This is a genomic window from Bradyrhizobium nanningense (genome assembly GCF_004114535.1).
In the GTDB taxonomy this organism is placed as follows: Bacteria; Pseudomonadota; Alphaproteobacteria; order Rhizobiales; family Xanthobacteraceae; genus Bradyrhizobium; species Bradyrhizobium nanningense.
Map to the genome: position 1 here is coordinate 1 of NZ_LBJC01000012.1, position 57,487 is coordinate 57,487.

At 62.9% G+C, this 57,487-nt stretch carries 52 protein-coding genes and 1 pseudogene; 29 read left to right on the forward strand and 24 right to left on the reverse strand.

What is annotated here, in order from left to right:
* Positions 1-309, reverse strand: a 309-nt coding sequence (locus tag XH84_RS07120) for a transposase (protein ID WP_208757051.1), incomplete at its 3' end; no start/stop codon positions are given.
* Between the two features lie 418 nt (positions 310-727).
* On the reverse strand, positions 728-1,519 hold the full coding sequence (locus XH84_RS07125) for a Crp/Fnr family transcriptional regulator (RefSeq protein WP_128916115.1): 792 nt from the start codon (positions 1,517-1,519) through the stop codon (positions 728-730).
* Positions 1,520-2,437: 918 nt separating this feature from the next.
* Here XH84_RS07125 and ftsH point away from each other — a divergent pair.
* Entirely contained in the window at positions 2,438-4,282 is a 1,845-nt protein-coding gene (ftsH, locus tag XH84_RS07130; RefSeq protein ID WP_128916116.1) for an ATP-dependent zinc metalloprotease FtsH, read from the forward strand.
* 349 nt (positions 4,283-4,631) lie between these two features.
* On the forward strand, positions 4,632-4,850 hold the full coding sequence (locus XH84_RS07135) for a DUF6894 family protein (protein ID WP_128916117.1): 219 nt from the start codon (positions 4,632-4,634) through the stop codon (positions 4,848-4,850).
* A gap of 42 nt (positions 4,851-4,892) precedes the next feature.
* Here XH84_RS07135 and mgtA read toward each other — a convergent pair whose 3' ends face one another.
* Both mgtA and XH84_RS07145 read right to left on the reverse strand, forming a co-directional pair.
* Positions 4,893-7,433 carry a magnesium-translocating P-type ATPase gene (gene mgtA, locus XH84_RS07140; RefSeq protein ID WP_128916118.1) on the reverse strand — a complete coding sequence of 847 codons (2,541 nt, stop codon included), beginning with the start codon at positions 7,431-7,433 and terminating at the stop codon, positions 4,893-4,895.
* 157 nt (positions 7,434-7,590) lie between these two features.
* Positions 7,591-8,145 carry a hypothetical protein gene (locus XH84_RS07145; protein ID WP_347338710.1) on the reverse strand — a complete coding sequence of 185 codons (555 nt, stop codon included), beginning with the start codon at positions 8,143-8,145 and terminating at the stop codon, positions 7,591-7,593.
* Positions 8,146-8,515: 370 nt separating this feature from the next.
* On the opposite strand from XH84_RS07145, the gene XH84_RS07150 reads away from it, so the two are divergent.
* The 3 genes from XH84_RS07150 to XH84_RS07160 are packed head-to-tail and all read left to right on the forward strand — an operon-like array spanning position 8,516 to position 10,704.
* Positions 8,516-9,862: a hypothetical protein gene (locus XH84_RS07150; protein WP_164935819.1), complete on the forward strand. Its 1,347-nt coding sequence runs from the start codon at positions 8,516-8,518 to the stop codon at positions 9,860-9,862.
* Between the two features lie 12 nt (positions 9,863-9,874).
* Positions 9,875-10,384, forward strand: a complete 510-nt coding sequence (locus XH84_RS07155; RefSeq protein WP_128916119.1) for a DUF2249 domain-containing protein — start codon at positions 9,875-9,877, stop codon at positions 10,382-10,384.
* Entirely contained in the window at positions 10,381-10,704 is a 324-nt protein-coding gene (locus XH84_RS07160) for a metal-sulfur cluster assembly factor (RefSeq protein ID WP_128916120.1), read from the forward strand. The genes XH84_RS07155 and XH84_RS07160 overlap by 4 nt, the downstream gene beginning before the upstream one ends.
* A gap of 268 nt (positions 10,705-10,972) precedes the next feature.
* On the opposite strand, the gene XH84_RS07165 is transcribed toward XH84_RS07160, so the two are convergent.
* Together XH84_RS07165 and XH84_RS07170 are read right to left on the reverse strand one after the other, a co-directional pair.
* Positions 10,973-11,569 (reverse strand): UbiX family flavin prenyltransferase, encoded by a 597-nt coding sequence (locus XH84_RS07165; RefSeq protein WP_128916121.1) that lies wholly within the window; start codon positions 11,567-11,569, stop codon positions 10,973-10,975.
* A complete protein-coding gene (locus XH84_RS07170) occupies positions 11,566-13,095 on the reverse strand; it encodes a UbiD family decarboxylase (protein WP_128916122.1) in 1,530 nt (509 codons plus the stop codon). Before XH84_RS07170 ends, XH84_RS07165 begins: the two co-directional genes overlap by 4 nt.
* A gap of 100 nt (positions 13,096-13,195) precedes the next feature.
* Here XH84_RS07170 and ubiT point away from each other — a divergent pair, with 100 nt between their 5' ends.
* The 4 genes from ubiT (at position 13,196) to XH84_RS07190 (ending at position 16,628) form a co-directional block, all read left to right on the forward strand.
* Positions 13,196-13,741: a ubiquinone anaerobic biosynthesis accessory factor UbiT gene (gene ubiT, locus XH84_RS07175; RefSeq protein ID WP_128916123.1), complete on the forward strand. Its 546-nt coding sequence runs from the start codon at positions 13,196-13,198 to the stop codon at positions 13,739-13,741.
* A complete protein-coding gene (ubiU, locus tag XH84_RS07180) occupies positions 13,741-14,718 on the forward strand; it encodes a ubiquinone anaerobic biosynthesis protein UbiU (protein WP_164935836.1) in 978 nt (325 codons plus the stop codon). Before ubiT ends, ubiU begins: the two co-directional genes overlap by 1 nt.
* 27 nt (positions 14,719-14,745) lie before the next feature.
* Positions 14,746-15,681 carry a ubiquinone anaerobic biosynthesis protein UbiV gene (gene ubiV / locus XH84_RS07185; protein ID WP_128916125.1) on the forward strand — a complete coding sequence of 312 codons (936 nt, stop codon included), beginning with the start codon at positions 14,746-14,748 and terminating at the stop codon, positions 15,679-15,681.
* 89 nt (positions 15,682-15,770) lie between these two features.
* The gene (locus XH84_RS07190) at positions 15,771-16,628 is read left to right on the forward strand and encodes an SDR family oxidoreductase (RefSeq protein ID WP_128916126.1); all 858 of its coding nucleotides are present in this window, start codon (positions 15,771-15,773) and stop codon (positions 16,626-16,628) included.
* A gap of 301 nt (positions 16,629-16,929) precedes the next feature.
* Here the strand turns inward: XH84_RS07190 and XH84_RS07195 are convergent, their stop codons facing one another.
* Positions 16,930-17,445, reverse strand: coding sequence for a YciE/YciF ferroxidase family protein (locus XH84_RS07195; RefSeq protein ID WP_128916127.1), 516 nt, complete (start codon positions 17,443-17,445; stop codon positions 16,930-16,932).
* 87 nt (positions 17,446-17,532) lie between these two features.
* Here XH84_RS07195 and XH84_RS07200 point away from each other — a divergent pair, with 87 nt between their 5' ends.
* The gene (locus XH84_RS07200) at positions 17,533-17,727 is read left to right on the forward strand and encodes a hypothetical protein (protein ID WP_128916128.1); all 195 of its coding nucleotides are present in this window, start codon (positions 17,533-17,535) and stop codon (positions 17,725-17,727) included.
* Positions 17,728-17,849: 122 nt separating this feature from the next.
* On the forward strand, positions 17,850-18,032 hold the full coding sequence (locus XH84_RS07205; protein WP_128916129.1) for a hypothetical protein: 183 nt from the start codon (positions 17,850-17,852) through the stop codon (positions 18,030-18,032).
* A 139-nt stretch (positions 18,033-18,171) separates the two neighbouring features.
* Here the strand turns inward: XH84_RS07205 and XH84_RS07210 are convergent, their stop codons facing one another.
* The gene (locus XH84_RS07210; RefSeq protein WP_164935820.1) at positions 18,172-18,564 is read right to left on the reverse strand and encodes a RidA family protein; all 393 of its coding nucleotides are present in this window, start codon (positions 18,562-18,564) and stop codon (positions 18,172-18,174) included.
* Positions 18,565-18,720: 156 nt separating this feature from the next.
* On the opposite strand from XH84_RS07210, the gene XH84_RS07215 reads away from it, so the two are divergent.
* Entirely contained in the window at positions 18,721-21,042 is a 2,322-nt protein-coding gene (locus tag XH84_RS07215) for a molybdopterin guanine dinucleotide-containing S/N-oxide reductase (RefSeq protein WP_128916130.1), read from the forward strand.
* A 274-nt stretch (positions 21,043-21,316) separates the two neighbouring features.
* Here XH84_RS07215 and XH84_RS07225 read toward each other — a convergent pair.
* Positions 21,317-21,742 (reverse strand): annotated as a pseudogene (locus XH84_RS07225) (helix-turn-helix domain-containing protein); the annotation flags it as partial.
* Positions 21,743-22,073: 331 nt separating this feature from the next.
* The gene (locus tag XH84_RS07230) at positions 22,074-22,781 is read right to left on the reverse strand and encodes a hypothetical protein (protein WP_128916131.1); all 708 of its coding nucleotides are present in this window, start codon (positions 22,779-22,781) and stop codon (positions 22,074-22,076) included.
* A gap of 340 nt (positions 22,782-23,121) precedes the next feature.
* Here XH84_RS07230 and msrA point away from each other — a divergent pair, with 340 nt between their 5' ends.
* The gene (gene msrA / locus XH84_RS07235; RefSeq protein ID WP_128916132.1) at positions 23,122-23,637 is read left to right on the forward strand and encodes a peptide-methionine (S)-S-oxide reductase MsrA; all 516 of its coding nucleotides are present in this window, start codon (positions 23,122-23,124) and stop codon (positions 23,635-23,637) included.
* A 16-nt stretch (positions 23,638-23,653) separates the two neighbouring features.
* Here msrA and XH84_RS07240 read toward each other — a convergent pair whose 3' ends face one another.
* The 7 genes from XH84_RS07240 to XH84_RS07270 all read right to left on the reverse strand — a co-directional run bounded on the left by XH84_RS07240 (position 23,654) and on the right by XH84_RS07270 (position 34,661).
* A complete protein-coding gene (locus XH84_RS07240; RefSeq protein ID WP_128916133.1) occupies positions 23,654-26,497 on the reverse strand; it encodes an ATP-binding protein in 2,844 nt (947 codons plus the stop codon).
* A 157-nt stretch (positions 26,498-26,654) separates the two neighbouring features.
* Positions 26,655-27,809 carry an MFS transporter gene (locus XH84_RS07245; RefSeq protein ID WP_128916134.1) on the reverse strand — a complete coding sequence of 385 codons (1,155 nt, stop codon included), beginning with the start codon at positions 27,807-27,809 and terminating at the stop codon, positions 26,655-26,657.
* 57 nt (positions 27,810-27,866) lie between these two features.
* The gene (locus XH84_RS07250; protein WP_128916135.1) at positions 27,867-29,198 is read right to left on the reverse strand and encodes an ATP-binding protein; all 1,332 of its coding nucleotides are present in this window, start codon (positions 29,196-29,198) and stop codon (positions 27,867-27,869) included.
* Positions 29,195-29,908 (reverse strand): response regulator, encoded by a 714-nt coding sequence (locus XH84_RS07255; protein WP_164935821.1) that lies wholly within the window; start codon positions 29,906-29,908, stop codon positions 29,195-29,197. Before XH84_RS07255 ends, XH84_RS07250 begins: the two co-directional genes overlap by 4 nt.
* Positions 29,909-29,996: 88 nt before the next feature.
* On the reverse strand, positions 29,997-31,958 hold the full coding sequence (locus XH84_RS07260) for a MacB family efflux pump subunit (protein ID WP_128916137.1): 1,962 nt from the start codon (positions 31,956-31,958) through the stop codon (positions 29,997-29,999).
* Between the two features lies 1 nt (position 31,959).
* Positions 31,960-33,189, reverse strand: coding sequence for an efflux RND transporter periplasmic adaptor subunit (locus XH84_RS07265; protein ID WP_128916138.1), 1,230 nt, complete (start codon positions 33,187-33,189; stop codon positions 31,960-31,962).
* Positions 33,186-34,661 carry an efflux transporter outer membrane subunit gene (locus XH84_RS07270; protein WP_245471644.1) on the reverse strand — a complete coding sequence of 492 codons (1,476 nt, stop codon included), beginning with the start codon at positions 34,659-34,661 and terminating at the stop codon, positions 33,186-33,188. Before XH84_RS07270 ends, XH84_RS07265 begins: the two co-directional genes overlap by 4 nt.
* A gap of 645 nt (positions 34,662-35,306) precedes the next feature.
* On the opposite strand from XH84_RS07270, the gene XH84_RS07275 reads away from it, so the two are divergent.
* The 13 genes from XH84_RS07275 to XH84_RS07335 all read left to right on the forward strand — a co-directional run bounded on the left by XH84_RS07275 (position 35,307) and on the right by XH84_RS07335 (position 45,503).
* Positions 35,307-36,932, forward strand: coding sequence for a tyrosine-type recombinase/integrase (locus XH84_RS07275; RefSeq protein ID WP_245471645.1), 1,626 nt, complete (start codon positions 35,307-35,309; stop codon positions 36,930-36,932).
* 106 nt (positions 36,933-37,038) lie between these two features.
* Positions 37,039-37,629 carry a hypothetical protein gene (locus tag XH84_RS07280; protein ID WP_128916139.1) on the forward strand — a complete coding sequence of 197 codons (591 nt, stop codon included), beginning with the start codon at positions 37,039-37,041 and terminating at the stop codon, positions 37,627-37,629.
* A gap of 312 nt (positions 37,630-37,941) precedes the next feature.
* Entirely contained in the window at positions 37,942-38,274 is a 333-nt protein-coding gene (locus XH84_RS07285) for a helix-turn-helix transcriptional regulator (protein WP_208757052.1), read from the forward strand.
* 42 nt (positions 38,275-38,316) lie between these two features.
* Positions 38,317-39,117 carry a hypothetical protein gene (locus XH84_RS07290; RefSeq protein ID WP_128916141.1) on the forward strand — a complete coding sequence of 267 codons (801 nt, stop codon included), beginning with the start codon at positions 38,317-38,319 and terminating at the stop codon, positions 39,115-39,117.
* 161 nt (positions 39,118-39,278) lie between these two features.
* Positions 39,279-39,947: a vWA domain-containing protein gene (locus XH84_RS07295; protein ID WP_128916142.1), complete on the forward strand. Its 669-nt coding sequence runs from the start codon at positions 39,279-39,281 to the stop codon at positions 39,945-39,947.
* Positions 39,948-39,958: 11 nt separating this feature from the next.
* Positions 39,959-40,153, forward strand: a complete 195-nt coding sequence (locus tag XH84_RS07300) for a hypothetical protein (RefSeq protein WP_128916143.1) — start codon at positions 39,959-39,961, stop codon at positions 40,151-40,153.
* A 3-nt stretch (positions 40,154-40,156) separates the two neighbouring features.
* A complete protein-coding gene (locus tag XH84_RS07305; RefSeq protein ID WP_128916144.1) occupies positions 40,157-40,765 on the forward strand; it encodes a hypothetical protein in 609 nt (202 codons plus the stop codon).
* 2 nt (positions 40,766-40,767) lie between these two features.
* Positions 40,768-41,238, forward strand: a complete 471-nt coding sequence (locus XH84_RS07310; protein ID WP_128916145.1) for a hypothetical protein — start codon at positions 40,768-40,770, stop codon at positions 41,236-41,238.
* Positions 41,239-41,368: 130 nt separating this feature from the next.
* On the forward strand, positions 41,369-41,596 hold the full coding sequence (locus XH84_RS07315; protein ID WP_128916146.1) for a hypothetical protein: 228 nt from the start codon (positions 41,369-41,371) through the stop codon (positions 41,594-41,596).
* Positions 41,593-42,243 (forward strand): DNA methyltransferase, encoded by a 651-nt coding sequence (locus XH84_RS07320; protein ID WP_164935824.1) that lies wholly within the window; start codon positions 41,593-41,595, stop codon positions 42,241-42,243. Before XH84_RS07315 ends, XH84_RS07320 begins: the two co-directional genes overlap by 4 nt.
* A 2-nt stretch (positions 42,244-42,245) precedes the next feature.
* Entirely contained in the window at positions 42,246-42,806 is a 561-nt protein-coding gene (locus XH84_RS07325; protein WP_128916148.1) for a hypothetical protein, read from the forward strand.
* 8 nt (positions 42,807-42,814) lie between these two features.
* Positions 42,815-45,091 (forward strand): VapE domain-containing protein, encoded by a 2,277-nt coding sequence (locus XH84_RS40610; protein WP_245471646.1) that lies wholly within the window; start codon positions 42,815-42,817, stop codon positions 45,089-45,091.
* A gap of 148 nt (positions 45,092-45,239) precedes the next feature.
* Entirely contained in the window at positions 45,240-45,503 is a 264-nt protein-coding gene (locus XH84_RS07335) for a hypothetical protein (protein ID WP_128916149.1), read from the forward strand.
* 195 nt (positions 45,504-45,698) lie between these two features.
* Here the strand turns inward: XH84_RS07335 and XH84_RS07340 are convergent, their stop codons facing one another.
* From XH84_RS07340 to XH84_RS07360, 4 genes are all read right to left on the reverse strand, one after another.
* Positions 45,699-45,899 (reverse strand): hypothetical protein, encoded by a 201-nt coding sequence (locus tag XH84_RS07340; RefSeq protein ID WP_128916150.1) that lies wholly within the window; start codon positions 45,897-45,899, stop codon positions 45,699-45,701.
* 1,075 nt (positions 45,900-46,974) lie between these two features.
* Positions 46,975-47,694 carry a hypothetical protein gene (locus XH84_RS07350; RefSeq protein ID WP_128916151.1) on the reverse strand — a complete coding sequence of 240 codons (720 nt, stop codon included), beginning with the start codon at positions 47,692-47,694 and terminating at the stop codon, positions 46,975-46,977.
* On the reverse strand, positions 47,687-48,466 hold the full coding sequence (locus XH84_RS07355) for a hypothetical protein (RefSeq protein WP_128916152.1): 780 nt from the start codon (positions 48,464-48,466) through the stop codon (positions 47,687-47,689). Before XH84_RS07355 ends, XH84_RS07350 begins: the two co-directional genes overlap by 8 nt.
* A 2-nt stretch (positions 48,467-48,468) precedes the next feature.
* Positions 48,469-50,274 carry a hypothetical protein gene (locus XH84_RS07360; RefSeq protein WP_128916153.1) on the reverse strand — a complete coding sequence of 602 codons (1,806 nt, stop codon included), beginning with the start codon at positions 50,272-50,274 and terminating at the stop codon, positions 48,469-48,471.
* A gap of 114 nt (positions 50,275-50,388) precedes the next feature.
* On the opposite strand from XH84_RS07360, the gene XH84_RS07365 reads away from it, so the two are divergent.
* The 3 genes from XH84_RS07365 to XH84_RS40615 all read left to right on the forward strand — a co-directional run bounded on the left by XH84_RS07365 (position 50,389) and on the right by XH84_RS40615 (position 54,562).
* Positions 50,389-51,930 (forward strand): type I restriction-modification system subunit M, encoded by a 1,542-nt coding sequence (locus XH84_RS07365; RefSeq protein ID WP_128916154.1) that lies wholly within the window; start codon positions 50,389-50,391, stop codon positions 51,928-51,930.
* Complete coding sequence (locus tag XH84_RS07370) at positions 51,927-52,583, forward strand: restriction endonuclease subunit S (protein WP_128916155.1); 657 nt, start codon at positions 51,927-51,929, stop codon at positions 52,581-52,583. Before XH84_RS07365 ends, XH84_RS07370 begins: the two co-directional genes overlap by 4 nt.
* A gap of 1,778 nt (positions 52,584-54,361) precedes the next feature.
* Positions 54,362-54,562, forward strand: coding sequence for a hypothetical protein (locus XH84_RS40615; protein WP_128916156.1), 201 nt, complete (start codon positions 54,362-54,364; stop codon positions 54,560-54,562).
* Between the two features lie 640 nt (positions 54,563-55,202).
* On the opposite strand, the gene XH84_RS07380 is transcribed toward XH84_RS40615, so the two are convergent.
* The 3 genes from XH84_RS07380 to XH84_RS07390 form a co-directional block, all read right to left on the reverse strand.
* Positions 55,203-55,397, reverse strand: coding sequence for a hypothetical protein (locus XH84_RS07380; RefSeq protein WP_347338711.1), 195 nt, complete (start codon positions 55,395-55,397; stop codon positions 55,203-55,205).
* A gap of 169 nt (positions 55,398-55,566) precedes the next feature.
* Entirely contained in the window at positions 55,567-55,803 is a 237-nt protein-coding gene (locus XH84_RS07385; RefSeq protein WP_128916158.1) for a hypothetical protein, read from the reverse strand.
* A 53-nt stretch (positions 55,804-55,856) separates the two neighbouring features.
* Entirely contained in the window at positions 55,857-56,327 is a 471-nt protein-coding gene (locus XH84_RS07390; RefSeq protein ID WP_128916159.1) for a Cif family virulence factor, read from the reverse strand.
* Positions 56,328-57,487: the final 1,160 nt, after the last annotated feature.

Consider the following 57,487-nt stretch of genomic DNA (forward strand, 5'->3'; position numbering starts at 1 on the left):
CTGCACCACCGCGGTGAGCGCCTTCTCGGCCATCCGGCGCGGCTCCAGGAAGCCGGGAAAGTAGGAACCCTTGCGCAGCTTTGGAATGCGCAGCTCGACCGCACCGGCGCGGGTCTCCCAGATCCGGTCGCGGTAGCCGTTGCGCTGGGCCACACGCTCGGGGGTCTTCTCGCCGTAGGCCGCTCCGGTCTGGCCTTCGACCTCCAGCTCCATCAGACGCTGGGCGGCAAAGCCGATCATCTCGCGCAACAGATCGGCATCAGGGGTCTTCTCCACGAGCGTGCGCAGGTTCATCATGTCGTCGGTCATCGGTGGTTCCTCGGTTGCGTTGGCGTGTCGCAACCCGATCCTACCGGAGAACTGCCGGTGACCACCGCAAAGCCGCCCGCCCGCTACGGCGCTATGTGGGGCGCGCGTCCGGGCGGCTTTGCTCTACCGAGCTACACCACCACCGGGGACACGACCGTCGTTGTAGCTTAGCAGAGGCAAAGCTCGTGCCTGCGCTGCGTGGTCTCAATAGGTCCGGTTGTTGTAACGAGCGCCGCAAGGCGAATGGATGACGGGCTTGATGTCCATAGTTTGGCTTCGGCCCAGAGCCAGTCCAAAGCTTGCAAAGTTCTTGAGCTCGCTTCCGCGCAGGATTGGGCGATCGTAACGACGGTATCTTGCGCACCTGTTGCGGAATTGCAAAGGTACGCACGATTGGGTTCGCAAAAACAAACTGGCTCTATGAGCTGGTGCCGGCTCTTCGGCTGCTAGGCAAGGGGAAGGTGCCCCGCGCCGGCGCCCCATGAACTAGTCCGGTCGCGCCCCGTGAAACTATCCGATCAATTTCGCGCCTCATGACTTTGTAGCACTCGCATGCCAACGCTTCGAGCCGCGGCCGATCAATCTCGAGCTGACCGCGCCGATGGGATTTCAGCGCTCTTGATGCGCGCAGTGTGCTTACGACATGAGTGACTGTGGTGCGCCGGACGCCCAGTAATTCCGATAATGTTTCCTGGGTCAGCGGGAGCGCATCGCCGCCATTCGCTCGATCGTGAAGGTGAAGCAGCGTACGCGCTAGGCGGGCCTCGACAGAATGCAGTGCATTGCAAGCAGCCACCTGCTGGAGTTGGATCAACAACGACATCATGAAGACCTGCACCATGGATGCGATTGCAGGGCTGCGATGTTGCGCTGCCAGAAATTGCGCGCGAGAGATCTGCAGCGCGGTCCCTGATATGCGAACGACCGCCGTCGCGGGCGAGGCGGGTGCGCCTAACGATGACGTCAAGCCCACGGCCCCCTCGTGCCCGATTATCGCCGTGGCAACTGTCTGCCCGTTAGGCAGCTCCGTGATAGCGGCGATCGCGCCGCTGAGCGGGAAAAAGAGATGTTCGATCCGATCGCCCGCTCGGACGAGCACGGAATCGCGTTCGATCACAACTTTCCGCAGATGAGGCGCAAGCAAAGCAAGATCCGCTGGCGGCAACGCTGTTAGCAAGAGATTACCGACACTGGTTGCGTGGTCCATCATGGGATTTTCTCCCGACGGATACTCGGCACTAGAACTCAGGCCGGAGAGCGGACCTGCTCTGCAGAGGCCAGCCCAGCGGCAATCCAACCGACCACCACAGATATGGTTCCCGTAATCGATGGCGCGCATGCGTAGCCTGAGAATCATATGGCGCGGCGGAGATCCTGTGCCTATCGCGCGCCATTGAGCAGGGTACTGACAAGGACAAGCGCTCGCTGGAGTTGGCTCAGTCAGTCTGCGGCGATAGTTACTGAAACCATGGACGCTCCAAAGCGTCGAAATTTTCCTGCGGATTTAATAGCAAGGATTTTGACGGACCAGCTATCGGCATTTGAGCGTCGACGTCGCCGACTTGTCGTTGCCAATCAGCGTGTTCCGGTCGCTTGAACAATCGAGTGGGAGTGGGGTGATCAGGTGCTGTTGCGCGTTTTAGTGGAGTCTTTGGTGAGAAGTCTCATTTGCTCCCACATCCTGGGACCTGAGTTGTGGGGCGCGACTTAGCCTCGATGAACGTCGGCATTCCACTGCGGTTCGCTGACGGCGTACTGCGGCGAATTGCAGCATGCAAAATGGGGCCTGCTGGAAGCTCTTGCTTGGGAGGAACGGCGGCTGTCGGCGCAAACGGGCGTTCAGCTTCGGTGACAATGGCCCCAACCCGACGTTTCAACATGACCTTTCGCGCGAGAAGCCGGAATTGCGACCAGCATTGGCTGCCGAATAAAGGCTCTGTTGGCTCCAATGGATGAATCACGGCTGGAAACGCCAGCTCGACCCAGCGTGCGGGAAGCGAGCTTCTTCGAGCAGTTTCCGGCGCTTGGCACGCTGGCGAGGTGCTTGCGACATTGAGCTGAATCAAGCTGAGGCCGCCGGCTTCCCATTACCGTTCGCATTGCGCTCGACGGTGATGGGAGAAGCAGAGTGGAGTCCGATCAAGTTTCACGGAAGCACGGCATCGCAATGGCTGCCATCCTGGCCGGTGGCATGCTGCTGGCCATGCTGCAGTTCGGGCTCTCGACGTACAATTCAGTCGAAACCATTCCCTACAGCCAGTTCGAGCAGTTGCTCGCACAGGACAAGATTGCCGAGGTGTCCGTCGGCTCGGATACGATTCAAGGAAAATTGAAGGAGCCGCTTCCGAGCGGAAAGTCCGCGTTCGTGACCGCGCGGGTTGACATGGCTCTGGCTGAGAAGCTCGCGGCAAAGGGCGCGAGCGTGACCGGCGTCCCCGGCAATGGCGTGTTGCAGACCTTGCTGTCCTGGATCTTTCCGGTCATCGCCTTCTTCGTGATCTGGCTCTGGATCGGCCGCAGTATGGGAGGCGGCCAGGGCCTGGGCGGGCTGATGGCGATCGGCAAATCCCGCGCAAAAGTGTATGTCGAAAAGGACATCAAGGTCACCTTCGCCGATGTCGCGGGCGTGGACGAGGCGAAGTTCGAGCTCCAGGAAGTGGTGTCGTTCCTCAGGGATCCCAAGAGCTATGGTCGCTTGGGGGCGCACGTCCCTAAGGGTATCCTGCTCGTCGGACCGCCGGGAACGGGAAAGACCCTGCTGGCCCGCGCGGTGGCAGGAGAGGCCGGCGTTCCATTCTTCTCGATCTCCGGCTCGGAATTCGTGGAGATGTTCGTGGGTGTCGGCGCAGCGCGGGTTCGGGATCTGTTTGAGCAGGCCCGCAAGGCCGCACCCTGCATCATCTTTGTCGACGAGCTCGACGCGCTGGGACGCAGCCGCGGGCCGCTGTCATTCGGGGGCTACGACGAGAAGGAGCAGACCCTCAACCAGCTCCTGTCCGAGCTTGACGGCTTCGACCCGAGCGCCGGCGTCATTCTGCTGGCGGCCACCAACCGGCCGGAGATCCTGGATCCCGCACTGCTGCGCGCAGGCCGATTTGACCGGCAGGTCCTGGTTGACCGGCCCGACAAGAGGGGGCGCGTTGCGATTCTCAAGGTGCACGCCCCCAAGATTCGGGTGCGTAACGACGTCGATCTCGACAAGGTGGCGGGTCTCACGACCGGATTTACCGGGGCTGACCTTGCAAACCTCATCAACGAAGCGGCGATCGCGGCGACGAGACGGAGCGGAGACGAGGTCACCTTCGATGATTTCGTCACGGCGATCGAGCGGATCGTGGCCGGCATCGAGAAGAAGAGCAGGGTGCTGAGCAAGGACGAACGGCGCAGGGTTGCCTATCATGAGATGGGCCATGCCCTCGTCGCGGCCAGCCTGCCCGGCGTCGACCCCGTGCAGAAGGTCTCGATCATTCCGCGCGGGATCGGTGCGCTGGGGTATACCATCCAGCGACCGACCGAGGACAGGTTCCTGCTGACGGTCGAGGAGCTGAAGAACCGCATCGCGGTGCTGATGGGCGGACGGGCATCGGAGCGTCTGATCTTTGACGGGGCGATCTCGACGGGCGCCGCCGATGATCTTCAACGTGCGACCGAAGTCGCCATCGAAATGGTGACCAAGTACGGCATGGACGAGACGGTGGGGCAACGCACCTATGCACCTAAGCCGCAGGCGTTTCTCGGGGCGGCCCAGGACAAGATCGCCGGGGCTGCCGAGGCAACCGGCCGTGAGATCGATCTCGCCGTACGCAACCTGATCGAGGAGGGTGATCGCCGCGCCCGCGACATCCTGCGGCAAAGGCGAGCGGACCTCGATGCCGGAGTTGACCTGTTGATCGCAAATGAGACGGTCACGTCCGAGCAGTTTGCGCCATTGCTCGGCAAGCGCAGCGGAGAAGGCGAGCCGGTTGCCGCGTGACAGCGGTGGGTGCTGGTGGCGCTCAGTTTGCTCGATTACTTCAGCGATATACCGACCTGGCGGATTCCCAGGGCGTCGCCTGCGGAGACCTGTTGAATGTAACCGCCGCAGAGGTGGACGGGGAGAAGATCGCCGACATCGGATGGCGTAGTCGCTGTCATGATATCGCAAGGATGGGTTGAAGCCGGGCCCTTGAACCAAGTTCCTTCATTTGATCCGGCTCAAGATTTTGACCCGCCTGTTTATTAGAATGCAGCTCCCCAAGTGGTCGCGGTTCCTCCCGCGCCTTGGCAAGCCCCCTTGGGGATGGATGACGTCAAAGAGCCGCGTGGAACGCGGGAAAGAGTTCATGCCCACATACTATTTCGACATGAAGGACGGCGTACCCCTCCGGGACAGATCCGGACTGGAGCTTGTGAGCGATGGCGCCGCCATCGCGCACAGCAAGAATCTCGCCGAGCAGGCGCGTCGAGAGAAACCGAAAGGCCATCCCGACCTCCGGATCGTCGTCATCGACGAGAGCGGGCGTGAAGTCCACCGCGAGCAGATCTATCCAGACGCGACCTGACCATTGGCCAGCGCGCTCGGTGAACCTAGTCTTTGATAGACCTCACCGATCTGAAATCGCCAGCCGCTTCGCGATGGTCGCCGAGACCAGATAGGCCGCGGCGATGGCGACGATCATCGCAAGCAGTCCCGGAGACAACGCGGTAAAGCCGAACGCGGCTCTCCACGGGCCGAGCGCAAGCGCCACGCCGGCAAGCAGGGCGCCGAAGGACGTGGCGATCAAGATGTTGTGCGGGCGGTTCGCCCGCCATGGCCATTTGCGAGACCGGATCACGAAGATCACCAGAATCTGAGTCGCGATCGATTCCACGAACCAGCCGGTTTGAAAGAGTGCGGCATCCGCATCGAACAGCTTGAGGAGAACGGCGAAAGTAATTGCGTCGAACAGGGACGACACCATTCCCATGATGATGGTGAAGCGAAGGATGCTTGCCATGTCCCAGGATTCGGGCCGCGCAATGTCTTCGCGATCGACGTCATCGAAGGGGATACCGATTTCGGAGAGATCGTAGATCAGATTGTTCAGCAAGATCTGCAGTGGCAGCAGCGGCAGGAATGGAAGAACGACCGAGGCCAGGGCCATCGAAAGCATGTTGCCGAAATTCGAGCTTGTTCCCATTCGAACATATTTCAGGATGTTGGCAAACGTCCTGCGGCCTTCGCGCACGCCGGCCGCAAGCACGGAAAGGTCGGGCGCCAGCAAGATCATGTCGGCGGCCGCGCGGGCGACCTCGGTCGCGCCCGTGACGGATATGCCGACATGCGCGGCGTGGAGCGCCGGGGCGTCATTGACGCCGTCTCCCATGAAACCGACGACGTGATTGCGGTGTCGGAGCGCGGCAATGATCCGCCGCTTCTGATCTGGATCGATCCGGGCAAACAGATCGATGTCATCGACCCGGGCGATGAGCGCGGCATCGGTGAGTTCAGAGATCTGGGCGCCGGTCACGATCCGGTCCGACCTGAGACCGACAGATTGCGCAACGTGCGCGACCACGGCGCCATGATCACCCGAGAGAATCCTCATCGTCACTCCGAGCGAGCCGAGAGCCTCGATGGCCGAGGCGGCATCCTGCTTGGGCGGATCGGCGAAGACGCAAAAGCCGATCATGGTCAAATTGGTCTCGTCGCTGACGGAAATGGTCTGCTGCCCGGCCGGAATGGACCTGATGGCGACGGCAAGGAGCCGGAATCCGTCGCGGGCGTAGCGCGCCTGGATGTCGGCCATCTTCTGTTGCCAGGCGGAGTCGAGCGGATGAGCCAGACCATCGATCTCCACGGCCACACAGCGCGACAGGACGGATTCCGGGGCTCCTTTGGCGATGAGCGTGTGTTCGCCGTTGCGTTGGGCCAGGACGGACAAGCGCCGCCGCTCGAAGTCGAACGGGACTTCCGCCAGCCGAACCCAGCCGTCGAGGCCGTTATGGTTCGCCGACAGGATCGCGTCGTCGAGAGGGCTTCTGACGCCGGCCTGGAACGTGCTGTTCAGGCGCGCCAAGCTCAGGACGCGATCGCAGGTCCGATCCTGGGGATCGACATGCGCCTCCAGCGTGATCCTGGCCTCCGTAAGCGTGCCGGTCTTATCGACACAAAGCGTGTCCATCGCGCCCAGATCGTGAATCGCGGACAACCGCTTGACGATGACTTTTCGCTTCGCCATGCGCAGGGCGCCTCGGGCGAGGGTCACCGTCATCACCATCGGCAGCAGTTCCGGCGTCAAGCCGACAGCGAGCGCGACCGCGAAGAGGAAGGATTCCATTGCGTTATGTTGTGCGACGAGATGAGCCATCAGCACAAAGAGAGTGAGAAAAAGGGTCAGTCGAAGGATCAGAAATCCGAGCCTGCGGACGCCTTGTTCGAGAGCCGTTGGTGGCGCGTTGGCGGCCATTGCCGAGGCGATCGCGCCAAAGCGCGTCCGGCCCCCAGTCGTCACGACCAACATCCTGCCGCTTCCGCCGACGGTACTGGTTCCCGCGAACAGGGCGTTCGTGGCGTCCGCCGGCAATGAAGCGGAGCAGGGGCCGTCCGTCTTGAAGGCCGGAAACGGCTCGCCCGTCATCAGGGCTTCATTGACCTGCAGATCCTGTGCATCGAGGACGATGCCGTCGGCCGGTATCAAATCGCCGATACGGAGCTTCACGACGTCCCCCGGGACGAGAGCCGTCACCGAAATCGTCGCATCCTTGCCGTCCCTGACAACGTCAGCCTGGATGGCGACCGATTCCCGCAACGCTTCGGCGGTGAGCTCGGCGCGATGCTCCTGGACGATATCGAGCGTGATGGACAGGGACAGCACGGTTGCGATGATGGCAAAGCTGCCGATGTCGCCGCTCAACCCGGATACGAGCGCCGCCGCCAGCAGCATGGCAATCAGCGGATTCCAGAGACGTTGGCCGAGCTTGCGCAGGGCTGACCGGCCTTGGGAGGCGTCGACGCGGTTTGCGCCGACGATCGCCAGCCGTCGGTCGGCTTCGATGTGCGACAGGCCGTCCGGGCCGGAGTCGAGCGCGCGGTAGAGGTCGTCCTTTGGCATTTGCCAGAACGTCGCGGCCAAAGCCTTGGCTGGGCTCGATTGTTCGATCATGGATGGGCTCGGCGGTCGCTGACACTTGGGCGAGGCCAAGGTACGGGGCTGCTTGACTTCCGGATTGATGCAACGCAATCCAGTCCCCGGTTGTCATCATCACGCTGTCACGAGGCAGACACTGAAAGCAACGATCATCCCGAGCGGTCTGGCCGCATCAATGCTTCCGGCTGTTTCCCGGCGGCGAAAATATCTGATTGGCGGGGGGCTGCCCGCCGGTCGGAACGCCGATGGCAATGAAGCCGCGGCCCATCGAGCTGTGACAGGCGTTGCAGCCGTCGGTCAGGACGCGCATGGAAGCGGCGAACTTGCGATCGTCGCCCGCCGCGATCGCGTCGGCGATCGACAGCAGTGGCTCCTTCATCGTGGTCACGTTGCTGACGGGAACCGCCGGGTAGAAAATGGCTGCTTCGGCCAAGCTGTTGGTCAACTGCCGCAACTCGTAAGCGGCGAGGTCCCAGTTCTTCGCCTTGCCTGCATACCATAGCTTGAGATGCTCAAGCTGCGCCATGCCCATGACCTCGACGAGGCGAGGCGCCTCCTGTTTCGCGCTCGCGGACGGCGGAAAGTCGGACTGAGCAATCGCGGATGTGATCGCGCCCACCGAAATCGCGAGAACCACGCACCAATTCTTCAGCGTCATCCGACCATTCCCTGCTGATTGAACGCCTTGAATATCAGCGCCGCGGGCCGTGCTCTTGCGCTGAATCAATCCTCCCACGCTCCCCGAGGTGTTGCATATGGAGAGCGATTTTCCTTGCGGCCATCCTTCGAGACGCCCGCCGTTGGCGGGCCCTCAGGATGAGGACCGCGTGCGCTGCACTAGTTCTGGCGAGCACCGATGCCGCTTAGCCTCATCCTGAGGAGACCGCTGAAAGCGGTCGTCTCGAAGGACGAGGCGCGCGCTCAGCTCGCGCAAATGCCACATACGATAGCCCTTCCGCGCTCCCCGGCATCGTTCGATTCCCATTGTCGTGAATGGCGCCGGAGTTTGCGCCTCGACAAAGTGGCTGTGACTGCAGCCGCTTACCGTTCTCGAGTGCAGACATGGGATGTCGTGCGCAGGCGATGGGAAGCAGGCCGTGATCGGAACCAGCCTCTGTAGATGGGCCATCAGTTACTTCGCGGTCGCAATCGCGTGGCTGCTGCTCGCGGAAGTGCTGATCGTCGCAGGATTCGGTTTTCCGAATCACGACATCGGCGGCCCGGACACGCTCGTCATCGTTCACTTGATTAGCATCGGCTGGTTGAGCACGGTGCTGTGCGGCGCGCTGTTCCAGTTCGTGCCGGTGCTGGCCGCAAGGTCGCTCTATGCGGAGCGCTGGACGCTGCCGGCTCTTGCGCTGCTGACGCTGGGGCTGACTGTCCTGCTCGCAGGCTTTTTGGGTTTGGGCGGGCACATCAGCGGGCCGCCCTGGCTGCTTCCCGTCGGAGCTGGCCTGCTGATTGCCGGTTTCACCCTGGTCGTTGCCAATCTCGGCATGACGCTCTGGTCGGCCCGCCCACTGCCGGGGCCTGCTCGGTTCGTCGCGGGCGGGCTTGCCTGCATCTGTGTCACGGCGGCATTCGGCGGCATGTTCTCGCTGGTGCTGTCCGGAACCGGTGTCGGTGCGCAATGGCCGGACCTGCTGGTCTCGGGCGTTCCGATCCACGCGATTGCGGGCCTTGGCGGCTGGCTGACATTCACGGCCATGGGCGTCAGCTATCGCCTGCTCGCCATGTTCATGCTCGCGCCCGACGGCGATGTGCGGCTCGGCCGGCTCGCCTGGCTTGCCGGCATCATCGCGCTGGCGATCGGACTTGTTGGTGGCGTGCTCGCACTCTGGCGCATGACGGGGCTCAATCTCGCGCTTCTGCTCGCAGCCGCCGCGGCGCTGCTGTCGCTGGCTGCCTACGGCCGTGACGTGCTCGGCTTGTACAGAACCCGCAAACGTCGCGCGCTCGAGCTGAACACGCGCATGAGCTTCGTTGCGCTGGCGAGCCTCGTCGCCGCCGCAATCCTTGGTGCCGCGTTTGTCGCGACCGGCTCGTTCCCGTCCCATGTCGGGGCGCTGGTCTTTCTCGTCGCGTTCGGTTGGCTCACTGGCCTCGTGCTCGCCAATCTCTACAAGATCGTCCCGTTCCTGACCTGGCTCGAGACTTACGGTCCGGTGATGGGCAGAGTGCCGACGCCCCGCGTACAGGATCTCGTTGCCGAGCGCCGCGCGTTGAAGTGGTTCGTGCTGTTCTTTGCCGGAAGCTGGGCGGCAACGTTGATGCTCCTGATCGAGGCGCCCCTCGGCTTCCGCGTCGCTGTCGCGGTCGTGATGGTTGCGACGCTCGGTCTGAGCGAGGAGTTCATCAGGGCCCGGCGGCTTGCGGATGTGGCGGAGCCGCTACGCCTGCCTACGGGAGCAGCTGCGCCCCATCTCCTGATCTCGCGGAACTGAAAGGAGACTGCAATGACCGAATTCATCGACGTCGACGTCCGGCCGATCCTGCGTGCAGGCGGCGAGCCGTTCTCGATCATCATGGCCGCGCTCGAGCGGCTCGTGCCCGGGGAGGGGCTGCGGCTGTACGCCCCCTTCAAGCCGGTCCCTCTGTTCGACGTCATGGCGCGCAGGGGCTTTGCCCATCGGGAAGCCGAGCTCGAAGGCGGCGAATGGGAAATCCGCTTCATGCCGAACGATGGTTCGGTCGAAGCCGCTGAGCCGACCTCCGCTGCCTTGAGCGACGGCGATTGGCCGGAGCCGGTGCTGCATCTGGACAACCGCGACCTCGATCCGCCCGAGCCGATGGTTCGCATTCTGGCTGCCTTGGAGCGGCTCGCGCCTGGGCAGACACTCTGCGCCTTACTCAGTCGTGAGCCGGTCTTCCTTTTTCGGGAGTTGACCAAACGCGGCCATCACTGGCGTGGCGGCTTCACGTCGCAGAAGGATGCCTATCAACTGACGGTGAGGGTGCGCGAATGACGATCGACGATGATGATCTCGTGGACCAGATAAGGCAGGCGCTGAAGGTCGTGATCGACCCGGAACTCGGGCACAACATCGTCGACCTCGGCTTCATCTATGATGTGTCGGTCGACGACGGCGCCGCGCACATCACCATGACGGCGACGACACGCGGTTGCCCCGCCGCGTCCTTTCTGAAGGAGGGGGTCGCCAACAGCGCGTGCCTCGTTCCAGGCGTGGAATCGGTCGACGTCACCATGACGTTCGAGCCGCCCTGGCAGCCCTCGATGATCTCGCCGGGCGTCAGGTCGTCGCTCGGCTTTGCCGAGGTGAATTGATCCGGGCGAGCGCGGTGACCGACGCCTCGGCGGCTAAAGCAGCATGGCTTCAGGTTGAATCGATGCCGCGGGGTGTTCACCTCTCCCGCTTGCGGGAGAGGTCGGCGCGCTCCGGGCGATGCGAAGCATCGTCCCGCGCGCCGGGAGAGGGCTTTCTCCTCTTGGGGATTGTCCCACTGAGGATACACCCTCTCCTAGCCCTCTCCCGCAAGCGGGAGAGGGAGCGCACCTCCGTCGTTGCGGCGATCAAGTCTCATCCATCATTGCTTTAACCGCCCTCAGAGCCCTGGCCGGACCAGACCTTTGCGGGTGCGCGAAGCTTCGTCAGGTCGAGCAGGTTGATCGCCCGGGCGGCGATCTGGTCGATCACCTCATCCAGCGACTGTGGCCTCAGATAGAAGGCCGGCATCGGCGGGGCAATGATGGCGCCGATCTCGGTCGCCTGCAGCATGCTGCGCAAATGGCCGAGATGCAGCGGGCTCTCGCGGACCAGCAACACCAGCCGGCGTCGCTCCTTGAGCTGTACGTCGGCCGCGCGCGTCAGGAGGTTGTCGAGCTGCCCCCAGGCGATGGCCGAGAGCGTACGGATCGAGCACGGCGCCACGATCATGCCCGCGACCGGATACGAGCCGCTGGCGATCGCGGCGCCGATGTCCGAATGAAGATGGTGGCGGAAGGCGAGCGCGCGCAGCCGCGCGAGCGCGTCGCTCCCCACTTCTTCGCTCAGTGTACGCTCAGCCGCAGGCGAGACCACGAGGTGCACCGCGTAGTGCGGATTGTCGGCCAGCACTTCGACGATGCGCATGCCGATCGCGGCGCCCGAGGCGCCGCTGATGCCGACGATGATGCCTTGCCGCCCGCTCATGTGAGGACCGGTGCGCGTGCGAGCATGCCGGAAAGGCCGAGGCTTGACCACATCGCATCGACACGTGCGACCACGGCGGGATCCATCGTCAGCGGAACGCCCCATTCGCGATCCGTCTCCGGCGGAATCTTTGTGGTGGCGTCGATGCCGAGCTTGCCGCCGAGTCCCGATTTCGGCGAGGCGAAGTCGAGATAGTCGATCGGCGTGTCGGTGAGGGTCACGAGGTCGCGCGAAGAGTCGCTGCGCGTCGAGACGGCCCACATCACGGCCTGCCAATCGCGGACGTCGATGTCGTCGTCGACCACGATCAGGAGTTTGGTGTAGCTGAACTGCGGCAGCATCGACCACAGGCCCAGCATCAGCCGCCGCGCCTGTCCGGGATAGCGCTTCTTGATCGCCGCGACCGCGATGCGGTAGGAGCAGGCCTCCGGCGGCAGCCAGCAGTCGGTCACCTCGGGGAATTGCTGTCGGATCAGCGGCACGAACAGACGGTTGAGCGCCTCGCCGATCCGCGACGGCTCGTCCGGCGGCCGGCCTGTGAAGGTCGAGAGGTAGACGGGCTGCCGCCTGTTGGTGATCGCCGTCACGCGCATCACGGGGAATTGCTCGACGGAATTATAGTACCCGGTGTGATCGCCATACGGACCCTCGGGCGCGGTTTCGGTCGCGGAGACGAAGCCCTCGATGACGATTTCGGCCTCAGCCGGGATCGCGAGCGGGACGGTGAGGCAGGGCGCGAGGTCGGGCCGTTCGCCGCGCAGAATTCCGGCGAAGCGCAGCTCCGACATTGTCTCGGGCAGCGGCAGCACCGCGGCCAGGGTGGTGGCTGGATCGGCTCCGATGACGATCGCGACCGGCATTTCGCGCCCGATCGCCTTCCATTGCTGATGATGCTTGGCGCCGCCACGATGCGCGAGCCAGCGGATGATGGCGCGGTCGCGACCGAGCACCTGCATGCGGTAGACGCCGACGTTTTCCTCCTGGTCGGCCGTCGCGGAGTCCGGCGGCACGGTGATCACGAGTGGCCAGGTGATCAGCGGCGCCGGTTCGCCGGGCCAGCAGATCTGGACCGGCAATCTCGCGAGATCGATGTCCGGCCCCATCGTGACGCAATCCTGCACCGGTGCCGCCGCGCGCGTGCGCGGGCGCGTCGCCAGCGCGGCGCGGGCGAGCGGGAGCTTGTCGAAGGCGTCCCTGATGCTGTTCGGCGGTCGCGGCGCGCGGAGCTCGGCCATGAGCTCGCCAAGCTCTCCGAGGCGATCGGGTGCGATCCCCATTCCCCATGCGATCCGCTCGACCGTTCCGAACAGATTGGTGAGGAGCGGCATCTCCGAGGGACGGCCATCGGCTCTGACGGGCTGCTCGAACAATAATGCCGGTCCGTGTGCCTCAAGCACACGCCGATGGATTTCCGTGATCTCGTGGACGACGGAGACCTTCTCGCGAATGCGTCGCAACTGCCCCCGGCTTTCGATGAAGCGCAGAAAGTCGGTCAAGTCGCGAAAGCGCGGCACATCACGTTGCAACTGGATAGGCTCCCAAAAAATCACAGCTAGCCGGCCTGTTTTTGGTCTTCATTGTTCCGGCTCAAATACAGCGGTGTGCAATCCGTCCAGATGTGTCGCCATGAATGATCCGTCCGCCGTATCGCCCGGCCCGTTGCCGACGATTCCGCCGCTTGTCGCACTTGCCATGCGTCCTCTGCCTCTGCTGCCGTTGCAGCTCGTTCTCGGCGGTGTCCTGCAGCGGATCCACCGGCGCAACCCTGCCATATTCGACCGGCTGGGCGCGCACGCGCGCGCGCGGTTCGGTATCAAGCCGATTGATCTACCGTTTGCCTTCGTGGTCGAGGCGAAGCCGCCGCGCGTGTCCGTCGTGCGCGAGCTGACGCCAGGGCTGGACGCGCGGATCTCGGCCTCGCTCGCCAATCTCCTGGCTCTGCTCGAAGGCAGGGTCGATGGCGATGCCTTGATGTTCTCGCGCGAGCTCGTCATCGAGGGCGATGTCGAGGCGGTGCTGGCGCTGCGCAATACGATCGACGACGCCCAGCTCGATCTTGCCACTGAACTGTCCTCGCTGTTCGGCCCGCTGGGCGCGCCGGCGAGGCGCGCCTTCGAGGCCGCGCGTGGACACGTGATCGGCTCATCGGGGCAAGGCGAGCAATCGAGATGATGGAACTGATCTGTCCCGCCGGGACGCCGGCGGCGCTGAAGAGCGCCATTGATGCCGGCGCCGACGCGATCTATTGCGGCTTCAACGATGAGACCAACGCGCGCAACTTTCCCGGGCTGAATTTCAGCCGCGACGAACTGCGCAAGGGGATCGCGCTGGCGCATGACCGCGGCGCGAAGATCCTGGTGGCCATCAACACCTTTCCGCGCGCCTCCGCCGTCGACATCTGGCATCGTGCGGTGGACGATGCCGTGAATGCCGGAGCCGATGCGCTGATCCTTGCCGACATCGGATTGATGGATTACACGGCGCGGCGCCATCCGAGCCAGCGTTTGCACGTCTCGGTTCAGGCCGCGGCCGCGAATCCGGATGCCATCGCCTTCTATGCCGAAAATTTCGGGGCGCGGCGCGTCGTGCTGCCGCGCGTCCTCAGCGTGCCTGAAATCGCCGAGATCACCCGGGAGTCGGCCTGCGAGACCGAGGTCTTCGTGTTCGGCGGCCTCTGCGTGATGGCCGAGGGGCGCTGTTCGCTGTCGTCCTATGCGACCGGCAAATCGCCGAACATGCAAGGCGTCTGCTCCCCTCCGAGCCATGTGACCTACGAACAGACGGCGGAGGGGACGAAGTCCAGTCTGGGCGGCTTCACTATCAACCGGTTCGGGGTGAGCGAGCCCGCCGGCTATCCGACGCTGTGCAAGGGCCGCTTCTCGACCGCGCAGGGCGCCGGCTACATTTTCGAGGACCCCGTCAGCCTGGACGCCACGACGCTGCTTAGGGGGTTGCGCGATGCCGGGGTCACCGCGCTCAAGATCGAGGGCCGTCAGCGCGGCCGCGCCTATGTCGAAAGCGTGGTGCGCCATTTCCGTCATGCGCTCGCGGCGCTCGAGAGCGGGAGCGAGGCGGACATTGCGAGCCTGAAGCCGTTCACCGAAGGGCAGGCCTCCACGCTCGGCGCCTATCGCAAGACCTGGCGTTAATCGTTTCGAATGTGTGAGGTCCGGAAGATGCAACTCAGCCTCGGTCCAGTTCTGTACAATTGGGCGCCGGAACGCTGGCGCGACTTCTATTTCCGTATCGCCGACGAAGCGCCGGTCGACGTCGTATCCGTCGGCGAGATCGTCTGCTCGAAACGATCGCCGTTCTTCGCAGACCACATCCCGGGCGTCGTCGAACGACTGCAGAGGGCGGGCAAGCAGGTGCTGCTGGGCTCGCTGATCCTGGTCTCGCTGCGGCGCGAACGCCGCCAGACCGAAGAGCTCGCAGCAGCCGAAGGCGTGCTGGTCGAGGTGAATGATCTGACCTGTCTCAGGGCGCTCGCAGGCCGGCCGCACGCCATCGGGCCCTTCGTCAACATCTACAACGAGGCGAGCGCGGCCTTTCACGTCGCACAGGGGGCGCGGCGAATCTGTCTACCTCCGGAGCTGCCGCTGACCTCGGTGGCGGCGATCGCGAAGGCTGTTCCCATCGTCACGACCGAGGTGTTCGCGTTCGGCAGAGTGCCGCTCGCCATCTCGGCCCGTTGTTATCATGCGCGCCTTCACAAGCTGGCCAAAGACAATTGCCGCTTCGTCTGTGAGAAGGATCCGGATGGTCTGCTGCTGAACACGCTGGAGCAGCAGGATTTCCTCACCGTCAACGGCGTGCAGACCCTGTCTCACACCTGCGCCAATCTGCTGGGCGAGATCGGCCTATTGCGCGAGAGCAATGTCGGCTCGCTGCGCCTGTCGCCACAGGATTGCGACATGGTCGCCATCGTCAGGACCTTTCGCGACGTGCTCGACGGTCGTGACGATGTCGATAGCGGCAATCACCGACTTGCGGCGGCCTATCCTGGTGTGCCGTTCTCGAATGGGTTCCTGTGGGCCGAGCCAGGTCACCTCTATCGCCAGGCCCGATCAGGCGATGCGCAAGGCTCGGTGTCGCAGATCGGGGCCGTCTAACCCGGATAGAGTTACGGCAGTGTCCGGACAATCCCAGGAACAGTTTCGGCGGCGCTCCGTTAGCGCAGCGAGCTTCCCGGGAGTTGTCCATGACCGATTATCCAAAGCCTCCCTTTCCGCCGCAGCAGCAACCGATGCCCGGTTCGACGCGGGCGATGCAGCCTCGGCCGGATCACGGCGAGGAGAGTTACAAGGGCGCCGGGCGCCTGGCCGGAAAAAGGGCGCTGATCACCGGAGGCGACAGCGGCATCGGCCGTGCGGTCGCGATCGCCTATGCGCGTGAAGGTGCCGACATCGTCGTCTCTTATTTGAACGAGGACGAGGATGCAGCCGAGGTCAAGGCGCTGGTGGAGCGGGAGGGACGCAAGGTCGTCCTCATTCCCGGCGACATCAGTAATCCCGATCACTGCCGGTCCATCGTGCGTCGCACCGTCGAAGAGTTCGGCGGCATCGATATCCTCGTCAACAATGCGGCGCATCAGGCCACGTTCAAGGACATCGGGGACATCAGCGACGAGGAATGGCAGCGCACGTTCGAGACCAACATCCACGCCATGTTCTATCTGACCAAGGCCGCGGTCCCTCATATGCGGCCGGGCGCTGCGATCATCAACACGGCGTCGGTGAACTCGGACATGCCAAACCCGAGCCTGCTGGCTTACGCCACGACCAAAGGGGCCATCCAGAATTTTACCGGCGGGCTTGCGCAGATGCTGGCCGAGAAGGGCATTCGGGTCAACGCCGTTGCCCCCGGTCCGATCTGGACGCCGCTCATACCCTCGACCATGTCGGAGGAAAGGGTCAAGAACTTCGGCAAGCAGGTCCCGATGCAGCGCGCCGGCCAGCCGGCCGAACTTGCAACCGCCTATGTCATGCTGGCCGATCCGCGCTCGAGCTACACCTCGGGGGCTACGCTCGCCGTCACCGGCGGCAAGCCGTTCATCTGATCGAACGTGCCTAGAGCGTGGTGAGATCCGAGCGCGCGCCTCTCCTTCGAGACGACCGCTTCGCGGCCTCCTCAGGATGAGGCTAAGCAGCATTCGTGACTTGTCGAAACGAGCGCCACGCCACTCAGTCCTCATCCTGAGGGCCCGCCAACGGCGGGCGTCTCGAAGGATGGCCACAGGCGTGATCGCTCCATACGCGACAGCCCTGCGGCGCGCAGGGACGATGCTTCGCATTCTGCACTAGCACGAGGATCGTGGCAGCGCCGGAGGCCGGGCTGCCACGTCTTGGTCGGCAGATCGATCAGGCGGCGTTGGAGGCCTTGGCGTTGACGCCCTTGCGAAGCGCCACGGTGTTCAGCTTGGTGTTGGCGGCCTTCTCTTCGTTCAAATTGGTGGTGAGGAAGCGCACGATGTCGTCGTGGCCGAGCTCTTCGGCCCAGGCGATCAGCGTGCCGTAGCGGCACATTTCATAGTGCTCCACAGCCTGCGCGTTGGCCACGATCGCGGCATCGAGCACGGCCTTGTCCTCGATCTCGCCGGCGGTCGCGTCGGCTTCCTCGATGAGGCCGTCGATGGCAGGACATTGCGTGCCGCTGGGCTCCTTGCCGAGCTTGGCGAACACCTTGTTGAGCCGTTCGACCTGCTTATTGGTCTCGTCCAGATGCGCTTTCAGGCCGGCGGCGAGATCCCGGTTGGTCGCCTTGTCGATCATCTTGGGCAGCGCTTTCAGGATCTGCTGCTCCGCGTAATAGATGTCCTGCAGGCCGTGCAGCAGCAGGTCTTCCATCGATTTGATATCCTTGGTGAAGAATCCCATAAACGACGCCTCCTTTTCACAATGATGGCAGTGGAACGCTGCGCGGCCGCAGCTGTTCCATTCCCGTGTGCAGACCAGGAGAGCCGAATGAACGATGGAATCGATCATCTTGCGGGCCTGCTCGGACGGGCCGCGATGGACGTGTGGGGCGACATGCCTCGCGACATCCAGGAAGCGCTGTTCGAGACTGCCATGAAGGGACGCGAGACCGAGCGCGAGGAGCTCGCTCGGCTGCTGCACGAGCGGCATCCGCGCACGCTTCATCCGGCCCGACCGGGATGATGCAGGGAAGCGGAACGATCGCGCGAGCTCATGATTGGTAAACTGACTGGTGCGTCGCCGAATGGCTCGAATGAAGCCGCGGCAGGCGCATCGCCAACCGTTGTCGAATCTGTGAGTTGATCGTGACTGAGGTGAACATCGGAAAATGGTACGACCCGATCTCGGAACGATGGATCGTGCCGCGCCAAGCGCACACCATCGCCGGATATGGTCAGTCCGGCGGCGAGAAGGTGCCGGAGGGGCGCCAGAAGGGCGAGGTGCAGCGGATCTGGCAGCTGCTGGTCGATTGCTGCGCGCGTGGATGATGCCGTTCCAAAGTCGGGCGCGCGCCGTGACCATGCATTGTGTCATCGCGCGATGACTGACTGCGAAGGCAACGGCGATTGGAGATGATGAGACCCTCTCGCGTCGTCGACGCAGCAAGCAGCGAATCCTTTGGTCGCACTATTGCAGGGCAGCAATGGCGGTCATCTCGAGCTTGACGCCCGGACCGAGATCGGCCACGCCGATTGCGGCGCGAGCCGGCAGATCAACTTCTGCGAAGTGCGCTTTCCAGACCGCGTTGAACTCTGCCTTCTCCTTCAGATCTATCATGTAGATCGTCACCTGCAAGACGTTGGCTGGATCGGATCCGAGGGTCTTCAACAGCTGCGTCAATTGGGTGAGCACGTCCTTGGCCTGGCCCGACATATCGAGGCTGGTGTCCTCCGGGACGATGCCTCCGATGTAAAGCACGCCATTGTGCTCGACCACTTCGTGAAGCAGACCTTCGTACGGCAAATCGCGTTTGATCATGAGGGGTCCGTTGTCGCTATGAGAGAGCGGCATATCGCACATTTCTAGCGCTTTGTCTGCGAATCGCCGCCTGATCCGGCGATGGTTGCCATCCCTTGCGTGCGCACGACAGCCCGGCGTTTCTGTCGGCGCTGATCTCGGCGACATCCCGGCGCAGATCGGTATACTGCCGCCACGTGCCGGAACAAGGAACACACGATGGACGATACGATTGGCTTCCCGGACCCCGGTCTTGACCTGTCCGACGGCTTCAGGCCGCACACCTCGCATTGGGGCGTGTTTTCGGCGCGTCAGGGCGCGGCTGGCCTCGAGGTCAGGGCCTATGCGGGCGATCCCGATCCGAACGGCATCATCGACAATTTCCCCGGCGCGCTGCGCCACCAGGCCCGCATCGCTCAGCCGGCGATCCGCCGCGGCTGGCTCGAGCGCGGGCCGGGCCCCGACAATCGCCGCGGCCGCGACGAGTTCGTCCCGGTCAGCTGGGAGAAGGCGCTCGACTTGCTCGGCGACGAGCTCGGCCGCATCCGCGATACGCGCGGGCCGGGCGCCGTGTTCGGTGGGTCCTATGGCTGGTCGAGCGCGGGGCGTTTTCATCACGCCCAGAGCCAGGTGCATCGCTTCCTCAACATCGCGATGGGCGGCTACGTGCGCTCGGTGAATACCTACTCTTCGGGGGCGTCCTCGGTGCTGCTGCCGCAGATTCTGGCGGGCTACGAGGACATCACCAAGCGCAACGTCACCTGGGAGCAGATCGCGGCCGAGACCGAGATCGTGCTGGCCTTCGGCGGCATGGCGCTGAAGAACTCCATGGTGGCCGGCGGCTCGATCAGCAAGCACGTCGAGCGCTGCGCCATGGCGACGGCGCGCCGGCGAGGCTGCGAATTCGTCCTGGTCAGCCCGCTGCGTGACGACCTGCCGGTGGAAGCCGGCGCGGAATGGATGAGCTGCGTGCCCGGCACCGACACCGCGCTGATGCTCGGCATCGTCCACACGCTGGTCAGCGAAGGTCTGCACGACCAGGCCTTCCTCGATCGCTACACCGAGGGCTGGCCGGTCTTCCTGCGCTATCTCATGGGCGAAAGCGATGGCCAGCCCAAGCACGCCGACTGGGCCGCCGCGATCTCAGGCGTTGATGCCGGGACCATTCGAAAGCTGGCGCGACGGCTCGCCGGAAAGCGCGCGCTGATCACCGTCTCGCATTCGCTGCAGCGCGCCGAGCATGGCGAGCAACCGGTGTGGATGGGCATGGTGCTGGCGGCAGCCCTCGGCCAGATCGGCCTTCCCGGCGGCGGCTACGCCTATTCGTTAGGTGCGATCGGCTATTACGGCCGCCGCGTCAACGACGTGCCGGGGCCGACGCTCGGGCAGGGCCGCAACGGCGTCGCCGATTTCATTCCGGTGGCGCGCATCGCCGACATGCTGCTGGGTCCCGGCACGACCTATCGCTACAATGGCGAGACGCGCACCTATCCGGACATCCGCATGGTCTATTGGGCCGGCGGCAATCCCTTCCATCATCACCAGGACATCAACCGCCTGCGCAAGGCCTTTGCGCAACTCGACACGTTCGTCGTGCACGAGCTGGCCTGGACCGCCACGGCGCGGCATGCCGACATCGTACTGCCCGCGACAATGACGCTCGAGCGTGAGGACATCGGCTATTCCACCAACGATCCCCTCATGGTCGCCATGCACCAGATCGCCGAACCGTTCGGGCTTGCACGCGACGATTACGATATCTTCGCCGATCTCGCCGAGCGCTTAGGGGCTCGCGAGCCCTTCACCGAGGGACGCACGTCGCGGCAATGGCTGGAGCATCTCTACGAGCCGACCCGCGCCTCGCTCGCGAAGCGTGGTCTGGAGGCCCCGAGTTTCGACGAATTCTGGGCGCGCGGCAGCCTGGTTGTGCCGCAGCAGCCCGATGACGGCGGCCGGCTGCGTCGCTTCCGTGAGGATCCCGTCAACCACGCCCTGCCGACGCCGAGCGGGCGCATCGAGATTTTCTCGGCCAAGATCGCGGCCCATGGCGATGCGGATTGTCCGGGACATCCGGTCTGGCTGGAGAAGACCGACATGCCGAAGCCGGGCTCGCCCTGCTTCCTCGTCGCCAACCAGCCGGTGACGCGCCTGCACAGCCAGCTCGATTTCGGCGGCCATTCGCTTGCCGCCAAGCATCGCGGCCGCGAGGTCGCGCGAATGAACCCGGTTGATGCGGACGCGCGCGGCATCAGGGATGGCGACATCATCCGCCTGTTCAACGCGCGCGGCGCCTGCCTTGCCGCGGTCCACGTCACCGACGGCATCGCGCCTGGCGTCGTGCAGCTTCCGACCGGCGCCTGGTACGATCCGATGGATCCCGAAGACGAGGCGCCGCTCTGCGTTCACGGCAATCCCAACGTGCTCACCCGCGACGTCGGCACCTCGTCCCTGGCGCAGGGCTGCACCGGTCAGCTGACGACGATCGAGGTGGAGAAGTTCACCGGCAATCTGCCGCCGATCCGCGCGTTCGATCCGGCGTAGGGAGCGGCAGTATTGCGCCTTGCCCCGGACGCAGCGCAGCGCTGCGCTGCAGAGCCGGGGTCCATCTCTCCGCACTGGATGCAGTCGCCTTCTGGGTCCCGGCTCTGCGCCGCAACGCTCGCGCGCTGCGGCTTGACCGGGGACATGTAGGGCTGGATCTGACGCGACAACGCGCATCGCGCGCTAGGAAAAAGGGGCCGTCCTGTGTGGGCGCAGGACGGCCCCGAGAGGCTCGCAGGGCCGGGAGGAGGAGGGCGCGAGCCGGGCAGATCGATCATGCGGCAGCGCTGGCGATCCAGTTTCTCTCCGGAGAAGGACGGCGCGGTGGAGGCGCCCCGACCGCGCGCCGTTCGCCCTTGCTGGCGAGGCGCCAGCGCGCCGGGGACTCGCCGCTGATGCGCTTGAAGACGGTCGAAAAATGCGCCTGTGTGCTGAAGCCGACGGCCAGCGCGATCTCCGCCAATGGACGCTCTGTGGTCGCGAGCAGCGTCTTCGCATGCTCGGTCCGGCGACGGAGCAGATATTCGCGAGGACGGTAGCCGGTCGCGGCGCGGAACTGTGCCGCAAAATGCATCCTGGACAGGCCGGCGACATTGGCGAGCTCCGCCAGGCTGATGCAACGGCCGAAATGATCCGCGATATATTGCTCGACGCGCCGCAGCCGCCATTTCGGCAAGGCATTGACCCTGACGCGCGGCAACGCCATTCCCGCACGTTGGCTTTCACGGGCGATGACCGGTGTTGGGCGAAGCACCTCGTGATCCCGCGCGCCGGCCGGACCGTCGGCATGCGCCGTCTGCAAATTGTTCGACATCGCTCATCCTCTCCTGGCTTTGCCGCGGTTTGCGACGCCCGGCAAACGCGCAAACCAATGCTTTCCATGGTCGGACGATAGGCGTGAGCCGGCCAGGACGCCCGTTAGGGGTGATGAGGTTCTGTTAGATTTTGTGCGACTGCGTCGGATGCGGCAGCTCGCCGCAGCAGCGCGCGGTGGCTGCTCGCAACACCGATCTACCCTCGAAGTCATCGCGCTATTCGAAGACGGCATCGAAAATCTCGACATCCATGAGCACGGGTTTGGCGATCACGGTTCCATCTGGCCGCAAGGTCTGGATGCGTCGAAGCGTTGGCACGACGATGCCGCCAAAACTGTCATGGGCCCAGGAGGAGTGCGCGATCTTCATCCCGAACAACTCGTGATCCGTGCGCCGCTGCAGGGCGCTCTCGTCGAAATAGAAGATCTGTTCGGGCGCGAGCGTGACGATGTGCGAGGGGAATCGCGCCCGCAGGCGCCGCCACGTTTCGGTACCCTCTCGCCAAGGCGGCAGCTCTTCCACCATGACGTCCTGATGGGCGAGCAGGAACGGGTTTGTCAGGTAGTTCCAGATCGCCGCGCCGCAGAAGAAAACGAGCTGCAGTTCGTCCGCAAGGGCAGGCGAGCTGAGTTCGCGGAATGTGAGGCTCGGGCTCCGCCAGGTTCGCAGGACTTCACCATCGAGGCTCTCGATGGTGACCGCGTCCGGCTGAAAGGAGCCGGAGTACGCGCCGCCGGTAATGCCGGTGAAGCGGACCGACTGCGTCCGGATCGTGCCCTCCGCGGTCACGTCCTTGAACTCGCTGGCATGTCCGGCAGTGGATAACAGCGACCCGCCAACGGAAAGGTGAAGCGTGAACCGGTTCAAGCTATTCCAGCGGGCCATTCCGCCGCTGGCATCGATCACATCATCAAGAAGCGCCATGTCCCGCCATATCCACCGTCCAGTGCCTTCACCATGGCGGGGCGTACGGGGCTTGGCGTGTTAGAAGTTGTTAGGACTTGCGAGCGGGCCCGTGACGTTACCTCATTGAGGATGCTCTCAATTCCGGGCGAAGCCAGGACGATTTGCGAAACTGGCACAGCCGACGCAGAATTGATCCGGCTGCCGGCCTCGCGCGTTGCCGATCCGGTCGAGATCGGGAACACTGAGGCCGTCCGGGCTTTGGTAGCGAGCGGACATCAATGACAATACCGAGCTCCCGCCCTGTGATCGCGAGCGGCAGGTTGAGGGCGGGCCGCTTAATGAACTGGGAGCACATCAGATGACGACAGAGCGCGCAGTTTTGGCCGGGGGCTGCTTCTGGGGCATGCAGGATCTGATCCGCAAGCAGCCGGGCGTGATCTCCACCCGCGTCGGCTACACCGGAGGGCACGTCAAGAACGCGACCTATCGCAATCACGAAGGACACGCCGAGGCGATCGATATCATGCTCGATCCCGCAAGGACCAGCTTCCGGACCATGCTGGAGTTCTTCTTCCAGATCCACGATCCCACCACGCTCAATCGCCAGGGCAATGATCTCGGCACGAGCTATCGCTCCGCGATCTTCTATACCAGCGAAGAGCAGAAGCGGATTGCCGAAGACACCATCGCCGACGTCGAGGCGTCGGGCCTTTGGCCGGGCAAGGTGGTGACGGAGCTCGCCCCCGCTCGCGAATTCTGGGAGGCCGAGCCTGAGCATCAGGACTATCTCGAACGCTATCCGGACGGCTACACCTGCCACTTCATCCGGCCCGGCTGGAAGCTGCCGAGCCGCGCGGCCGCGGTGGGAGGGTAGATCGGGTCGCGGCCTGTCAGCCGCGCAATTGCGCTATCAGCTCGCGGGCCATGCGCATATCGGAGATATCGGATCCTTCGGCGAAGGATCCGGTGGCATCCTTCAGAACCGCCAGGGCGTCCGCGCGCTGGCCTGCGCCGATCAAGAGCCGCGCGAGACTAGTTGCACAGCGCAGCTGCCAGAAGCGGGCGCCCTGCCGGACGGCAATGTCGATCGCCTCGCGAAAGCGCGCCTCGGCGTCCCCCGAATGCAGCGCGCTTCTGAGCATCAATTCTCCCTTGATGCGGATCAGCTCCGGCAGATACCAGAGCTCCTGCCGGTCGTTGCAGCGGGCGAGGGCGTCCTCGATCACGTCGAGGCCACGGTCCACCTGGCCGGCCTCCAGGAAGCACGCGGCGAGCTCGCCGAGCAGCGGGAGAAAGCGCGGCAGGAAGCGCGCGTCGCCGGCGCGATTGAGCTCTTCGCGCAGCAACGGCAGGCCCGTCGCGACGTCGCCGCGCCTGGCCATGACTGCGGCGTTGAAGGCCCGTGCCCAGAGGCCCCACAGCCGGATCGCATGGCGTTCGGTGTGCTCGAGCAGCTCGGTGCCGTGGCGCTCGGCGGCATCGAAATCGCCGGACCAGAATGCGATCGGGCAGGCGGCCTGTCCCAGCACGCTGCAGAATGTCAGCGCATGGCCGTTGGCACGGCCTTCCTCGATGTTGTTGGCGGCGAGCGCCTGGGCCTGATCGGCGAAGCCCTGCAGCCACTGGATCCGGGCCCGGAAATATTGCGTCGATATCCTGAGATCGAGCGGGAAGATTTTGGGCTTCTCGACCAACACATGCAGCGAGGCGTTCACCCGGTCGATCCGCTGGCGCGCCTCGTTCTGGTCCCCCAGATAATGCAGCGCGACGGCCATCAACCGGTCGCCCAGCATGAGATCGGTCTGATCCGATGAATTCGCCGCGGCGTTGGCAAAACGGTCGGCGAGCGCGCGGGCCTTGCCGAATTGCCCGTTGTTGAACTGGTCGATGCACAAGCCCCAGAGCGCGCGCAGCCGGAAATCCTTGTCGTCGAGGCTCTCGGCGAGCTCGAGCGTCGTCTCGAGGATCGGGCGCGCCTCGCGCGCGCGGCCCTCGCCATACATCAGCGACCAGCCGAGTGCCGAGAGCAACTGCATGCGGATGCGGTCGTCGTCGCGGTCGTCTCCGAGTGCCGCCAGCGCCGCTTTACAGCGCTCGCGGCATTCGGCGAACAGCGAAAGACGCACCCACAGCGTCACCGCAGTCGCCGTCAGCGCGATGCCGAGCCTCGCATCGCCGTCGGGCGTGAAGGCCCAGTCCAGCGCTGCGCGCACATTGTCCAGCTCGCCACCATAGGTGCTCAGCCATTCGGGAAGCGGCGTCGAATTGTCGGCCCCCGCGCGCTCGAAGAAGTCGCGAAAATGCTCGGCATGGCGCCGCGCGAACTGCCCGACTTCACCGAGCTCACGCAGCTTGCCGAGTGCGTAGGTGCGCGTGGTGTCGAGCAGGCGATAGCGCAGCGTCCGCGAACCGGATGGCGAGATCAGCGATTTGGCGACCAGGCTGTCGATCGCCGCCAGCGTCTCCGAGGTGCCAAGACCGTCGCCGGACGCGACCGCGGCGGCGGCCTCGGGCGCGAACGGCCCGGCGAACACCGACAATCGTCGCAAGGTGGCGCTTTCCGCCGGAGGCAGCAGGTCGTAGCTCCAGTCGAGGGCGGCGGCGAGCGTCTGGTGCCGCGGAACGGCCGTGCGCCGCCCGCGCCATTGCAGCGAAAAGCGGCTGTCGAGCAGGGAGGCCGTGCCGGCGATGCCATAGGCATTGACACGGCCCGCCGCGAGCTCGATCGCCAGCGCAATGCCGTCGAGGCGCCGGCAGATGTTGGCGACGAGTGGTGCCTCTTCGGCGCTGAGCTGGAACGGTCCGGAGCTCTGCGCGATGCGCTCGACGAAGAGCTGGGCGGCGGGATAGGCGAGGACCTCGGCGACGTCGAGGTCCTCGCGCTCGGGCGGACAATCCAGCGGAAACAGCCGGAAAATCCGTTCGCCTTCGCTGCGGAACGACTCGCGGCTGGTTGCGAGAACACGAAGCTGCGGTGCCTCGCGAACGAGGCGCTCCACGATCGGAGCCAGCGTGTCCAGCACATGCTCGCAACTGTCGAAGATCAGCAGGGCCGGTCCGGTCTTCAGAAATGTCAGGAACGCCGGGGTCGGATCCTCCGAGCTGACGGTCAGTCCGAGGACGGAGGCGATGGTGGTCGTGACATGGCCGGCGTCGCGTAGCGGACCGAAATCGACGAAGAAGACGCGGCCGCCGAAATCCGCCGAGCGGCGATGCCCGACCGTGACGGCGACGGCGGTCTTGCCGATGCCGCCCGGGCCGACCACGGTCATGAAGCGATGGAGCGTCAGGCCGTGCGAGATCTTCTCGACGATCTCCTCGCGTCCGATCATCTTCGCGAGCAGAGCGGGCAAAGAGCGGGGAGGGGCGATTTCGACGGAGGCTGGCGCGACCTGCGGCGCCGCTTGAGCGAACGGGGCGACGAAGCAATAGCCACGGCCCGGCACGTTGAGGACATAGCGGGCCGACTTGCCGGTATCGCCGAGCACCTTGCGCAACGCTGCGACATGAAAGCGCAGGCTGCCCTCGTCGACATTCACGTCGGCCCAGATGCGCTTGACCAGCTCTCGCTTGTCGACGACTTCCCCGGCGCGCCCGGCAAGCAGGATGAGAATATCGAGCGCGCGGCCGCCGACATGAAGCGGCTCCCCCTCCTTCTCCAGGAGCCGGGACTTTGGAAACAGCCGAAATGGCCCGAATGAAATGACCGAGTCTTGAGTGTTGTGAGCTGGCACGTGCCATTGCCCCCGCGACGGGAGTCAAAAGGTATTTTATTCTGGTCTAGCAGAACGAGGCGTCCGGTAAACTGGCCGAAAGCCGCATGGCTGACAGACCTGCCTGGATGGCTTGGGCCGGCTGCGGCCAAAGAAATACCCCTTGAGACGGAAAGGGTTAGGTCGCCATGGTCTGAGGCGCCTTCCTTGTGACGATGCGCGCCGACAGCGTGACGAGGCCCATCAGCGCAGCGAGCAGCCAGAACGCCATCGGCAATCCGGCAAGACGTGCGACAAAGCCGACGCCGGCAGGGCCAATCAGGATTCCTGCATAGCCTGCGGTCGTGATCGCCGCGACCGCGAGGCCCGTCGGCATCATTGTTTGCCGGGCCGCCCGGCGGAAAAGCACCGGCACGAGGTTGGACGCGCCGAGCCCGATCAGCAGGAATCCGGCGATGGCGACTGCCGCAACCGGCGCCGTGAGCAGGACCGCAAAACCCGCGATCGCAATTAGGCTGCCCCACAGCAATGTCGCGCGGTCCCCGATGCGCGCAACGACGGCGTCGCCGCCGAGCCGGCCCGCGGTCATCGCGATCGAGAACACGATGTAGCCGGCTCCGCCCTGCGCCTCGGTGACGAGACCCGCGCCGATCACGAGCAGCGCGCCCCAATCGAGCATCGCGCCCTCGACCAGGAAGGTGATGGCGCCGAGCAGGGCGAGCAGCAGCACCGATCCGTGCGGCAGCACGAACAGCGGACCGTCCTGCGCCTGCACGTTGCGGAGCAGGCGCGGCCAGGTCACGAGCATCGCGATCAGCATCAGGGCAGAGCAGATCAGCGTGCAGGCGAGCGTGCCGAATTGCAGCGAGAGCAGCGCCGTCATCAGCGCGGATCCGGCAAAGCCCCCGATGCTGAACAGCGCGTGGAAGCCGGACATCAGCGGGCGTCTCGCGGCGCGCTCCACCTCCACGGCATGGATGTTCATGGCGACGTCGATCGAGCCAAGCGCCGCGCCGAATGCGAACAGCGCCAGCGCCAGCGTTGCGGGCGAGCTTGCGATCGCGAGCAGGGGCAGGACCAGCGCCAGACCGAACCCGCCCGCTAGGATGATCGGCCTGCTGCCGTAGCGCGCGCTCACGATTCCCGTCAGCAGCATCGCGACGACGGAGCCGATACCGAGGCTGAGCAGGAGCAGTCCGAGCACGCCGTCATCGACGCCGAGCCGCGCCTTCGCGAACGGCACCAGCGGCGCCCAGCACGCGATGCCGAAGCCCGCGACGAGGAAGGCAAGCCGGGTCGCAAGGCGGGTCGAGGGCCGGTCGGCAGAAGACATTGAATCTCCGGGGGAAGCAGGGCAGGACGGCCGACAAGCCCGACAAATGCCGCAGCTTTATGTCCGAGGCGATTCTGCATTGTCGCGGGCAGCCCGCGCAAGCCGCAAGCGGACGCGCAGGCCCTTTGGCGCATTGTCGAGCAGCTCGAGCGTTCCGTCATGCGCGATCACGATCGCCTGCGCGATCGAGAGGCCGAGACCAAATCCGGCCATCTCGTCCATGGTGCGGGCTTCCTCGCCACGCACAAAGGGCTCCAGCATCGCCGCCTTGCTTTCGTCGGGAATGCCGGGCCCGTCGTCGGAGACGTCGATGACGAGCCGGTCCTCGACCGTCAGCAGCGCGACGTCGATTTGGGTTCCGAAGCGCGTTGCGTTCTCGACGAGGTTGGTGACCGCGCGGGTGATTTCGTCGGGCCGCAGGATGAAGGCGGCCCTGTCGGGGCCGGAATAGGTCACGGCAAATCCTGAATCCGAAAACTGCTCGCAAACCATTTGCAGCAGCGCCGCGACGTCCACCAGCGTCGGCTTGACCGGGCTTTCGCTGCGCAGGAACGACAGCACCGATTCCAGCATCGACTGCATCTGGTCGAGGTCGCGCACGGTCTGCGTGCGTTGTGCCGGATCCTCGATATATTCCGAACGCAGCCGCAGACGCGTGATCGGCGTGCGCAGATCATGGCTGATGGCCGCCAGCATGCGGGTTCTGTCGTTCATCAGCGTGGTGATGCGATCGCGCATCCGGTTGAGCGCTCTCGCCGCGGACCTGATCTCCTCCGGTCCGTTCTCGGGCAGCGGCGCGGAGGACCGGCTCAGGCTGAAGTCCTCCGCCGCGCGCGCGAAGGCCGACAAGGGCGAGGAGAGCGCGCGGCCGGCCCAGACGCCGAGCAGCGTCAGGCTCGCCACGAGGAACAGCAGCGTCGAGGTCCAGAGGCCGCTGACGAAGGCCGGCATCTTGGGCGATCCGATCCTGGCTTCGAGCACCTCGTCGCCCGGAAGGTAGAACCAGACGCGCTCGTCGCCCGCGCCGCTGCCGCGAACGAGCTCGGCCCTGACCCCGAGCGCGGAAGGGATGGTCAGGGATGTTCGCATCGACTGCGGCGTGGGGGAGGCCGAGCCGCCTCCTCGCAATTGGAGCTTGAGCGCTGGAAAGGTTCGGCTGACGCTGTCGAGGACCAGCGCGCGCTCGGCTTTCGGCGTGTTGGCGACGATCCGCACGATCAGTTCGAGCTGCTCCAGCGGCGTGTCCGCCAGCAGCTTTGGGTGGTTGAGGAGAAAATACCCGGCAATCAGGACATGGATCAGGATCAGCGATCCCAGGATCAAGGCGGCGATCTGGCCGCTGATCCGCCTGAAGCTGAACAGCGCGACGATATCGGCGGCGCGGCTCATGCTTCCTCCACCACCGGCGTGAAGACGTAACCGCCGATGCGGACGGTCTTGATCACGGAAGTGCCTTCCGTCCGGTCGAGCTTGCGGCGCAGCCGGCTGACCAGCACGTCGATGCTGCGGCCAAAGCCTCCGCCGGGACGACCGCGCGTCATGCTCAGCAGGTTGTCGCGGGCGAGAACGCGTCCTGCCCGCTCGCAGAAGGCCTGCAGCAGATCGAACTCGGCACTGGTCAGCGGCACCTGCGCGCCCTGCGGGTCGCGCAACTCGCGCAAGCGGAGGTCGATGGTCCAGCCCTGGAATTTGAGACGCGCAGGGGCGGAGCCGGCGGCGAGGCCGCTCGATCGCCGGCGCAGCACCGCATTGATCCTGGCGAGAAGCTCGCGCGGGTTGAACGGCTTTGCCAGATAGTCGTCGGCGCCCATCTCGAGACCGAGGATCCGGTCGAGATCCTCGCCCTTCGCGGTGAGGATGATGACTGGTGTCGTGGCGTCCATCCGCAGGCGGCGGCAGAGGCTGAGGCCGTCCTCCCCCGGCAGCATCAGGTCGAGGACGATCAGGTCGACCCGTTCGCGGGAGAGATGGCGGTCCATCTCCTTGCCGTTCGCGACCGCGTCGACCGAGAAGTTGTGATCGTGCAGATAACGCGAGATGAGTTCGCGGGTCGGCTTGTCGTCCTCGACGATCAGGACATTCGGGCTGCCGTTGGTCATGATTGAAATCGCATCGGGGGCGCCGATCGTTGGTCGATTTGCGGACGAATTTCCCGTCCGAAGCACGATGGTCATGGCAATCCTAGGGTCAGTCGCGGCTCAGCGCCACCACGGGGTCGAGGAACGCGGCGCGGCGGGCGGGGAAGAAGCCGAAGGCGACCCCGATCCCGGTCGAGGTCACGAACGCAGCCCCGATCGAGAACGTCGAATAGCTGACCTCGAACCCCGGCACGGCCAGGTTGATGGCGAAGCCGAGCAGCACCGCGACAAGAATGCCGGCGATGCCGCCGATGGACGAAATCAGGGTCGCCTCCACCAGGAACTGCTGGAGGATGTCGCTGCGTCTGGCACCAACCGCCATGCGCACGCCGATCTCGCTGATCCGTTCCGACACGGAGACCAGCATGATGTTCATGACGCCAATACCGCCGACGACCAGCGAGATCACCGCGATCGCCGCCACCAGGAATGCCAGCGTCTGCGTCGTGCTGGTGATGGTGCGGCGGATGTCGTCGGTGTTGAGGATAACGAAATCCCTGGTGTTGTGCCGCTGCGTCAGCAACGTCGTCACCGCGTCCTGCGCCAGATTGGTCGAGACATCGTCGCTGATCCGCAGCAGGATACTGCGCAGCGAACGATCGCCCGTGAACTGGGCCTGCACGGTGGTGTAAGGCAGGTAGACCGACAGGTTCTGGTTCGAGCCGAAGCCGCCCTGCTGCTGGGCGATCACGCCGACGATGCGGCACGGCACCTTGCCGAGCCAGATCACGCGCCCGATCCCGGAGGTCTGGTCGTCGGCGAAGAACGTCTTGCGGGTATTGTCGTCGATGACGGCCTGCCGCTCGATGTTGCGGATCGTGTCGGTGTCGAACAGGCGGCCCTTCGCGAGCTTGGCACCCTTGACCTGGAAATAGCTCTGACCGACGCCGTTCACCAGCACGTTGGACTCGTTGCCGCGATATCGCACCGTCGTGCTGGTCGAAACCGTCGGGGTGACCCCTGCAATGAAGGCCTGCCGGTCGAGCGCGCGGGCGTCGTCCAGCACCAGCGTCTTGATCTTGCTCGCCCGCGCGTCGCCGAAATCCTTGCCTGGAAACACCTCGATCGTGTTGGTGCCGAGGCTCGAAATGTCGGACAGCACCTTGCGCTGGGACGCGTTGCCGAGCGCCACCACGGACGACACCGCAGCGATGCCGATGATGATGCCGAGCATGGTGAGGAAGGCGCGCAGCCGGTGCGCGGCCATCGCCACCAGCGCCATCCGCGAGGCCTCGCGCAGGTGCCGCAAGGCGCCGGACCAGCCGGGGACGTCGTCCCACGGCTTCCGGGATACGGCGACAGGCGGCTCCGGAGCGTCCGTCGTCCCGGTGCGGCGATCGGAGACGATGTTACCGTCCCGCAGCTCGATGATGCGCTCGGCCCGTGCGGCGACGTCGGCATCGTGGGTGACGATGATGATCGTCCGCCCCTCGCGGTGCAACTCCTTCAGGATCTTCAGGACCTCCTCGCCGCTGCGCCGGTCGAGCGCGCCGGTGGGCTCGTCCGCGAGGATGACCTCGGCGCCGTTGATCAGCGCACGTGCGATCGAGACACGTTGCTGCTGGCCGCCCGAAAGCTGGTTCGGGCGATGGCCGCGCCGCTCGTTGACGCCGAGTCTTGCGAGCAACTGCTCGGCGCGCGCGCGGCGATCGCGGGCCTTCATCCCGGCATAGATCGCGGGGATCTCGACATTCTCGCCGGCCGAGAGGTCGCCGAGCAGATGATAGCGCTGGAAGATGAAACCGAAATGCTCGCGGCGCAGCGCTGCCAGCGCATCAGCATCGAGCTCGGAGACGTTCTGGCTGGCGACGCGATAGGCGCCGGATGTCGGGCGGTCGAGACACCCGAGGACATTGAGCAGCGTCGATTTGCCCGATCCGGACGAGCCGATGATCGCCACCATCTCGCCGGGCTGGATGCTCAGCGAGACATCGTCGAGCGCGATCACGCTGACGTCGCCGGCCGCGAACTCCCGCCGAACGTTTTCGAGTGCGATGATCGGATCGACCATGTCAGGGACCTCCGGGCGGCCCACCTGGCATGCCGCGCGATGCGGTCTGCTCGTTGGCCTCTACAGTGACGACCCGCTCGCCCTCGTCAAGGCCGGACCTGATCTCGACTGTAGTGCGGTCATTGAGCCCGGTCTTGACCTCGCGCTCGCGCACGTCACCCGACGCGTCGAGGATGCGGACGGTGCTGCGGCCATCCGATTTGCGCAGGACGGCGAGGGCGGGAACCACCTTCACGCGTTTCGCTTCGCCAGTGACGATGTGAACCTCGGCGGTCATGTAGGTTCGTAGCGAAAGCTGCTTGTTCGGGACGTTGAAGACGCCGATGTAATAGATCGCCGTGCTGGTCGAGCTCGACGAACTCGTGCTCGACGTCGAGCTGGTGGTGGTCGAGGAGAAGCTGGCGTCGCTCTTGATCGACTCGGGTGCCGGCTCGATCTGTTCCAGCCGGGCTTCATAGCGATGGTCCTGGTCGCCGAGGATGGTGAAGTAGAGCGATTGCCCCGGCTTGACCTTGACGATGTCGGCCTCGGAGATCTCCGCCCGTACCGTCATGGTCTCGAGTTGGCCGAGCACGACGATGGTCGGCGCGGACTGGACCGCGTTGACCGTCTGCCCTTCCTGCACCACGGTGGCAAGCACCGTGCCGTCGATCGGCGCGGTAATGCGGGTATAATCGAGGTTCACGCGCGCGGTCTCGACGCTGGCTTCCGCCCCCGCGATCAAGGCTTCGAGGGCGGCGATCTGGGCGCGGGTCTGCCGCACGGTCGCATCCGCGCTGTCGAAATCGCTGCGCGAGGTGGCGCGTTGCGCCAATGTCGCCTGCTGGCGCGCGAGGTTCGCCTCGGCCAGAACCAGGGTGGCCTCCTTCTCGACTTTCTGCGCACGGTAGTTCTTCAGCGACGCCTCGGAGTTGCGCAGATCGTTCTGCTTGGTGACGGGGTCGATCTGGGCGATGACGTCGCCGGCCTTGACCGCATCGCCGACGCGGACGTTGAGGGCGGTGATCCGGCCCGACACCTGTGCGCCGACCGCGGTCAGTCGGGCCGGTTTCAGCGTGCCGCTTGCGAGCACCTCCTCGCGCAGATCGCTGACGGCGACCGGCGCCGTGATGTAGGACTGCGCCTTGCTCGACGTTCCCGGAAAGCGCGTGGCCGCGACCACGCCGGTGGCCACGACGGCAATAATCGCCGCGGCGATCTTCAGGCGTTTGGCGGTGATGATCTCGGTCACTTCTGCGCCTCTCGCAAGTGAGGTCCCGTGTTGGTGTCCACGATGATCGGCCTCGACACGTCGACCGGATCGGACCAGCCGCCGCCGAGCGCCTTTGCCAGCGCAACGTAATCCTTGGCCGCCGACACCTTGCTCTGGATCAGCGAATCCTCGGCGGAATAAAGCGAACGTTCGGCGTCCAGGACGTCGATGAAGCTGGCGCTGCCGGTCTTGAACAGCGAGCGCGACAGCCGCGCGGCTTCGCGGTAGTTCTTGGTCGCTTCCGACAGCTTGGTGGCACGCACGCGTTCGCGCGAGAGCGAGACCAGGGCGTTCTCGACGTCTTCGAGTGCGGTGAGCAGGGTCGAATGGAATGTGGCGAACGCCTGGTCGCGTTGCGCCTCCACAATCCTGACGGTGGCCAGGCGCTTGCCCGCGTCGAACACCGGCACGGTGATCGAGGGCCCCACCGACCAGCTCAGGCTCGAATATTTGGCGAGATCGCCGGCACGTATCGCGGAGGTGCCGACCGAACCGGTCAATGACACCGCCGGATAGCGGTCGGCCTCCGCTTGGCCGATCTTGGCGGTCGCCTGCGCCAGCTTGCGCTCGGCACTTGCAACATCGGGGCGGCTCATCAGGAGATCGGCGGGCAGTCCCGTGGGCAGGGGCATGCGCGGCGCCGGCACGGGCGCGGACCGTGCTAGCAACGAGGCGACGCCGTCGGGCGGCCGCCCGAGCAGGATTGCGAGCCGGTGAATGTCGGCCGCGAGCGCCGCCTGATAGGTCGGAACGTTGGCTTCCGTGCTCGCGGCTTGCGCAGTGGCTTTGGCGAGATCGACCGCGTTGCCGCTGCCGGCTTCGTATTTGCTGCGGGTGAGCTTTTCGGTGTCGCGCTGCGAGACCGCGGTCCGCTGCGCCAGCGCGATCCGCGCCTGATAGCCGCGCGCCTCCACGTAATAGGCGGCGACGTCGCCGATCAGCGTGACGAGGCTGTTGCGCAGATCCTCCTCGGCGGATTGCGTGCTGCGCAGCGCCGCCTCGATGCCCCGCTGCGTGCCGCCGAACAGGTCGAGCTCCCAGCTCGAATCGAAGCTGGCCTGGTGAAGCGAGTAGGGCGCGCTGTCGACGAGGACGGACGAGGAGCCGGCGCTGGTCTTGTTGTTCGTCACCGAGGCCGTGCCGCTCACTGACGGAAACAGACCTGCCGCCGTCTGTTGCAGCGTGGCGCGCGCCTCGCGCACGACGGCTTTTGCCTTCGCGACGTCGGGATTGGCTTCGACGGCCTCTTCGATCAGTCGGTTGAGCAGGGGATCGCGCAAGCGCAGCCACCAGCGATCAAGCCTGCCGGCGTCCCGATGCGGGGCGGTGCTGGTGCTCCAGTGCGAGGGCAAGGCGAGCCTGGGCGGGCCGGCATAATCCGGGCCGACCGCGCAGCCAGCCAAGGCGCTGCCCAGCATCAGCGCGGCGCAGGCCCATCCGGCGCGCGACATGGGGCTGCGCAACGGCGCGGGCTTTGGACGATGAGCCTCCTTGGCAGATGGCAGGGGACTTGCGACGAACACGTAGGGCGGCATCAAATCGGCTGAAATCCATGGACCTCGGTCCGGGGGAGATTCGCTGGTCCTCTGGGGAAGGGTGAGGCGACCGCCACTAGCCGGCCGATCGTGGCCTTTCGGCAGCCGGAATGTTGCTGAATGTAAACAGGTGTTGCCGGACGTCTCGGCGCGGCCGAAGAGCAGATGCTTGGTAGCCCGTAGCCCGGATGAGCGCAGCGACATCCGGGGGCGCTCGCTCGACATCTCGCGCTGTCCCGGATGTCGCTGTGCTCATCCGGGCTACAGCACCTTGCTGTGCCGCTCCGCTGTCAACCCACCTGTACAAAAAGATTCCACTTTACCGAAATTCGGTTTTAGCGTATGTGTCGACCATCCCGGTTCACCAAGAGGGGCGATCATGTGTCGTCACGTTCGCGAGCCGGGCTTGCGGTGGACGCGGCAGCGTCGGCACGAGAGGGACGGGCAGGGCGGGTAGTCCCTGTGAGCTCGAACCCGCGTGCGGACGAACGGCGCTGCTAGGCTTCGTCTCGTCTTGCAAGTTTCCGGCTTCGTCGACAGGGCTGGAAAAACTGCGGCGACATGGCGGGCCGTGCGTACGGCAAAACCGTGTGGTCCTATTTGAGGCATCAGGCGAAACCAACTGAAACCAACAAACCACTGCAGATCAGGCGCTTCTGCGCCTACGCTGCAGCGGACGGTTCGGCGAAATCGCCAATATCTAGGCCCGGCCTACGATCCTCACCCCTACCACGGACGAGAAGACCGACGGCCAGGCCTGATGATTCCAACCCTTCAGGAGCCGAAATCATGTTTGAGACTACCACCATACCTGCCGCCGACGCCACTGATGCCCGTGGGCGCGCCAGGCGCAAGGTCCTCACCAATCGAGACTGCGCATCGAAGAGCGGCAAGCCCAAGGCCTACGACGCGAAGTGCGATGGGCTCTACGTCCGCCGCACCACGACCGGGCCGAATACCTTCTCCGCGCTGGTCCGCGTCAAGGGCACTAGGCAGAAACGGCCGTACTGGCTCGGCTGCTTCGATGCGGAGACCTTCAACGTCGATCACGCCCGCAGCGCCTATTACGCCTTGATGGCCCGCATCGACGCGGGTGAGAACGTCTTCGCGACGGCCCGGCGTGACAAGAGGGTGAAGACCAAGCAGGGCCGCACCGTCGACGATCTGGCCATCGAGTATCTTGATTACATTCGCGAGCCGGTGAAGAAAAAGGACGGCAAGATGCGCGCCCGAATCGAGTCCCACAAGATCATCGAGGGTTACTTCCGCAATCTGGTGTCGCCGCGCTTCGGCAGGATGACCGCAAGCGATCTCACCAATGACGACGTGGCGACGTTGGCGTGCGACATGATGTCTGGCAAGTACAACGGCAAGCCATCCGTCTCGAGCGCCCGCCACATGCGCACCGCCCTGAGCGGGCTCTACAGATGGGCTCGCGAAGCCGGCCGCGGCTATGTGATTAAGACGTGCCAGCCCATGGTAGACCTGCCGTCGCTGCCGGCTGAGCATCCGCGCACGCGCGCGCTGACACCGGAGGAGATTCGCATTCTGTGGCAGGGCCTCGAGCGCGACGACCTGCCATGGGATCGCATGACATGTCTCGCCATCAAGTTCGGGCTGGCAACCATGCTGCGGAGCTGGGAGTTTCTTGCCATACACCACGACGAGCTCCACGACCTTGACGGTAAGGCCTTCATCAGGGTGCCGGTCGTGCGCGTGAAAAAACGGCGCATCATCGAACAGCCGCTGAACAGCCTTGCGCTCGACATCCTGCGTGAGGCGATGAAGAAGTCGAACCAGCGCGAGTTCGTCTTCTTCGGCCGTTTCGGTGCGGAGGCGCCACTGGCGCGTAAGGGCATGGCGGAAGCGCTGCGCGGCACGAAGAAGACACCCGGCCTCTGCGCGCTGCTCGGCCTCAAGCCGTTCACGCCGCACGACCTGCGCCGGACGGCCGCGACGCTGCTCGGCAACGCCGGCTTCGGCGACGGCATTATCGGAAGGTGCCTGGATCACCACACGACCCGGGATCGGGACGGAACCGACGTGTCGCGGGTAACGGGCGTCTATAATCAATCCACCTATCGCGAGGCGAAGCGCCCGGTGCTCGATGCTCTGGCCGTCAGGCTGCGCGAGATCATCAGCGAACCGGATGGGGCGGGGCAGCTGGCCTTCGCCTTCGCGGCGTAACCCAGCGCGCCATTGTCTTTTCGGTCCGACTGGACCAGCATATGTCGGCCGGCCGCGGTGTTGTCAGCACCCGGCCGGCCTCACCAAACGCCAATGGAGTGGAGCCATGGCGCAGGGTCGCATCGATCATAGCACATCTCTCCCAGCTGAACCGATCTCGCCCACCGAGGCGCTTGAGCTGGTGCGGTCGCAAGGTAGCCGCTCGATTGATGACGCCGTCGCCGACCTCAACGAGTGGATTCGCCGGAAGAGGGTTCGGCTTTGGTGCGACGACGAACTGGTGCCACCGTCCTTCATCATGAGGTCGCTGGTCATGGTCACCGTACCCGACGCGGACGGACGGCCGCGGGTCGATGTCTTGCCTGCCGGCGGCATCGGTTGGAAAAGCACCGGCTATACCTTTAAGCTCGATGCTGACGAGGTGCGCGCACTCCTGCCGCCGTCATCGGCTAGCGTGGCAACCGGGTCAGACCAGGCTCCGAAACCCCGAGAAGGTACTGCGGAGTGGGTTTACGAGCAGATGATCGCTGATCAATCATGGCGTAACGGTGAGCCAGGCTACGCCCGTCGACTGTATGAGCGTCGTCCCGCCTGCATAACCGCCGGGGAAAAGAGGCTCGCGAATCTCATCAGCGAGCACAAAGCGGAAGTCGTGAAGGAGCTCCTGAAGAGGGAAGAAGAACGCGACAAGCGGTAACGCTTCCCGCGGGAGTTTTCCCGAAACGGGATTTTTCCCGGGAAATAGTGCGGGCTTAACATGTCCGCAGAATGCTTAATTCCCCTAGATTGAACCTCAGTGTTCCCGAGTTTGCTGATGCCTCCGCCTTTTGGGGGTGGGCGTTGGCATTGATCTCCTACGAGGAAGCGGCACGCCTGCGCGGATGCTGCGTCGAAACGGTTCGTCGCGAAGTCGAGCGTGGCGCCCTAGCTACGGTCGATATCTCGCCACGCCGAAAGGCAATTCGTCGCTGCGTCGCGCTGGGGCTGTCCCTGCGGGATGGAGGCTGCGATGCCGCTTCCTGACCGCGAGCTTCTCCAGAAGCTGCTTCAGCACGCCAGCGCGGCGCCCGACACGCCGGATCTCATGTTCGACGATCGCGAGGTCGAAACAATCACCGGATTGTCGCGCACGACGCGCCATCGCCTTGAAAAGGCCGGCGCATTTCCGAAGGGGCACTATGTCAGCCCGGGGTGCAAGCGCTGGTTCGGACAACAGCTGGCAGCGTGGCAACGCGCCATCCAAAGCAGCAGCAATCCGTTTGCGAAGCCGAAAGCTCGGGGCGGCAAAGGCCGCGCTTCGCTCAAAGAAATTGCCCGAGTCACCCCCTCGTTGAAGGGCTGAACCCGGGCTTTTTTCGTCTCAACCCGACCAAAGGTGAGAAACATGCAGAGTATCACTAACAATCCAAACGACGTCAAGATCACCGCTGAGCAGGTCGAAACCGATTGCCCAGCCGAACTGACTCAGCTTGGCGACCTCATCGCACATTGCTTCCATGAGGCCGCCGAATGCGAGGCACGCGCTGAGGAATACCGTCTTGAGGCGGGCTCGCTGATCGTCGAGGCGAAGGAACTCTGCGACGCCGGCGGCTTCGCCGCGTTCCGTAAGAAGTATTTCCCGACGGTCAGTCAATCGCGTGCTTATGAACTCATGGCGATCGCGACCGGCAAGAGAACGATAAGCCAAGTTCGGGAACAGACGCGCCAACGCGTTGCCAGCACCAGGGCGCGCCAGAAGGCCAAGAAACATTCCGCTACCGTAGCGGAATCGAACACCGGAGAGGTGAAGCCTCCCGACAACGTTGTCCAATTAGTGGGCGTGCGTGCGGCGCGCGAAGCCGCGGCTCCTGCGCTGCAGCCGACCGAGGCGCTGATCGAGCACTTCACGCGCTCCTCGGGTGGGGAGCAGAAGGCTCTCATCGACCACGTCAAAGGGTTGAGCGCTGCGATCGATCCGTTCCGGCAGATGATCCCGATGGACCCCGATACGATCGCAGCCAGAACCGAGGAGACAGTCGGCGTCTACAAGGCGAAGCTGATCAGGGACGCCCTCCAAATGCGGCTGGAGCCTAGGGCGAAAAAGAAGATTGCGCGCCTGCAATTCAAATCTGTCGAAACCACCGATCCCGAAACGGGCAACCGCGTCTATGCGCGGTCGCGGCGCGGAAACGCTTCCTGGCACTAACGCCGGGAGCAGCTTGATGTCGCCGGTTTTCATCGCGGCGGCCGGCGGCCTCGTCCCCTTCAATCAAATCCTGGAGCAAAGATATGAATGTTATCAATCTCGGCCTAGGCAGGGCCTGCGGTCCTGACTTTGGTTTTGTGGCGACTCCGCAAGTGGCCGGCATGCCTGCCGTTAAGGCAGCGCCGACCGTTGCGACGCGTTCGCATCTCGATGCGCTTTTCGCCAAGATCGATCCGGCGCGCGCCCGGGTCATCTTCGCGATAGACGCTACCGCAAGCCGGCAGCCGACCTGGGACATGGCATCGAAGCTCACCGCAGAGCTGTTCGACTCCGCGGCTGCAATCGGCGGTCTCGATATCCAACTCGTTTACTATCGCGGCCATGGCGAGTGCGTGGCCTCAAAATGGCTCAGCGATGCCAAGTCGCTCGCCAGCATAATGAGCGGGGTAGCGTGCCATGCCGGTGAGACGCAGATCGGCAAGGTGCTGACGCACGCCAAGAAGGAAAGCGCCCGGAAGAAGGTCGGCGCCGTCATCTTGATCAGCGACGCCTGCGAAGAATCTCCTTCCGAGCTCTATAACGCCGCGCGCGAGCTTCATGATGTCCCGGTCTTCCTGTTTCAGGAAGGCGATGACGAACACGTCGGCCAGATCTATGGCCAGATCGCCGACATCACCCATGGCGCATCCTGCAGGTTTGATCAGGGTGCATCCCAGCGCCTCGCCGATCTCTTGAAGGCGGTCGCCGCATTTGCCGCCGGCGGCGTCAAAGCGCTCGCTAACCAGAACAGCGAAAGCGCGAAGCTCTTGCTGACGCAGCTCAAGAAATGAGGGAGGCGGCGATGATCATCTTCGATCGCGTCGAATTAGCTTTGCTGCTCGAGAACCACACGCCGGAAGAAATCCGCGAGCTCCGTCTCGGCATCAGTGACGAGGAATATCAGGCCGGGCTCGAGCTGTGGCGCGTCCTCGAATGGTGGGGAATGGGCTGGCTGAAACGCCATCAACATCCTGCTCACAAACAGAAAGGAAACTAAGACATGTCTAACGAACACGATCTGAACGACGCCGGCGAACAGCGCTCGATCGAACTGATCCCGGCGAACACCATCGCCCCCCTGCAGCTCGGTTTCCGCTCAGGTGATGCGGCCAATGATTATCTCTCGAACGCTGCAGACAACGCCAGCGACGGGCTCGACTGCGAGTTCGTCGTTGCCGACGAGAACAGCCCATACTTTAAGCGAAAATTGTATCAGCGTTTCACGTTGCATGGAACCACGCCAGGCCATGAGCAGGCTGGGCAGATCAGCCGCAATACCTTGAGGGCGATCCTGGAATCGGCGCGCGGCATCCGGCCGGACGACAAGTCCGAGGCGGCACAGAAGGCGCGGATGGTGAACGGCTGGGGCGACTTCATTGGGATGCGCTTCCTGGCGCGGATCGGCGTGAAGCCGGCGCAGAACGGCTACAACGCGAAGAACACGCTCATGGAAGTCATCACGCCAGAAAGAACGGAGTGGAAGGTCACGGCACAGGTGCACACGGCTACAGCTACGGCTACGGCTACGGCTACGGCTACGGCTAAGGCACCTGCCGCCGTGGCGCCAACTCCACCTCCTATTGCGAAGCCGGCCTGGGCGAGGGACTGATCATGGGCCAGCTCTCCAGGAACGAAGACGCCTGGCAGGCAAAAGCGACCGCTACGGCGGTCGCCGAAGCCCGCAAGGTCGCCACGAGCTCCGGTCCGCTGATGAACACGCCAGTCGGGCGGCTTAGCGATCTGCAATGGGGCGTCATCATCGCCGGCGCTCTGTTCGGTTGGATCGCGACCAGGTGCCAGCAAGCGATTGCGGAAGGGTGGGACCAGGAGAACGCTGTCGAGCTCGGCGGCTTCGAGCCGTCGCCGGCGGACGTCGCCGCGGTGAAATCGATCCTGCCGCTGCTCGCCGACCAGGCGGGCATCGACTGGAGCAAGCCGCTCGAGACCTGGTCAAAGGACACCATGACCGACTTCCTGTTGCTGGCGTGGCGGTTGGTCAGCGCGGCCGATGTCGCGCGCGAGCACGGGCCTGGGATCTTACGCAAGGCCAACACGAAGGTTGTCGACTCGATTCCTTTTTGAGCGCGACAGTTTTGTGCTGACGCTACAGCCGCTGCCGGGGGTCGATGCGATCCGGTCGCTGCGGTGGATCCTCAAGCGGCTATTGCGTCAGTTCGGCATGAAGTGCACCGATATTCGGCTGGAATAGAGGATGCGCGATTACGACCCCGCAAACGGCAATTGTCAGTGCCAGCTCGATGTGGACGAACTGATCCGCGACATCGCCGCGCGGCGCTGGGTGCACGAATTTCGTGAGCGGAAGGACAATCGCGAGATGGTCCTGGTCTGGACCCGTTGCAACGGGATCTGGGACCATCGGTGGACCGACGAAATCGTTGAGTCATGCATCCTGCCTCAAGCAGAAAAAACGCGTCGATGAAGCAGTACGGGCGCAACATCATTCAACAAGGCGACGCGCTTGAGCTGCTGCGCTCGCTGCCGGACGGCTGCACGCCGCTGGTGTTCTTCGATCCGCAGTTTCGAGAATGCCTGGATAAACTCGCATATGGCAATGAGGGGAAGAGCCGTCAGAAGGACCGCCATACGCTGCCGGCAATGTCAAGCAATTACATAGACGCCTGCTGCTGCGAGATTGCACGGGTGCTTACCCCAAGCGGTTACCTTATGCGCTGGATCGATAAGTTCGGACTCTGTGAAGGCATTCACCTGCGCATCACAGAGCCGAAGCGTGTTGACTTGATCAGCTGGGACAACGGTCGCATGCCGGGCGGCAACGGTTGGCGCTCGCGGTATTGCGGCGACCACCTCCTGGTGCTGCAGAAAAAACCCAAAGCCGCCAAGGCGACCTGGCGGGACCACGGCATCCGGGATCGGTGGATTGAGAAAGTCGATCGTGGAGTCCACCCGCATGCGAAACCGCTCGGACTAATCAAGCGATTGATCGCAGCGACAACGCATCCCGGCGATCTGGTGGTTGATCCAGCCGCGGGCAGCTTCGGCGTGATGCATGCGGCAATCGAGCTGGGCCGCGAGTTCGTCGGCGTGGATATCTGTGCCGGATTTTAGCCATGGCTTACGAGTGCCCGAACACCGAGAAGCTCTGCCAATGCGATCCCGACTCGCCAGATCCTGCCTTGCGTCCGTGCGCGCTGGCGACGCGTGTCGGCAAGTTCCTGCGGATGATCCTCGACGACAACAACCTCAACGACAACAACGGCAACGTAGCACTGGTGGCCGCCCGCAAGCTGCGCAGCCTGCAGCAAGCCGAGAACTACGACATCGCGCGACAGCTCGAGACCAAATTCTACGACGATGCCGATGCCACAAAAATCTTCAAGCGCGGGCGCGAGCGCGAGCGCGAGGAGATCAGCCGACAGCCGCAGGCGCCGCCCGAGTTCTACGACGGCGACGGCTATCCACGCTGGGACGAGATCGCGCTAGTCTGCCAGCGGCAGATCGCGCAGGGGCTCAAGCGCGCGAAGAACGCGGGCGAAGAAGAATTCATCAACGACATGGCAGGCCGGATGATGTTTCGGCAGCCGAGCGAAGCGCAGGGACGATGGCTGTTCGACATCTTCATCCGCTTCGGCGGGCCGTGCAATCGCAGGACGCTGCGCTTTCACTGGTGAGTGACGATATGGCGACACAACAGACGCTGCCATCCAAACCCCACACCTTCCATGGCGACCTGACAAAGATGCCGGCGGCGCTGCTGCCGCTGACGCAGCAACGGCGCTGGGTGACCTGGAAGTGGAAACTGAAGCCGGACAAGAGCAGGGAGATGAGGTGGACGAAGGTGCCGTATCAGACGCTGCTCTACAACACCAAGGCGAGGGTCAACGAGCCGGCGACCTGGGGCAGCTACCAGGAGTCGGTCGCCACTTTTGCGGCCGGTCTGTGCGACGGTATTGGCTATATGCTGAAGGACTCCGAGCTCGGCGCCATCGATCTCGATCACATCCGTGACTTGGCGACCGGCGAGGTCCTCGACTGGGCCGAGCGGTTGTTCGCCGAGGCGGCCCATGCCGGCTGCTATATCGAGTGGACCGTTTCGGGCACCGGCGCCCGCATTATCGGCATCGCGCGCGACAATGAGCTGCACCGGCAGTTCAAGCTCAACACGGCGACGGACTGCGCCGTCGAGTTCTATCGTCACTGCACGCGCTACATCACTATCTCGGCGGAGCAGATCGCCAGCGACTATCCCGGACTCCCCGAAGCCAAAGAACTGCCGGAATACGACGAGTTGTTCGCGGCGCTGTTCGCCCGCTTTGCCGACGAGGCACAGCGGCCGACGCCGCAAGAGTGCGGGTTCGCCGGCGGCGTGCATATTGCGATTGAGACAGTCGGTGATAATGGAGAGGAGGACGAACCGGACGAACACGATCTCAACGATGCTGGCGGCCAGGCTGGCGAATTCGACTATCAGGATTTGATCGAGAACGGCGCGCCGGTCGGTATGCGCAGCGAGGCGTTCCAGAAGGTGGTGTGGCATCTGGCAGGGCTGGGCTGGACGGCCGAGCAGATCGCCGAGGCACTGGCGAAGCACCCCAACGGCATCGCCCAGAAGTACGCCGGGCGGCTGCAGGAGGAAGTGGTCCGCTCGTACAACAAGTGGCATGCCCAGATCGGCGGACGCGGAGCCGGCTCTGGAGGCGCCGGAGCTGGCGCCGGCACCGGCCCGTCGTCACATCAACAGTCTGGCGCGACAGCGCCGACGAGATCATGGTGGCATAAGCATTGCCAGCGCGACAACAAGGGACGGCTGTTGGCTAACCTGGCCAATGCCATGATCGCGCTGCGCAACGACGAGGCGATCAAATCCCTGCTGGCCTACGACGAAATGTTCTGCGGCGAGGTCATGGTGCGGGAGATCGGCGACCGGGCTGATCTGGCGACGCCGCGTCCGGTGCAGGACGTCGATGTCACCGCGGTCCAGGAGTGGTTTCAGCTCAATGGTATGCCGCTGATGGGCCAGGAGGTCGTGCACAAGGCGATTGATTACCGGGCGCACGAGCGGAGGTTTCACCCGGTGCGTGACTATCTCAATCGCCTGCGGTGGGACGGCAAGGGGCGCGTTGGAGATTGGCTGACGACGTATCTCGGGGTCCAACCCAGCGAGTACACGGAGGCGATCGGGCGGATGTTTCTGGTGGCGATTGTGGCGCGGATCTATCAGCCAGGATGTCAAGCCGATTACATGCTGGTCTTGGAGGGGCTACAAGGCGAGTCCAAATCGACAGCCTGCAAAATCCTCGCCGCTGAGTGGTTTTCCGACAATCTACCGGACATTGATGCCGGAAAGGACGTCAGCCAACATCTACGGGGCAAGTGGATTATCGAAATCAGCGAAATGGATGCCATGAGCCGGGCAGAGAGCGCCAGGCTGAAGTCCTTCATCTCGCGAGCGACCGAGCGCTACCGGCGGACCTATGGGCGGAAAGAATCGGTCGAGCCGCGGCAGTGCGTGTTCATCGGCACCACCAACAAGTCGGTCTATCTGCGCGACGAGACCGGCAGCCGGCGGTTCTGGCCGGTAAAAGCCGGCAGCATCGATCTGGACGCGCTGCGCCGCGACCGCGACCAGTTGCTGGCAGAGACCGTGCAGCTGTTCCGCCAGGGCATGCAGTGGTGGCCGGACAAGGCGTTCGAGGCCAGGTTCATCAAGCCGGAACAGGACGAGCGCTACGAGGTCGATACCTGGGAGGCGCCGATCACCGATTATCTCGCGACCCTGGTGACTCCATCGACGCCACCGAAGGTGACGATCTCGCAGGTCGCCAAGTACGGGCTCGGCTTCATTTCCGATGCCAGGATCGGAACGGCCGATGGTCGTCGGATCGCCGCCATATTGGAGCGGATGGGCTGGAGGCGGGCGCCACGACAAGGAAATGGTCGCTTTTGGATCAAGTGACCAACCTCATGACGCATGACGCACTATGACGCTTATTTTTCCCCGTACCCTCCCGCGCGCGCGCATACGCGCGATAGGGGCCACATAGGAAGAAAGGGGACATGTCACGTCATGCGTCATTCAATGCGGGGGTTATGGAGCTTTGAAGATGCAGGTGATCACACGAATTCGGGCGAAAAAGCCGCTGATGAGCGTCGAGGAGGCGGTTGCGGCGGACCGCGCGTGGTTCGACGCGCATCCGGAGGCGGACTCGTACATCCGCCAATTCGTACCTGGCGAGTTCGGCAAGGCGGAGCTGCCGGCGGTCCCGCCGGGCTGGCGCTTCGCAACCCATGTGTGTGTGAGACGCCGGCTCGAGGGCGCCGCGGTAGGGCGGCAGCGGCAACTGATGGTGTTTTGCGAGCAACCCTGACATTACGGCGTCATGAGCTCTCAGTTCTACATCGACACGCCAAGGATTCGTGGCGTCGCGCGGCGGCGCGCGCAGGATCGGGAGCGGCAGCGGCGGCATTGAAAAAGCTGGGCTTGAGTTGCGCACGAATTGGTGGTTGTGCAGGCCAAGGTTTTATCACGTTCGTGGCAACGTTCCGCGTCCACAGTGAAATGCTCAACTGTTCGCTGCAGCCTGCTCGGCCATTATGCGGTCCATCTCGTTCTTGATTGACGCCATCTCTTTGAGAATAAGTCGCAGCTCATCAATTGCCGCCGCGTCGATCTCTAATTCGTCCACCGGCAGTAATTGACCGACTCTGATGTAGCGGTCCATTAGATCGAAAAATCGAGCTTTGCGGGCCTCTTCCGTCGTCATGAACATCTCCCAATTAATGCCAACACCACCGGTCTCGCGACGTGTTGACGTAGTACATCGGGCTTCATGGGGCTGCCGGAGCGCTGCCTAGTCTAGGTCTGCCCATGGCATAGAGCCCGTCACGGGGGGCTCAACGTTATCGAACTCCAGTTCTCGCATGCAGCGCAGGTACGAGATTCTACTGTCACGCTCGATTGCTACTTCCGGCCGAGCACGGACCATGCCCTTGCCGTCGACGTACGTTAGGCCATGCTTGGCAAGAGCCTCGCGCGCTTGTTGCGAGCGGTCCCAACTCTCCCCAGCTGCTTGCAGGGTCTGAAGCTGGTGCTGCTCGATAGGGAAATCAGTGAGAATTTGCACCCACCACACCTTCGTGGCTGGCTCCAGATGAGCCGGCGGTGGCGGCAGATCGCGAGGAGATTCGAGACGATCCTGTTGAAGTGCGCGCCGATGCGCCGAGATGATGGCCAATTCCGCAGCGCTCTTTGGACCTCGCGCACCCATGCTCAAATTATAATCGTTTTCCCCTCGCGGGGCCAACCAAAACTTAAAAACTCAAAGTGAAGCCGCCCGACCGGTCGAAAGCTGAAGCTTGAGAGTTTTTTGCTTCCCCCCCCCCGGGGGGGCTCCAGTTTTGGGCGGCTCTCTTGGCCCAGTCGGGGTACCGGGAGGCGCCTTTATGAGCAGGGCCGACATGCACTACGAGCGGAGGCAGCTGATTGTCAGCGGGTTGGACCTCAAAGGCCTAAACGTCTCTGCCTCTAAGCTGTTGGAGGAATAGGTCTCGTGGTCGAGAGTCTTATCACCGCGCACGGTGTTCGGCGACAGGTTCTGCCGATGCGCTCCCGCACAGATTCAGGTGACTGTGTTTGCCGTTTAATTAAATGGCGGAACGGGGCTCCTCCATACTTGGCTTTCCAAGAGATTGAAATTGGCCCGAATTTTGATGATTGGTCAAACGCCTGTTTCGGTAGCTACGGTGACCAGCTACAGATGGGTCTCAAACTTGTGCGACGTCCGACGCAAAGGGCAGACAGAGCGGTTGTTCAATCCGATCACTGTGATAGTCGCACCCTTAGCGCCATCGCGCGCCGAACTCCTCGGGGAGGATCTTCATCAACTGATCCACGGGCATCCCGTGGATGTCGTACGTAAGGGAGAGCTGATTGGCGATAAGAGCTAGCCGCCGCGGTGAGCCGCTACCCTTCGCGCCGGCGCCACGCGTGGGCTGTCCCGTGCGGGCGTCCGAGTAGAGCCGGGCCGCGGCTCCTATCAGGCTAGGGCTGGTTATGACGAACTGGCGTGCGGCTAGTTGGTCCAGCAAGTAGCTTTGCCGGCTCAATGGGGCGGCCAACTCCTCTTTTCTGCCGATTAACAGGAAGCGGCAACGTTCGCCGTGGGTCTTGACGAGAAACCATGGTGTGCGGACGAGATGCCGGTAGTTAGTCCGCGCATCGGTCAGGAGATAGACGTATTCCTTACGCAGGTTGCGTTTGCCGTCGGGGCCGATCGGACAAAGCTGTTCGAAGTAGAATGCTGCTAGCCAGCTCCACAGGCCCCGGTCGAACGACACGATCTGCGCATCCAGGTCGCTCAACAGAGCCACAAGGCCGACACCGAACTCGTAGCGATCTGCGAATTGTGTTTGCGCTATTTCGCGATCACCCGGCAGCCGCTCGGCAAACGAGCTGTCACTTAAGAGCTCGGCCGGAAGAGCGCCAGGAGCTCCCGCTTGTAGCCATTTGCCAAATTCCTGGAGGCCATCTTCGGTAAAACGCGAGAGTACATTATGCATGGCTGGTTTCGCCTTGTGGGCTGGAAGCTCGCACTAACTCCGCAAAGCGTCTCAGTCGGCTGAAACGGTCGACGGCGTCTTCCACCCAGTTTTGTACCGCCTCCTCGTCAGTTACGTCGTCGGGCTCTACAGGCACATCCAGTTCGCGCAGAAATTTGCGCCAGTCGTCGCCCCAATCGTGATCACCTTCGTCCTCTCCTTCAGCCGGCAGACGACGTAGAACCTCTCGCAACGCATGAGGTAGGATGAGACCCTGGACCAAGAGATCGGAGCGCAGTCGTGCAGCAAGGCCCGGGACCCGGCTGTTGACAACGAGCCAGGGACCGTTGCGATCATCGAGATCCACGCGCCAGAGTTCTTCTCCAAGATCAGTCTCTCGCAATGGCAGCAGCGGTTGGCGTTCTGAGGTGTCCGATTTCTGAAGAGGACGAATACCCTCGGCTGACGCAAGGATGCGGCCGGAATCGTCAGGGGCTATCACGAGCAGTCGGAACTGGATGGCGCCACCCCGGTCGATATCGGTTAGAATCAGCCGTGCAGGGATCGTCGTCTCGCCCACAGTCCCGCACGGAAACCGCATTGAAGAACTGCGGAAGTAAGCTTCAAGGACTACCTTTGCAGCCGGAGCGAGATCGAGTTCTCCGAGGTTGACCGCGGCAGTCGCTGAGGGAAAGCTGAATTTATCGAGGGGAGGGGTCAGCTCGATGGTCACACGGTCGCGCGCAATTCTCTTGCGACCTGTGGAATTAAGGCGTCGCTGGATCGAGACCATGGCTAACCTTGAGCCTCGACGACAAGATCACGATGCGAGTCGAAGCCGACCACCTCCACCTTAAAGTCTGCAGATCGAGCTTCGACGTCGAGTTGGTTCGGGTCGGTGGGCCAACAATCGGCATTGTGTTTCTCCACCTTCAGCCGATCGCGGAAGAAGCTGAAATCGTCATCACTGAAGCGTTTGAAGGGATTGCCGTTGAGCACGTCGTAAGCGCACCTGACACGGATCTTCAGCGGGAAGCTCTCAGGTGCGACTTTCGGATTTGGCAAGAGAGTGAACCCACCTACGCGACGTTGGATCCGGAATGGCTTTGGGCTAGGGGGCGGCAGGTCGTTGTGCCGGTCGGTTGTTCCTTTCTGAGCACGCTCTTTGGGCTTCTCTTTCGGAATCGAAAAGAAATCGACCAGCGCAAGCGGGTCATCGCGCTCGATACGATCCGCGACGACGGCGTGGATTTCGTGGAGTGCGGCTCGGATCCGGCGCAGCACGGCGTGTCCGCCGTTCCAATTGGTTCGAAGCTTTTCTGCACGCTCGTTCCATTGCGTATGTGCCGGATTCTCAGCGTCGCCGAGGAATTGGCTGATCGCGGCATGGTCGGCCACGAGGGCCGCATGGCAATCTGGAAGGTGCGCTTTTTTTCCTTCGGTCGGTACGGTAATTGAGCCCCGCACGACGAGCGTTTGAGAGCGTTCACCCGGTGAGGATGGTCGAAGAAACAGATCGATGTATGTTTCTGAGCCCTGCGGTTTTCTTGTCTTTTGGCTGATCGAGATGGGGGCGCGAATGAATAGCATCTCCCCGGCCTTGTACTGGTCACGCAGTCGCGTTGCTTGCTCCTCGCCGAGGAGGTCGCCAGTGATGGTCGCCGATTGCCAGCTCTCGGGTAAGGTCACCATCGGCGACAGCGAGCGCAAAGATTGAAGCTGTCTTACGAAGCTGAGCAGCGAAGGTGCTATCGCCTCACTTCCCATGTCAGCAGACACCTGATCGAACGTATCGGCGTTGATCGATGTCCCGTTGACCTCAACGATCAGCCGGCTCGTAAGGATCGGGAAGTAGTAGTTCTTCAGCGTCGCCTGAATGAGGTACTGTTCTTCGATGTCGGGCAGCACATATGGGATGACGAGCGATAGGCCGGTTTGGCCTGACCGTTTGAGGCCAGCAACGCTAGCGAAGTGCTGGCAGAGGGAATGTTCAGTAGTCGGAAGTCCTGTCTTCGTGCCGGGGCGGCACCAGAAGCCGACCGAATCGAGTTCGGTGTTGCCGATTGTGTGGTTCTTCAGAATGGCTTGGCCCATGAGGCAGACGTTTGGGTCGTCAGCACGCCGCGTTAGGCCGATGAGTGTCTTGATTGTGGACGATGAGGAGAAAACAAGCTTACCGAGCCCCCATCGTCCGCCCGCTGCTCCCTTCTTGTTCGAACGGCCGAATCGCCGCCAAAAGCCGCAGAATTGTCCTTCGTCTTTCCGATCGATCGCGCCCAAGAGACCGGTTGTTTCGAAGTCCTCGATCACAAGGAATCGCTGCGGCGCGGTAGGGACCGCTATCCCGCTAGCTGTCAGGTGCGGGGCTAGCCCATCCAACAAGGATGAAAAGAACTCCCGGCTCTCCGCCGTACTAGGCTCGACTATGGCGAATCGAACGCGAACAGTTCCGCCCGGCAAAACGCAGGCGTCGGTGGAGTTCTGGATTGTCTCCCGGACCAAGGCTTCTGCGAGCACGACCTCGTCGTTGTTGAACTGGTCCTGCTGCGTCAGTTCCTTTTCACTGGGGTCATCTGATATATCCCTAAAGTACCATTCCACCCCTGCTTCCCCAACCCGCTCGTTTCCTCTAGCGTTGATTGTGCAGGGTTTTTTCTACCCGCGCAATATCGGCTAGTCGATGGCGCACGGGAATCCGTAGACAAGAAGGACGACATGCTCACGGGTGAACTTCGTTCCAAAATCGACAATGTCTGGAACGCTTTCTGGGCGGGGGGCATCGCCAATCCGATCGAGGTGATCGAGCAGATTACCTATCTCCTCTTCATCCGCGGTCTCGATGAGGCCCACACCCGCGAGGAGAACAGGGCGAACCGCCTCGGCAAGCCGATGGAACGCCGCATCTTCCCTGAGGGAAAGGACGATGTAGGCAAGGACGGCGGCGTCGCCTATGAGGAGATGCGCTGGTCGCGCCTGAAGAACAAGGACCCGGCGACGATGTTTGCCATCGTCTCCGAGCACGTCTTTCCGTTCCTGCGCAATATGGCGGAAGAGGGCACAGCCCACGCGACCCACATGAAGGGTGCGCGCTTCACCATTCCGACGCCCGCGCTGCTCGCCAAGGTCGTCGATCTCCTCGCCGATATCCCGATGGAAGATCGCGACACCAAGGGCGACCTCTACGAATACATGCTCGGCAAGATCGCGACCGCCGGACAGAACGGCCAGTTCCGCACGCCGCGCCACATCATCGCGCTGATGGTCGAGATGACTGCGCCGACGCCGAAGGACGTGATCTGCGACCCTGCCTGCGGCACCTGTGGCTTTCTGGTCGCGGCCGGCGAGCATCTCCGCGACAATCATCCAAAACTGTTCCACGACCAGGAAAGCCGCGACCATTTCAACGAGGAGATGTTTCACGGCTTCGATTTTGACGGCACGATGCTGCGCATCGGCTCGATGAACATGACGCTGCACGGCGTCGAGGATCCGGACATTCGCTACAAAGACTCGCTGTCGCAGGAGCACGCCGACGACGAAGATCGCTACAGCCTTGTGCTCGCCAATCCGCCGTTCGCCGGTTCGCTCGACTACGAGACGACGGCGAAGGATCTGCTGGCGCTGGTCAAGACGAAGAAGACCGAGCTCCTGTTCATGGCGCTGTTCCTCAAATTGCTGAAGCCCGGCGGCCGCGCGGCGGTGATCGTGCCGGATGGCGTGCTGTTCGGCTCGTCGACAGCACACAAGGTGATCCGCAAGATGCTGGTCGACGACCACAAGCTCGACGGTATCGTGAAACTGCCATCCGGCGTGTTCAGGCCCTATGCCGGCGTGTCCACCGCGATCGTGTTGTTCACAAAGACGAATTCCGGCGGCACCGATCACGTCTGGTTCTACGATTGCCAAGCCGACGGGTTCTCGCTGGACGACAAGCGCAATCCGCTGCTGCCGATCGACAAGATGGGGCCGAAGGCAAAGCTCGTTGTTGACGAGCATGCGAAGAACAATCTCCCCGACATCGCAGAGCGGTGGAGACAGCGTGGCGGCGCTGAGCGAGAACGGCCGCGCACCGCGCCGAGCTTTTGCGTATCCAAGTCGGAGATTGCGGCGACCGGCTACGATCTCTCTATCAATCGTTACAAGGAAGTCGTGCATGAAGCGGCCGAGCATCAGCCGCCCAAGAAGATCATTGCGGAGTTGAAGGCGCTTGAGCAGGAAATTGCCGACGGGCTTGCTGAGCTGGAGGCGATGCTGTGAGCTTGGCTACCGTCGCTCTTGGAGAGATTGTTGAGATAAGGGGAGGGGGGACTCCTTCAAAATCCAATCCAGCGTTTTGGAACGGGGACATTCCGTGGGTGTCCCCGAAAGATATGAAACGATGGGATATCGATGACGCTGAGGACAAGATTACGTCGGAGGCGATCGAGAAGAGCGCCACCAATGTTATCCCGCCGAATGCGATCCTGGTAGTCAATCGGTCGGGCATTCTCAAGCACACGCTGCCCGTCGGCATCACTCGACGAGAGGTCGCGATAAATCAGGACTTGAAGGCGCTTATCTGCGGCCAGCGTGCCCACCCAGATTATGTTGCGCATATTCTGAAGGCAGCAGAACCAATAGTCCTCAAATGGGTACGCGCAACGACGGCAGATAACTTTTCAACTGAGAACCTTGGATCTCTCGAAATCCCACTTCCTCGGCTGGATGAACAGCGGCGGATCGCGGCGATCTTGGACACTGCGGACAGGCTGCGCAACAGGCGCAGGCGCGCCGTTGAACTTGCTGATAGTCTCGCGCAGTCAATTTTTCTAGAGATGTTTGGAAAAATTCGAGACTCTGAAGTCAGGCCACTCGCCGCATTTGTTGATGAAGATGATCGAATAAATTATGGTGTTGTTCAGCCCAAATAACAAAATCGTCGATGGACCCGGTGCCGCCGTTGAGCTTACTCGCAATCGCATAGCCACGCCTCCCGGCGGGGATCGTTCCGGTCGTGGCGGCGTGAGAGCGTTGGCATGCCCCTATCAAAGCGGCATCCTAAGCACCTCGCAAATTATCGATTCGTAGTAGATCGGATCGGCGGCGAGTTAGTGCGGGTCGTGGTGTGGACAGGTGGCCGCTGGCGTGCTCGCGCGAAAGGGCGCCAGCGTCAATGATCCCGGCGATCGATATCAGCCAGAATTGAGCTCACGGCCTTCGGCCTCCGTTAAGGCTCGGTTTAGCTTCAGAGCCCACTATTCGAATGGTCGAACGTGGGGCAGATCATGCAAGTCCACGATCAGGGCGGGGAAGAGTTTGAGCTGCCCAGGCAGCCTGCGGTCCCCGTTGCCTTCGATTTCTTCAGCCCTAGCGACGAAGTCCTGGCCTTCGCGAAGCCCTGCGGTGACCGAGTGAGCCGCGCGGTGCTGTCCGCAATCGCCCTGATCGCGAGCTTTGGACTTGGGTGGGCTGGTGGTCAAAATTGGCCCCAGGTGGTGAGTGCGTTCGGCCTAAGCTCAGTTGCTCAGAAGGAAGTGCCTTCGCGTCGTCTGGCCAAAACAGCGCCGGCCGCCAGACACACTGGCATTTCGAAGCCGAGTCTAGCGGCAGCATTGCAAGCACCACCAAACGCAAACGCCACCTTCAACTATGGGCCAACGATCAATTCAACGATCGCGGCGGCGGTCGCTCGGGTTTCATCGGAGTCGACAGGCACGGTGTCTCTCACTCAATCGACCAACGTGCGCGCGCCTGGAGCTGCGGCTCTGGATCATCTAGCGCCCCCGCCGGAAACCAAGCCGACCACTATACAGGGTTGGGCAGTAATTGACGTGAGAGACGGAACTGCTGTGCTCGATGGGCCGTACGGACCTCGGATGGCCAGACTCGGCGACACCATTCCGGGGATCGGACGAGTTGACTCCATCGTGCATTGGGGCAATCGCTGGATCGTGGCTACGTCCAACGGTTTGATTGCGACCCCGTAAAACCGCCTTCGCGCGCAACGGTTAACGCTGGAGGTAGAGGCCGCCAACTAAGTGGCCGTCAAGGAGAAGCGGGCGGCGTGGTTTGGAGGCGGACACGTTGCAGCTAGCGATAGACTCCAATTCTCGAAAGCCAGAGGATATCCAATCCTCCAAACGGGAACGGCGAAGGTATTGGTTAGCCTGCAATTTTTCGGCAGTCGGCCTAAGATTTGCGTGAGTAGCCACGGTGAGAAGCTACAGATTTTTCCGCGGTCGCGACCACCGCGCCCAAAGAGCAGGGCACTTCGCAATGCGTCAAGTGGCAACAATTGGCTGAACGCCTTCGATGCGGCCGGTAATCGTGAGCCTTTCCACTAGGACCGATTTGCCATCCGCATCGGCGACGTTGAACGGATAGATCGCGCGTGAGTGTGATTAGCACCACGGCCGACGAGCGCTGCAAGGGGCGTGCTTCAGATGGAAGTTTCCATATCTTTCATGGCACTCCCCTCTAGGAACACCCTATCGTCCGTTTTAGGACATTCGCAAAATCAACGTTCGCCTCCCAGGACCACGCTCATAAGGACGTTCGACGGCGCTCACCGGTTTGGCAGGCGTCAAGCAAAAGTCGCGGAGCGTTGCCCATTTGCAACCCGCACAGCCGTTCGGAGTTGTAAGCTGATCGATCAGAATGACCTAAACATATTGCGTATTTGCTTTGACAATCTCAGCGGGGGCAAAAAGTGTTTGATGTCTATCGCAATGGGAAGCGCGATTTGCTCGTTCTTAGCACAGGGTCCGCGATACCCGGGGCTTACTCTGCAAATAAGTGGCGCAAGACCAGAAAAAGAATTCTCAAGGTAAGCGACGAGATTAGGTCAACAGTTCAGCGACAAGGGTATTACGTTCGTCGCTTGCACGTCACGAAGAACGGTTCAATTTAGTTCGAACGCATCGGTCCGAATCGCTGATTTATATGAGCTGTACTGGGTCCGCTACGGCGAAATCGGTCAGCGCTGGGGCCGCTTTGGGTTAGTTGCGTCATCCCACGGCTTTGACTTCCGATCGGCCGCGCCCAGCGGACACTCTCAGCGTGCAGTGGAGGGTCTCAAATGGGTCACTCCCGGACACATGCAGTGCAGCATCACTCGATCACCTGATCGGCTCGAAGGAGTAAGGAGGTCGGTTGTTAAGCTACATGGCGCCGTGCTGCGTGCATTCACCTAGTTTAAGCCGAAGCGCTCCTCTAAGCAGACTGCAGTCCCACTCCCTTAGGAAAGCCGGTCCTGGAGGACATGTGGAGTCCGCTAAGGAGGGTTGTCTGACGTCATTTCGACGCGGGCAGGGACATCGGCAAAGGGCCACCAGGCGACATCGAGCGAGGCGGCCTCAGTTGGTCCTTTAGTTCGTCCACTTGGGATCGTCCTCATGTTCGAAGGCTTCCGCTAGCTTTGTCCAGTCATCAGCGAGGTCCAGCCACGCAGCTTCATCAAAGTCGCTCCGTGCGTACTTGGCATTCAAGCGGCATTGCTCCGCCCTCGTGCGACATTTCTCGACCAGCTCTTTACGCACAAGAACGGGCGCTTAGGTCGGTGGCTTCAGGCCGCGTAAGTTAAGCCACTCGGTCACATGTGCGGCGGTTTCATCCTGTCGGGCCTTGCGCAGCACCGCGTCGCGCGTGGGGCCGGGTGGCAGCGTTGCAGCCGTCGCGCGCAGCTCCTTTGCTTCCTCAGCAAGGCGCGCTTCGAGGGATTGGGTTTGTTTGATGCGGCGTCGCATTTGCACGGCGCGGCTCCTTTCCATGAGAGGAAGGCGGGAGCGCTACCGGCGTTCTCTTTACCGATAAAAGCCACGATCCGCTCGGTGATGGTTCTTAACGTGTCGTCAACGGAAGGGTTGCACCAGTTAAGAGACTAGGCAGCCCGACAATAGGACAGCACGGCTGCATCTAATTCAGATGCTTGCGCACCTTCTTGATGATCTCCCGCAGGGCGTTCGCGTAGTCCTCGATGATCCGGCGCGCTGCCTTGGTCGGCGGCTCATCCTTCTTCGGGGCTGGTTCTTCGGGCGGAGGCTTCATGCCGAAATGGTCGGCGAAGACCAGAAGGCTCCATTGAGCTAAATCAAACCAAGCTCCTGAGCTCGGAAGCAGGTCTTCGAGTGTGCCAAGGTGCAGCAAGATCAAACGCCCACCCTCGAAGAGGATGGGCGCGTGGTGACTTACGACATGATGACGTCCTACTTCTTCTCGGCGCTGGCTTCTTTAGCTGGAGGCGGCTTCATGCCGACGGTCAACTGTCGGATTTTTAAAGCGCCGCCTTCACGTATGTCGATGGCGCCCCAGAACACCGTGACCTTGGTGGCGTCGCCGCTCTTAGGGTCCTTACCGAAGATGTCGGTCTCGCCGTTGGCGACGACCAGATCGTTGTTGATGACCGACATGTTGCCGACTCTGATCTCTATATGATCGGTGCCGTTCTTGAAGTTGTTTTCGTATACGGTCTTGAGATCGGAAAACACACCGCCCGGGTTGATCTGGACCCCGTCCTTTGTATAGAGCGCAGCGACACAGGCCGCGTCTTTCTTGGCGACGCAGTCGGTGTATGCGACGGCTAATTTTTCGGCCTCCTGCTTGACCTCATCGGCCAGTGCCGGTGCAGAGATGAAAGCGGAAGAACACAATGCCCAGAGCAATGAATGTCGCTTCATAACAACTTCCCCTCTCGTTGTGATGCACAATTGCATCGCGACGTCCTCCTGACGTAGGACGTCGCGTTGCATTTGTTCCGAGGGGCATTCTTTCGTTAGGCTGTAATACTACCGGCTTGCGAGTATATCCCATTTTGCACCGCTTGGCGCGCGCCAACCTTGATCATCGACGACGGGAGCGGGCATTCCTCGAGAATGCGGCGAATGCGGTTGGGAAAGACAGGCAAGTTGACGCATGTGACAGATGAAAGTGTCTTGCTCGGCGCGCGCGATGTTTCATCATGGTTAGCGAACGACAAGCTCGCTACGGCCCAAGGCGCTTGCTTGCATCGAAATTGTCATTCTACGGCGAGGGCCTGCCTCAGTCAGGAAGCCCACCCGTAAATTTCCCAAGTGTCGGTCATTGCGCTCGCTGGTTAACTGGTGCGGATCGAGCGCCGCATCATGAAAACACCGAAGCCAAAGCAATGGGCCGAGCAGGAGGTCCGACGATTGATCACGTTGGCCCGGCAGGGAGTTGGCGCATCGAAGATAGCCGCCGAACTGGGCCGCTACGCTGGCTCAGTGAGGCGAATGGCTCGAACGTTGGGACTGCTGTTGAAGAAGTAGTCCCCGAGCGATCTTGAGCGCAGCCCGGCTGACCGACAGCCCAAAGCCCCCCGCCGCGAGGGGCCTGCAATTTGCGCAGAGCTAGAACTTAGATCGTTTGCAGCAATATCATCCCGACGACGGTCACAATGAAACCGATTGCCGTCACTGCGGCGAAGCACCGCTCTACGCTATCCATGAACGCAACCCTGCCAAAAGAAATAAGTTCGCCTTGCAAAAAGTGAGAGCTGGCTGTCACCGTCGGGGGGACTTTGAGTAACCGAAAGCGCTCACGCTGCCATACTCTGCGCCGATCGCGTGGTGTTCGCATCTTCTCCGATTGCTGGGAGCGGGAAGGCAGATGTGCACGAGTGATCGCGCAGCGCACCATTGGCTAAGTGCTCCCAGTACTCAGCTTCGGCAAGCAGCTTCCAGCTTCTATCGGGATGATGCGCGGCGGTCTGACGGCACAGCGATGCCATCGCTCGCAGGCGACATACGGTATCCATCTATTCCTCCCATTATTTTTTTGTTCTTTTCACTCTATTTTCTATTTTTACGTCGGAGTCATT

Excerpts from the sequence above, each read along its gene's own strand:
- XH84_RS07275 (WP_245471645.1), top strand. The coding sequence starts at position 35,307 with ATGGCGGGCCGTGCGTACGGCAAAACCGTGTGGTCCTATTTGAGGCAT.
- mgtA (WP_128916118.1), bottom strand. The coding sequence starts at position 7,433 with ATGATCGAACAATCGAGCCCAGCCAAGGCTTTGGCCGCGACGTTCTGG.
- XH84_RS07165 (WP_128916121.1), bottom strand. The coding sequence starts at position 11,569 with ATGAGCGGGCGGCAAGGCATCATCGTCGGCATCAGCGGCGCCTCGGGC.
- XH84_RS07280 (WP_128916139.1), top strand. The coding sequence starts at position 37,039 with ATGGCGCAGGGTCGCATCGATCATAGCACATCTCTCCCAGCTGAACCG.
- ubiT (WP_128916123.1), top strand. The coding sequence starts at position 13,196 with ATGAATGATCCGTCCGCCGTATCGCCCGGCCCGTTGCCGACGATTCCG.
- XH84_RS07350 (WP_128916151.1), bottom strand. The coding sequence starts at position 47,694 with ATGCATAATGTACTCTCGCGTTTTACCGAAGATGGCCTCCAGGAATTT.
- XH84_RS07305 (WP_128916144.1), top strand. The coding sequence starts at position 40,157 with ATGTCTAACGAACACGATCTGAACGACGCCGGCGAACAGCGCTCGATC.
- XH84_RS07335 (WP_128916149.1), top strand. The coding sequence starts at position 45,240 with ATGCAGGTGATCACACGAATTCGGGCGAAAAAGCCGCTGATGAGCGTC.
- XH84_RS07380 (WP_347338711.1), bottom strand. The coding sequence starts at position 55,397 with ATGCGACGCCGCATCAAACAAACCCAATCCCTCGAAGCGCGCCTTGCT.
- ubiU (WP_164935836.1), top strand. The coding sequence starts at position 13,741 with ATGGAACTGATCTGTCCCGCCGGGACGCCGGCGGCGCTGAAGAGCGCC.
- XH84_RS07200 (WP_128916128.1), top strand. The coding sequence starts at position 17,533 with ATGAACGATGGAATCGATCATCTTGCGGGCCTGCTCGGACGGGCCGCG.
- XH84_RS07325 (WP_128916148.1), top strand. The coding sequence starts at position 42,246 with ATGGCTTACGAGTGCCCGAACACCGAGAAGCTCTGCCAATGCGATCCC.
- XH84_RS07135 (WP_128916117.1), top strand. The coding sequence starts at position 4,632 with ATGCCCACATACTATTTCGACATGAAGGACGGCGTACCCCTCCGGGAC.
- XH84_RS07245 (WP_128916134.1), bottom strand. The coding sequence starts at position 27,809 with ATGTCTTCTGCCGACCGGCCCTCGACCCGCCTTGCGACCCGGCTTGCC.
- XH84_RS07250 (WP_128916135.1), bottom strand. The coding sequence starts at position 29,198 with ATGAGCCGCGCCGCCGATATCGTCGCGCTGTTCAGCTTCAGGCGGATC.
- XH84_RS07320 (WP_164935824.1), top strand. The coding sequence starts at position 41,593 with ATGAAGCAGTACGGGCGCAACATCATTCAACAAGGCGACGCGCTTGAG.
- XH84_RS40610 (WP_245471646.1), top strand. The coding sequence starts at position 42,815 with ATGGCGACACAACAGACGCTGCCATCCAAACCCCACACCTTCCATGGC.
- XH84_RS07260 (WP_128916137.1), bottom strand. The coding sequence starts at position 31,958 with ATGGTCGATCCGATCATCGCACTCGAAAACGTTCGGCGGGAGTTCGCG.
- XH84_RS07390 (WP_128916159.1), bottom strand. The coding sequence starts at position 56,327 with ATGAAGCGACATTCATTGCTCTGGGCATTGTGTTCTTCCGCTTTCATC.
- XH84_RS07190 (WP_128916126.1), top strand. The coding sequence starts at position 15,771 with ATGACCGATTATCCAAAGCCTCCCTTTCCGCCGCAGCAGCAACCGATG.
- XH84_RS07215 (WP_128916130.1), top strand. The coding sequence starts at position 18,721 with ATGGACGATACGATTGGCTTCCCGGACCCCGGTCTTGACCTGTCCGAC.
- XH84_RS07210 (WP_164935820.1), bottom strand. The coding sequence starts at position 18,564 with ATGTGCGATATGCCGCTCTCTCATAGCGACAACGGACCCCTCATGATC.
- XH84_RS07270 (WP_245471644.1), bottom strand. The coding sequence starts at position 34,661 with ATGTCGCGCGCCGGATGGGCCTGCGCCGCGCTGATGCTGGGCAGCGCC.
- XH84_RS07310 (WP_128916145.1), top strand. The coding sequence starts at position 40,768 with ATGGGCCAGCTCTCCAGGAACGAAGACGCCTGGCAGGCAAAAGCGACC.
- XH84_RS07195 (WP_128916127.1), bottom strand. The coding sequence starts at position 17,445 with ATGGGATTCTTCACCAAGGATATCAAATCGATGGAAGACCTGCTGCTG.
- XH84_RS07290 (WP_128916141.1), top strand. The coding sequence starts at position 38,317 with ATGCAGAGTATCACTAACAATCCAAACGACGTCAAGATCACCGCTGAG.
- XH84_RS07295 (WP_128916142.1), top strand. The coding sequence starts at position 39,279 with ATGCCTGCCGTTAAGGCAGCGCCGACCGTTGCGACGCGTTCGCATCTC.
- msrA (WP_128916132.1), top strand. The coding sequence starts at position 23,122 with ATGACGACAGAGCGCGCAGTTTTGGCCGGGGGCTGCTTCTGGGGCATG.
- XH84_RS07315 (WP_128916146.1), top strand. The coding sequence starts at position 41,369 with ATGCGCGATTACGACCCCGCAAACGGCAATTGTCAGTGCCAGCTCGAT.
- XH84_RS07355 (WP_128916152.1), bottom strand. The coding sequence starts at position 48,466 with ATGGTCTCGATCCAGCGACGCCTTAATTCCACAGGTCGCAAGAGAATT.
- XH84_RS07230 (WP_128916131.1), bottom strand. The coding sequence starts at position 22,781 with ATGGCGCTTCTTGATGATGTGATCGATGCCAGCGGCGGAATGGCCCGC.
- XH84_RS07160 (WP_128916120.1), top strand. The coding sequence starts at position 10,381 with ATGACGATCGACGATGATGATCTCGTGGACCAGATAAGGCAGGCGCTG.
- XH84_RS07125 (WP_128916115.1), bottom strand. The coding sequence starts at position 1,519 with ATGATGGACCACGCAACCAGTGTCGGTAATCTCTTGCTAACAGCGTTG.
- XH84_RS07155 (WP_128916119.1), top strand. The coding sequence starts at position 9,875 with ATGACCGAATTCATCGACGTCGACGTCCGGCCGATCCTGCGTGCAGGC.
- XH84_RS07340 (WP_128916150.1), bottom strand. The coding sequence starts at position 45,899 with ATGACGACGGAAGAGGCCCGCAAAGCTCGATTTTTCGATCTAATGGAC.
- ubiV (WP_128916125.1), top strand. The coding sequence starts at position 14,746 with ATGCAACTCAGCCTCGGTCCAGTTCTGTACAATTGGGCGCCGGAACGC.
- XH84_RS07255 (WP_164935821.1), bottom strand. The coding sequence starts at position 29,908 with ATGACCAACGGCAGCCCGAATGTCCTGATCGTCGAGGACGACAAGCCG.
- XH84_RS07300 (WP_128916143.1), top strand. The coding sequence starts at position 39,959 with ATGATCATCTTCGATCGCGTCGAATTAGCTTTGCTGCTCGAGAACCAC.
- XH84_RS07285 (WP_208757052.1), top strand. The coding sequence starts at position 37,942 with ATGCCGCTTCCTGACCGCGAGCTTCTCCAGAAGCTGCTTCAGCACGCC.
- XH84_RS07365 (WP_128916154.1), top strand. The coding sequence starts at position 50,389 with ATGCTCACGGGTGAACTTCGTTCCAAAATCGACAATGTCTGGAACGCT.